The 50,084-nt window shown below is 35.3% G+C and carries 46 protein-coding genes and 2 tRNA genes; 25 read left to right on the top strand and 23 right to left on the bottom strand.

The window, feature by feature from the left end; translation table 11 throughout:
* Positions 1-299: 299 nt before the first annotated feature.
* From ftsH to HMPREF2619_RS00715, 15 genes are all read right to left on the bottom strand, one after another.
* Positions 300-2,258 carry an ATP-dependent zinc metalloprotease FtsH gene (gene ftsH / locus HMPREF2619_RS00785; RefSeq protein ID WP_070458229.1) on the bottom strand — a complete coding sequence of 653 codons (1,959 nt, stop codon included), beginning with the start codon at positions 2,256-2,258 and terminating at the stop codon, positions 300-302.
* A gap of 16 nt (positions 2,259-2,274) precedes the next feature.
* On the bottom strand, positions 2,275-2,817 hold the full coding sequence (hpt, locus tag HMPREF2619_RS00780) for a hypoxanthine phosphoribosyltransferase (RefSeq protein WP_000890189.1): 543 nt from the start codon (positions 2,815-2,817) through the stop codon (positions 2,275-2,277).
* Positions 2,818-2,821: 4 nt separating this feature from the next.
* On the bottom strand, positions 2,822-4,099 hold the full coding sequence (gene tilS / locus HMPREF2619_RS00775; RefSeq protein ID WP_070458227.1) for a tRNA lysidine(34) synthetase TilS: 1,278 nt from the start codon (positions 4,097-4,099) through the stop codon (positions 2,822-2,824).
* Positions 4,096-5,364 carry a serine hydrolase gene (locus HMPREF2619_RS00770; protein WP_070458226.1) on the bottom strand — a complete coding sequence of 423 codons (1,269 nt, stop codon included), beginning with the start codon at positions 5,362-5,364 and terminating at the stop codon, positions 4,096-4,098. Before HMPREF2619_RS00770 ends, tilS begins: the two co-directional genes overlap by 4 nt.
* Positions 5,357-5,479, bottom strand: coding sequence for an SP_0009 family protein (locus HMPREF2619_RS11535; protein WP_000429332.1), 123 nt, complete (start codon positions 5,477-5,479; stop codon positions 5,357-5,359). Before HMPREF2619_RS11535 ends, HMPREF2619_RS00770 begins: the two co-directional genes overlap by 8 nt.
* Positions 5,480-5,485: 6 nt before the next feature.
* A complete protein-coding gene (locus HMPREF2619_RS00760) occupies positions 5,486-5,854 on the bottom strand; it encodes a septum formation initiator family protein (RefSeq protein WP_070458225.1) in 369 nt (122 codons plus the stop codon).
* Positions 5,847-6,113, bottom strand: coding sequence for an RNA-binding S4 domain-containing protein (locus HMPREF2619_RS00755; RefSeq protein ID WP_001234970.1), 267 nt, complete (start codon positions 6,111-6,113; stop codon positions 5,847-5,849). Before HMPREF2619_RS00755 ends, HMPREF2619_RS00760 begins: the two co-directional genes overlap by 8 nt.
* Before the next feature lie 64 nt (positions 6,114-6,177).
* The gene (gene mfd / locus HMPREF2619_RS00750; RefSeq protein WP_186821474.1) at positions 6,178-9,681 is read right to left on the bottom strand and encodes a transcription-repair coupling factor; all 3,504 of its coding nucleotides are present in this window, start codon (positions 9,679-9,681) and stop codon (positions 6,178-6,180) included.
* Positions 9,674-10,243, bottom strand: coding sequence for an aminoacyl-tRNA hydrolase (gene pth, locus HMPREF2619_RS00745; RefSeq protein ID WP_070458224.1), 570 nt, complete (start codon positions 10,241-10,243; stop codon positions 9,674-9,676). The genes mfd and pth overlap by 8 nt, the downstream gene beginning before the upstream one ends.
* 72 nt (positions 10,244-10,315) lie before the next feature.
* Positions 10,316-11,431 carry a redox-regulated ATPase YchF gene (gene ychF, locus HMPREF2619_RS00740; protein WP_049530395.1) on the bottom strand — a complete coding sequence of 372 codons (1,116 nt, stop codon included), beginning with the start codon at positions 11,429-11,431 and terminating at the stop codon, positions 10,316-10,318.
* 83 nt (positions 11,432-11,514) lie between these two features.
* Positions 11,515-11,709 (bottom strand): DUF951 domain-containing protein, encoded by a 195-nt coding sequence (locus HMPREF2619_RS00735; RefSeq protein ID WP_070458223.1) that lies wholly within the window; start codon positions 11,707-11,709, stop codon positions 11,515-11,517.
* Between the two features lie 66 nt (positions 11,710-11,775).
* Positions 11,776-12,912: a DNA polymerase III subunit beta gene (dnaN, locus tag HMPREF2619_RS00730; protein ID WP_049508360.1), complete on the bottom strand. Its 1,137-nt coding sequence runs from the start codon at positions 12,910-12,912 to the stop codon at positions 11,776-11,778.
* Positions 12,913-13,069: 157 nt separating this feature from the next.
* The gene (dnaA, locus tag HMPREF2619_RS00725) at positions 13,070-14,425 is read right to left on the bottom strand and encodes a chromosomal replication initiator protein DnaA (protein ID WP_070458222.1); all 1,356 of its coding nucleotides are present in this window, start codon (positions 14,423-14,425) and stop codon (positions 13,070-13,072) included.
* A gap of 221 nt (positions 14,426-14,646) precedes the next feature.
* On the bottom strand, positions 14,647-15,405 hold the full coding sequence (locus tag HMPREF2619_RS00720; RefSeq protein WP_070458221.1) for a ParB/RepB/Spo0J family partition protein: 759 nt from the start codon (positions 15,403-15,405) through the stop codon (positions 14,647-14,649).
* Positions 15,406-15,461: 56 nt separating this feature from the next.
* Positions 15,462-16,646, bottom strand: a complete 1,185-nt coding sequence (locus HMPREF2619_RS00715) for a serine protease HtrA (RefSeq protein ID WP_070458220.1) — start codon at positions 16,644-16,646, stop codon at positions 15,462-15,464.
* 184 nt (positions 16,647-16,830) lie between these two features.
* Here HMPREF2619_RS00715 and rlmH point away from each other — a divergent pair, with 184 nt between their 5' ends.
* The 6 genes from rlmH to HMPREF2619_RS00690 all read left to right on the top strand — a co-directional run bounded on the left by rlmH (position 16,831) and on the right by HMPREF2619_RS00690 (position 20,012).
* Complete coding sequence (gene rlmH, locus HMPREF2619_RS00710; RefSeq protein ID WP_070458219.1) at positions 16,831-17,310, top strand: 23S rRNA (pseudouridine(1915)-N(3))-methyltransferase RlmH; 480 nt, start codon at positions 16,831-16,833, stop codon at positions 17,308-17,310.
* A 43-nt stretch (positions 17,311-17,353) separates the two neighbouring features.
* Positions 17,354-17,427, top strand: a tRNA-Arg gene (locus tag HMPREF2619_RS00705).
* Positions 17,428-17,592: 165 nt separating this feature from the next.
* The gene (locus tag HMPREF2619_RS10670) at positions 17,593-17,721 is read left to right on the top strand and encodes a ComC/BlpC family leader-containing pheromone/bacteriocin (RefSeq protein WP_080980046.1); all 129 of its coding nucleotides are present in this window, start codon (positions 17,593-17,595) and stop codon (positions 17,719-17,721) included.
* A 28-nt stretch (positions 17,722-17,749) separates the two neighbouring features.
* On the top strand, positions 17,750-19,069 hold the full coding sequence (gene comD / locus HMPREF2619_RS00700; protein ID WP_070458217.1) for a competence system sensor histidine kinase ComD: 1,320 nt from the start codon (positions 17,750-17,752) through the stop codon (positions 19,067-19,069).
* On the top strand, positions 19,066-19,818 hold the full coding sequence (comE, locus tag HMPREF2619_RS00695) for a competence system response regulator transcription factor ComE (protein ID WP_049530388.1): 753 nt from the start codon (positions 19,066-19,068) through the stop codon (positions 19,816-19,818). The genes comD and comE overlap by 4 nt, the downstream gene beginning before the upstream one ends.
* A gap of 120 nt (positions 19,819-19,938) precedes the next feature.
* Positions 19,939-20,012: transfer RNA gene (locus tag HMPREF2619_RS00690), tRNA-Asn, on the top strand.
* Positions 20,013-20,225: 213 nt separating this feature from the next.
* Here HMPREF2619_RS00690 and HMPREF2619_RS00685 read toward each other — a convergent pair.
* On the bottom strand, positions 20,226-20,768 hold the full coding sequence (locus tag HMPREF2619_RS00685) for a TetR/AcrR family transcriptional regulator (RefSeq protein WP_070458211.1): 543 nt from the start codon (positions 20,766-20,768) through the stop codon (positions 20,226-20,228).
* A gap of 128 nt (positions 20,769-20,896) precedes the next feature.
* Here HMPREF2619_RS00685 and HMPREF2619_RS00680 point away from each other — a divergent pair, with 128 nt between their 5' ends.
* Positions 20,897-23,560 (top strand): YhgE/Pip domain-containing protein, encoded by a 2,664-nt coding sequence (locus tag HMPREF2619_RS00680; RefSeq protein ID WP_070458207.1) that lies wholly within the window; start codon positions 20,897-20,899, stop codon positions 23,558-23,560.
* A gap of 31 nt (positions 23,561-23,591) precedes the next feature.
* On the opposite strand, the gene HMPREF2619_RS00675 is transcribed toward HMPREF2619_RS00680, so the two are convergent.
* Positions 23,592-26,141, bottom strand: coding sequence for a YfhO family protein (locus HMPREF2619_RS00675; protein WP_070458205.1), 2,550 nt, complete (start codon positions 26,139-26,141; stop codon positions 23,592-23,594).
* A gap of 61 nt (positions 26,142-26,202) precedes the next feature.
* Positions 26,203-27,825 carry an ATP-binding cassette domain-containing protein gene (locus HMPREF2619_RS00670; RefSeq protein WP_070458203.1) on the bottom strand — a complete coding sequence of 541 codons (1,623 nt, stop codon included), beginning with the start codon at positions 27,823-27,825 and terminating at the stop codon, positions 26,203-26,205.
* Between the two features lie 206 nt (positions 27,826-28,031).
* Between HMPREF2619_RS00670 and trpS the strand changes: the two genes are divergently transcribed.
* Entirely contained in the window at positions 28,032-29,057 is a 1,026-nt protein-coding gene (trpS, locus tag HMPREF2619_RS00665; RefSeq protein WP_070458200.1) for a tryptophan--tRNA ligase, read from the top strand.
* 162 nt (positions 29,058-29,219) lie between these two features.
* Positions 29,220-30,698: an IMP dehydrogenase gene (guaB, locus tag HMPREF2619_RS00660; protein ID WP_070458197.1), complete on the top strand. Its 1,479-nt coding sequence runs from the start codon at positions 29,220-29,222 to the stop codon at positions 30,696-30,698.
* Between the two features lie 54 nt (positions 30,699-30,752).
* Here guaB and recF read toward each other — a convergent pair whose 3' ends face one another.
* A complete protein-coding gene (gene recF, locus HMPREF2619_RS00655; RefSeq protein ID WP_070458196.1) occupies positions 30,753-31,844 on the bottom strand; it encodes a DNA replication/repair protein RecF in 1,092 nt (363 codons plus the stop codon).
* A gap of 2 nt (positions 31,845-31,846) precedes the next feature.
* Entirely contained in the window at positions 31,847-32,215 is a 369-nt protein-coding gene (gene yaaA, locus HMPREF2619_RS00650; protein WP_070458195.1) for a S4 domain-containing protein YaaA, read from the bottom strand.
* Between the two features lie 161 nt (positions 32,216-32,376).
* Between yaaA and yfmF the strand changes: the two genes are divergently transcribed.
* The 13 genes from yfmF to tsf all read left to right on the top strand — a co-directional run bounded on the left by yfmF (position 32,377) and on the right by tsf (position 45,167).
* Complete coding sequence (yfmF, locus tag HMPREF2619_RS00645; protein WP_070458194.1) at positions 32,377-33,627, top strand: EF-P 5-aminopentanol modification-associated protein YfmF; 1,251 nt, start codon at positions 32,377-32,379, stop codon at positions 33,625-33,627.
* Positions 33,624-34,907 carry an EF-P 5-aminopentanol modification-associated protein YfmH gene (gene yfmH, locus HMPREF2619_RS00640; protein WP_070458193.1) on the top strand — a complete coding sequence of 428 codons (1,284 nt, stop codon included), beginning with the start codon at positions 33,624-33,626 and terminating at the stop codon, positions 34,905-34,907. Before yfmF ends, yfmH begins: the two co-directional genes overlap by 4 nt.
* A gap of 37 nt (positions 34,908-34,944) precedes the next feature.
* Positions 34,945-35,769 (top strand): cytoskeleton protein RodZ, encoded by an 825-nt coding sequence (rodZ, locus tag HMPREF2619_RS00635; RefSeq protein WP_075226780.1) that lies wholly within the window; start codon positions 34,945-34,947, stop codon positions 35,767-35,769.
* A 12-nt stretch (positions 35,770-35,781) separates the two neighbouring features.
* A complete protein-coding gene (gene pgsA / locus HMPREF2619_RS00630; protein WP_049530373.1) occupies positions 35,782-36,321 on the top strand; it encodes a CDP-diacylglycerol--glycerol-3-phosphate 3-phosphatidyltransferase in 540 nt (179 codons plus the stop codon).
* Between the two features lie 2 nt (positions 36,322-36,323).
* On the top strand, positions 36,324-37,151 hold the full coding sequence (locus HMPREF2619_RS00625; RefSeq protein ID WP_070458192.1) for an energy-coupling factor ABC transporter ATP-binding protein: 828 nt from the start codon (positions 36,324-36,326) through the stop codon (positions 37,149-37,151).
* Positions 37,136-37,975, top strand: coding sequence for an energy-coupling factor transporter ATPase (locus HMPREF2619_RS00620; protein WP_070458186.1), 840 nt, complete (start codon positions 37,136-37,138; stop codon positions 37,973-37,975). Before HMPREF2619_RS00625 ends, HMPREF2619_RS00620 begins: the two co-directional genes overlap by 16 nt.
* On the top strand, positions 37,968-38,762 hold the full coding sequence (locus HMPREF2619_RS00615; protein WP_070458182.1) for an energy-coupling factor transporter transmembrane component T family protein: 795 nt from the start codon (positions 37,968-37,970) through the stop codon (positions 38,760-38,762). The genes HMPREF2619_RS00620 and HMPREF2619_RS00615 overlap by 8 nt, the downstream gene beginning before the upstream one ends.
* Before the next feature lie 31 nt (positions 38,763-38,793).
* A complete protein-coding gene (gene mreC, locus HMPREF2619_RS00610) occupies positions 38,794-39,615 on the top strand; it encodes a rod shape-determining protein MreC (RefSeq protein ID WP_070458179.1) in 822 nt (273 codons plus the stop codon).
* The gene (gene mreD, locus HMPREF2619_RS00605; RefSeq protein ID WP_070458176.1) at positions 39,612-40,106 is read left to right on the top strand and encodes a rod shape-determining protein MreD; all 495 of its coding nucleotides are present in this window, start codon (positions 39,612-39,614) and stop codon (positions 40,104-40,106) included. The genes mreC and mreD overlap by 4 nt, the downstream gene beginning before the upstream one ends.
* Positions 40,107-40,197: 91 nt before the next feature.
* Entirely contained in the window at positions 40,198-41,415 is a 1,218-nt protein-coding gene (pcsB, locus tag HMPREF2619_RS00600) for a peptidoglycan hydrolase PcsB (protein ID WP_049503298.1), read from the top strand.
* Positions 41,416-41,610: 195 nt separating this feature from the next.
* Positions 41,611-42,825: an aminoacyltransferase gene (locus HMPREF2619_RS00595; RefSeq protein WP_070458175.1), complete on the top strand. Its 1,215-nt coding sequence runs from the start codon at positions 41,611-41,613 to the stop codon at positions 42,823-42,825.
* Positions 42,826-43,261: 436 nt separating this feature from the next.
* Complete coding sequence (gene rpsB / locus HMPREF2619_RS00590; protein ID WP_070458171.1) at positions 43,262-44,047, top strand: 30S ribosomal protein S2; 786 nt, start codon at positions 43,262-43,264, stop codon at positions 44,045-44,047.
* A gap of 79 nt (positions 44,048-44,126) precedes the next feature.
* Complete coding sequence (gene tsf / locus HMPREF2619_RS00585; protein ID WP_000808093.1) at positions 44,127-45,167, top strand: translation elongation factor Ts; 1,041 nt, start codon at positions 44,127-44,129, stop codon at positions 45,165-45,167.
* Between the two features lie 115 nt (positions 45,168-45,282).
* On the opposite strand, the gene cysK is transcribed toward tsf, so the two are convergent.
* From cysK to HMPREF2619_RS00570, 3 genes are all read right to left on the bottom strand, one after another.
* Entirely contained in the window at positions 45,283-46,209 is a 927-nt protein-coding gene (gene cysK / locus HMPREF2619_RS00580; protein ID WP_070458168.1) for a cysteine synthase A, read from the bottom strand.
* Between the two features lie 96 nt (positions 46,210-46,305).
* Positions 46,306-46,749, bottom strand: a complete 444-nt coding sequence (locus HMPREF2619_RS00575; RefSeq protein ID WP_070458165.1) for a PH domain-containing protein — start codon at positions 46,747-46,749, stop codon at positions 46,306-46,308.
* 16 nt (positions 46,750-46,765) lie between these two features.
* Complete coding sequence (locus HMPREF2619_RS00570; RefSeq protein ID WP_070458162.1) at positions 46,766-47,401, bottom strand: YigZ family protein; 636 nt, start codon at positions 47,399-47,401, stop codon at positions 46,766-46,768.
* A 55-nt stretch (positions 47,402-47,456) separates the two neighbouring features.
* Between HMPREF2619_RS00570 and HMPREF2619_RS00565 the strand changes: the two genes are divergently transcribed.
* The 3 genes from HMPREF2619_RS00565 to hpf all read left to right on the top strand — a co-directional run bounded on the left by HMPREF2619_RS00565 (position 47,457) and on the right by hpf (position 50,036).
* Positions 47,457-48,755 carry an ATP-dependent helicase ComFA gene (locus HMPREF2619_RS00565; protein WP_070458159.1) on the top strand — a complete coding sequence of 433 codons (1,299 nt, stop codon included), beginning with the start codon at positions 47,457-47,459 and terminating at the stop codon, positions 48,753-48,755.
* The gene (locus HMPREF2619_RS00560; protein ID WP_070458156.1) at positions 48,752-49,414 is read left to right on the top strand and encodes a ComF family protein; all 663 of its coding nucleotides are present in this window, start codon (positions 48,752-48,754) and stop codon (positions 49,412-49,414) included. The genes HMPREF2619_RS00565 and HMPREF2619_RS00560 overlap by 4 nt, the downstream gene beginning before the upstream one ends.
* Before the next feature lie 79 nt (positions 49,415-49,493).
* Positions 49,494-50,036 (top strand): ribosome hibernation-promoting factor, HPF/YfiA family, encoded by a 543-nt coding sequence (hpf, locus tag HMPREF2619_RS00555; RefSeq protein WP_070458152.1) that lies wholly within the window; start codon positions 49,494-49,496, stop codon positions 50,034-50,036.
* Positions 50,037-50,084 lie beyond the last annotated feature (48 nt).

Raw genomic sequence — 50,084 nt, 5'->3', positions numbered from 1 at the left:
GCGTCCCTTGAAACGCTCATCTGCCCAGAGTTTTGGTTAATTTTTTTCTTACAATAATTGTTTTTTATGAAACACATATCATTTTTGGAAAACATTTCTTCATATTACTCAAGTAACTATTGCATTCTTATTTTCAGAAAATTTGAATCACTTCCTCTAAGAGAGCATTAACATAAGTGAACTTGTATTTTATTTTCTATATATAGAGAAATCTTTGATTTAAATTAGAGTTCCCTCAACTTTTTTTTAAAAAAAACAGAGAAAACTTGTGCCCCCTCTGTTTATAGTATTTAAGATAATTAATTTTCCTCACTCATTTTTGATTTTACTTCATCATAAGATAGTGCATGTGATTCCTCTTCTACTGTTTCAGGCATCTTTCCTGTTTCGTATAGAGATTTAATTTGTGTACTATCCAATGTTTCGTATTTCAATAATGCTTCTGCAATCAGCTTGTGAGTTTTGCGATTTGACTGGATAATTTCAGCAGCTTTGTTTCGTGCTTCATTCAATAATGAACGAACTTCTTCGTCAATTTCATAAGCTGTTTGCTCTGAAATTGATTTTTGAGGGCTTTGTGCACCAAACATAGCATGATTTCCTTCATATTGTACTGGACCAAGTTTTTCACTCATACCATACTCAGTAACCATAGCACGCGCCATCTGAGTCGCTTGTTCGAAGTCATTAGATGCTCCAGTTGTTTGGACGTTAAAGATAATCTCTTCAGCTACACGTCCACCCATTAAGCCAGCTAATTGCTCTTTCATATCTTCTTTGGATAAAAGCATTTGGTCTTCTTTAGGAAGTGCAATCATATATCCACCTGCACGTCCACGTGGTACTATGGTAACTTTATGAACAACACGGGCATTTGACAATACTAGACCGACAATGGTGTGTCCTGCCTCATGGTAGGCAACCAATTCACGTTCTTTTTGTGAAACTGTCTTGTCTTTCTTAGATGGTCCAGCGATAACACGATCTTCGGCTTCATCAATATCAGAAGCATCAATCACTGATTTATTACGACGAGCTGCAACTAAAGCTGCTTCATTCAATACATTTTCCAAATCGGCACCAACAAAACCTGGAGTTTGTTGTGCTACCAATTTCAAATCTACATCTTCAGCTAAAGGTTTATTTCTAGCATGGACTTTCAAAATTGCTTCGCGTCCCTTAACATCTGGACGACCAACCAATACTTTTCTATCAAAACGACCTGGACGAAGAAGGGCTGGATCTAAAACATCTGAACGGTTCGTTGCCGCAATGACAATAATTCCTTCATTTCCTTCAAAACCATCCATTTCAATCAAGAGTTGGTTTAAGGTTTGTTCTCGTTCATCATTACCTCCACCTAAACCAACACCACGTTGGCGACCAACGGCATCAATTTCATCAATGAAGATAATAGCTGGTGCTGCTTTTTTTGCGTCCTCAAAGAGAGAACGTACACGACTCGCACCGACACCGACGAACATTTCTACAAAGTCAGAACCTGAAATACTAAAGAATGGTACACCAGCTTCTCCTGCGACTGCTTTGGCAAGTAATGTTTTACCAGTTCCCGGAGGTCCTTCTAAGAGAACTCCAGCTGGAATCCGGGCACCCAATTTTGTAAATCGTTTTGGATCTTTTAAGAATTCAACAACTTCAACAAGTTCTTGTTTTTCTTCCTCTGCACCTGCGACATCTGAGAAGCGAACTTTGATATCTTCTTTATTAGCAGCTTTAGCTTTACTACGTCCAAAACTCATTGGATTACGTCCACTATTTCCGCCCATATTTCCCATCATAGAGAAGAGGAAGAAGAATAAGATAGCAAATGGTACTACTGAAACCAGGATGTTAATCCACATACCACTTGAGCTTTCGTGTTTCACTTCAATCTGTGTTTGGTGTTCACTTGCTAACTTTTGCAAATCCGCTACAGTTGTATCTGATGGGAGGACAATACTTGTAAATTTCTCTACTTTTGTAGCAGAGGGTGTAAAAAATTGAATTCCCGTTTCCTGTTTCTCTGTCTTAGCAGTTTTGTAGACACCATACACTTCAATAACACTACCACTTGGTTGGTAGGTCATTTCTTTTACATTGTCGTTAGTGATTTCCTGAACCAATTCTGAGTACTTAATTTGTTGACTATGACCAGCGGATCTGCCAGCAAAAAAGTACTGGAATCCTGTCACTAGCAAGAAAATCATCAACAAATAAAGGAATGGATTTTTTATGAAACCATTATTTTGTTTTTGCATTCAAACACTTACCCTTCTATTTTGAGTAAACTTCCTCTTTCAATACACCTACATAAGGAAGGTTACGATAGTTTTCATTATAGTCTAGTCCATATCCTACAACAAATTCATTTGGAATTGTAAAACATGTATAATCTGCTTCGATTTCTACAGTGCGACCTTCTGGTTTATCAAGCATGGTAACAATCTTCACAGACGCTGCTTCTCTTGCAGTAAACATATCTTTCAAACTTTTCAAGGTTTGACCAGTGTCAATGATATCTTCTACAAAGACAACATGTCGACCTTTAATATCTTGAGTTACGTCTTGTTTAATATTAATGACACCACTACTTACAGTCCCACCATGATAGCTAGAGACCATCATAAAGTCCATTTCAAGATGTGTATCAATATATTTCACCAATTCTGCCATAAAAGGAATAGAACCTTTTAAAATTCCAACTAAAATCGGATTTTTACCCTCATAATCTTTTGTCAACTGAGCACCCAATTTTTTAGCTGCTTCTGTAATTTCATCTTGTGAAATCAAAATTTTCTTGATATCTTTTTCTAACATGATTTTACCTATCTATTTTTTCTATATAAAGTACAGTGTTCATTATATCATTTTTCATTTTTTTACTCAAATCACTGATTTCAATTCCTAAAACTGAACAAATTTTTCCAAATTGCTCAATGATAATAGCTTTTTCTCGTCTTTCTTTAGGAATTTTTAAATCAATAAAAAGTCGCCTTACTTTTTTTCGATGACCATTTATTATCAAATAATCACCTGGCTGTCGATGCCGCAAAATCAATGATGTTTCACGGGAAACATTTATTTGTTGAACATTTTCACCTTTTAGAGGAATTCCAAATGAAAATAGAAAACCTTCATAATAAACTTGATTTTGATAGTTTAACACACATTCACTACTTTTTTCATCAGACTTCGGTCTGATTTTACTAATTTGAAAGTGCTGGTATTCTTTTATAAGTTCATAACCATTTTTTATATTATGGCGATATTGACTCTTAGTTTTTAAAATATGATGAATTTCTTGAAATTGTTTTCTTGTTACATTTAAATCAGCAAAACGACTAAGATATTGTTGTAGTAAAACTCTTTGTGTTGCTTCGGAAAAAGATAAAAACTGAGTTAAATCTTCCACATTGACTGTTTGAGATAATTCAGTCAGAGCAATTTGATAGTCAGAAACTTCTTTTCCAAACTCTAAAATTGCTTTTTTTACCTGAACATTTTCTTTTTCTAACTGTGGCAGATAGAGGTTGCGAATACGATTGCGAAGATAGTGATTTTCTTTATTCGTTGAATCTTCAAAATGCTCAATTTTAGGAAAATCTTTCTTATAAAAAGACAACAAAGGACGAATCAACTCTCCCTTATCAAACGTTTGTTTTTCTTTAATAGCTGATAAGTGTTGTAATCTAACACCCCTAATCATTCGCATAAATACCGTCTCAACCTGATCATCTGCATGATGAGCTGTTACAAGGGCTGTAGAGGAAGTTTTCCCCATTACTTTCCTAAAAAATTTATAGCGAAATTGACGAGCATTTGCTTCTGAAAAATCTCCAGTAAAATGAGCTACGTAAATTTGAACTCCAACTTGTTTAGCTAGTTTTATTAATTCATATTCTTCATAATCCGATTCTAATCGTTGTTTATGGTTTACATGAGCTAAAAATAATTCAATCCCAAGTTCTTCTTGGTAAGTTGAAAGGAGATGAAAAAGAAACATCGAATCCAATCCACCAGACAAGGCTAGTACAACTCGTGAATGATCTTTAAAATAACCTTTTTCTAGAAAATGATTTAAAAAATCTCGGTCTCTCATTTTAGGACCTCATAGACATCCTTAGCAATTTTAGAAATGGTATCATAATCAGAATTTTTGGTAAAGATTGAAATAATGAAAGGAGAATCTGTATAGACTATTCCTACATCGTGTTTAAATTCATCTGCATCTCCAATTTTATGGGCTACCTTAGCAGAAATATTCTTAGCAATCCTCTGATTATCAAAAGCTGTTTGTGATAGAGATTCTAAAACAAAACCATTCTGATTATAAATAGATTCCATAACTTGACCAGCCATTTTAGCTGAAGCTAACTTCTCTGTTACGTTCCACTCTTCACCTGCGATAGTAGCCATCTCTTTTCTAAAGGCTTCATCTGATTTATTCGTAATATAATAACCAAGAATATTATGAGCTACATTGTCAGATTCTTTTGCAGTTTTTGTGATTAAATCTTTGAGGGTGTAGTCTTTATTGTCTGCTGTTTTAGGGAGATTTCCGCTTCCTTCAGGTTTATAAGAACCAGGGAAATCATTAACTTCGGAAACATACTTTAATTTCGTGTCAAGTTGGTAATCACCTTGATTGATTTTTTCTTGAACATAATAAAGATAAGGCAATTTCATAACACTAGCAGCGTACATTTTTTGATCTTCATTAATCCCAGCTTCCTTACCCGTACTCAATTGTTTCACATAAATAGAAAACTGTTCATTTTGATAATTTGCAGATAGTAACTCTTGTACTTTCTGGATTCTATTATCATCATTGGAAATATAATCCGTCGAAATCCAACCAGTTTGTTTGATATGTAAAAACTCATGCCCACCAGCAAAAATAGTCATATCTACTTCAACATCTTGATAGGGTACCAAAGTAGATTTTAATTCTTGTTTATCATAAGGGCTATTATAGACAATAAATTCAGGTTCTAACCACACTCGTTTAGAAAAATTGTTGACAATTGAACTATCGTATAAAAGTCGTTTATCGGCCATCACAAACTGATTATTAGACAATTTAAAGACAGGCTGTCCTTGTTTATTTAATCTCCATTCTAAAACAGATAATTTTGTATCTGCATTGATTTTTCCTGATTCTTTAATCAAATCTTCTGTAGAATAAACAGATGTTTCACCATAAAATTTTGGAGATTCTATAACATCTTGATAGTAAAAATGATACGAAGCGTGGGTTAAGGAATAAACTTCTTGGTTTGGAATGATAACTGGATTCTCAGTGCTTACTACTTGGACACTTTTTAAAAAAATAGGAAGTAGCAATATCACTAAAAATTTACGCATTCTTTTTTTCCTCTTCTTCCTGTAACCGTAACAGATGATTTTTTTGAGCTAACTCTTCTAATTTTTCATCTGATTGACTTAAAAATTGTTCAATAATATCTAATAAATTTTCCATTTTACATTACCTAGGAAGTAAGTCCGGAATAGTATAAACTTCTTCCCATGATTTTGAATAGTAATATTTTGCACGCAAATACTTGGCTGCGTATGTTTCGTCCTTTAATTTGATTGCAAGATTTGATTCTTTATCTTTTTCATCGCTCAATTCTTGATACTGTTTTTTCAGATCGGCTAACTGTTGGCGACGTTCGAGTAGTTGCTGATAACTTTGAGTCAAATTATAGGTTGGTAGGATGAACAACAACATAATCAAAATCAAAACCCAGCCCATAAAACGATTTCGTCTTTGTCGTTCTTCCATCAAGTATTTACGACGTTGGTGTTCATTTTGAATAAAAGAATTATTCATTTGTACAATTTTTTTATACATCGTTTTCTACCCTTGTTTCACTGATAATTTCATACATACCTGCAGCATCTTCTTTTTTAGTGCTATCTTTCATTTCTAACACTTTTACGAGCAACAATTTATTTCCAAAACGAATTTCAACTTGGTCATTGATTTTTAAATCTGTAGAGCTCTTAGCAAGAATACCATTTACCTTGATACGTCCTTTATCTGCAACTTCCTTAGCCACTGTACGACGCTTAATAATTCTTGATACTTTTAAATATTTATCTAATCTCATTTTTATTACCTCAAATTATTATTGTACCATTTTTCTACCTTTTATAGAAGAAAAAAGATAAGTCCTAATGTGACTCTTTTGATTCTTTTATGTTTGCTAATGATTCTCCAAAAGTTAAAAGACCTTCTAAAATCTCATAATCCTTTTTATTACGAATATCAAAAATAACTTCGATTAAACCTTGATTTTCTGAAATATTGGCCTTCAAACTTGTCTGAGATAGAGCCTGGAAATAATCTTGAGTTAAGAATAGTTGTTGAGATATTTTTTCAAATTGAATAACAAGTTTATTATTTCTTCTTTCAACACGATTGACAAATACTTTATCAAGATATGCTTTAGCTAATCCAATTTCTAAAAGGTAAGCAACCACATCTGGATATTCTCCAAAACGATCGATCAACTCATCTTGTAATCCCTCATAGTTGACACGGTTATCAATCTGACGAATTCTCTTGTAAATTTCAATTTTATGCCGTTCATCTGAAATGTACTCATCTGGAAGATAAGCATCAATTTGTAGAATTAACTCTGCATTTCCTTTTTCACGTTTTTTGTCAGTTCCATTTTTCTTAGCTATCGCTTCTTCCAGCAACTGAGAATACAACTCAAAACCAACAGAATCAATAAAACCAGACTGCGAACTTCCTAAAAGATTACCCGCTCCACGAATGGATAAATCACGCATAGCGATTTTGAAACCAGAACCCAGTTCAGTAAAACCTTTGATAGCTTCTAATCTCTTCTCAGAAACTTCTGTCAAAGTTTTATCTGGACGATACATGAGATAAGCATAGGCAATTCGATTACTACGACCAACCCGACCTCTTAATTGATACAAGGTTGACAATCCCATATGATCTGCATTTTCAATAAATAAAGTATTTGCATTTGGAATGTCCACACCTGTTTCAATAATTGTAGTGGTGACAAGAATATCATACTGTCCTTCTATAAAGTCAAGTAGCATATTCTCCAAACGAATTTCACTCATTTGTCCATGAACAAAGCCAATCGAAGCTTCTGGAATCAGTTCTTGTAACTCTGAAACCTTTTTTTCAATCGTGTCAACTTTGTTGTAAAGATAGTAAACTTGACCACCACGATCCATTTCTCTCAATACAGCATCACGAATGACACGATCATTTTGTTCCAGAACATAGGTTTGAACAGGATATCGATTTGTTGGAGGAGTCTCTATGACTGATAAATCTCGGATACCCAGCATAGACATATGAAGAGTTCGAGGAATTGGTGTAGCTGTCAAGGTTAAGACATCAACCTTCTTTTTTAATTCCTTCAAAGCTTCCTTATGCTTAACACCAAAACGTTGCTCTTCATCAATAATCATCAACCCCAAATCTGCAAACTCAACATCTTTAGATAAAACTCGATGAGTTCCTATCAAAATATCTACTTGACCTTTTTTCAATTTTTCAAGTGTCTCAGTCTGCTCTTTTTTACTTCTAAAACGACTCAAAACATCCACATTGACAGCAAATTGTTCAAATCTTTCTTTAAAATTACTGTAATGTTGCTGAGCAAGAACGGTAGTTGGCACTAAAACAACAACCTGTTTATGATCATTGACAGCCTTAAATGCAGCTCGCATGGCCACCTCAGTCTTACCAAAACCAACATCTCCAACTAAAAGTCGGTCCATCGGTTGAGGAGCCTGCATATCCTTTTTAATTTCATCTATACTTCGAAGTTGATCTTCAGTTTCAACATAGGGGAAAGCCTCATCAAAAGCAACCTGATCTTCATCATCTTTTGAAAATGCAAAACCTTTAAGTTGACTTCTCTCTGCATATAACTTAATTAAATCATCTGCAATATCTTCAACTTGACTCTTTACTTTTTGCTTCGCTTTTTTAAAACGTCCATCGTTTAATTTGTTTAACTTTGGAGCCTTACCATCACTAGAAACATACTTAGAAAGAGTCTGTATCTGCTCCACAGGGATAGAGATACGATCTCCATTTTGATATAGAACACTTACGTAGTCTCGATGAATTCCTTTGATTTCAATCGTTTCAATCCCTAAATATTGCCCAATACCATGAATTTGATGAACAACATAGTCTCCTTTTTGGAGCTCGTTATAATCCTTTAATCGCTCAGCGTTGCTGATATTTTGTCTTCTATATTTCCGTTTAATCTTCTTTTTAAAAATCTCATATTCAGTGATAAATACAAGATTTTCATCTACAAAATGAAACCCATGTCGCAGATTTCCTTCAACAAGATTGACAGTTCCTTTACAGATTTCACTTTCGTCATTATTGTCAACTTTAATATCGTATTCATCAAGAATCGTTGACAGTTTCTTTAGTTCAGTATTGCTACTTGATTGAAGAACAATCGTATACTTTAATTTTTTGTAACGTTCAATTTCTTCTTTCAGAAAAGAAAATTGATTAAAGAACTCCTGCATAGGATATTGATTGAACTGATACAGATAATGAAATTTTAAATTTCCAAGCCCTTTTTGAAAATTTGAAAAGAAAGTCGCTGGTACATATTTTTTTAACTGACTTTCTACATCAGCAAAATATTGTAAACTTGATGCTGCTTTACTGTTTTGTAAATCTTCTGTAAAGTAGCTAGCTGTTTCCTTATCAAAAGCATCGTACTGGGTCATGATTTTTTGAAAATCATCAAAGATAATAGGCACTTGATTCAAATAGTCTATCAAGGTCCACTGTTTTTTATAAAATACAGACAACAACTTGCGAATATCTACATGAAGAACTTGCTCTTTCGTACAACTAAAAACTTCTTCTAAGTAAGACTTTAAAGTCGGAGAAAGTGCCTTATCAATCTCATGTTCTAAAAATTTCTGGCCACGATGATAATCTTCATGCGTTAACAAAATATCACTAGCTGGATAGATTAGTACTTGAGTTTGACTCTCTTTTGATAATTGAGTTTCAGTGTCAAATTTTCTAATACCATCAATCTCATCTCCAAAAAATTCGATTCGGTAAGGGGATATTTGAGAGGTTTCAAAGATATCCAGAATATCTCCACGAAGGCTAAATTCTCCCTGACTTTGAACTTGTGTAACTCTCTTATAACCAAGGGAAATCAAGTGATTTTTTAATTCTCTTTGTTCGCATTCCTGGCCCACTTGAAGTTCTAAGATACTATCATCAAAAACTTGAGGATTCGGCAAGAATACTCGACTAGCTGCGACGTTACAAACTAAAATCCCTCTTTGAGACTCATCTCGTAGAAACCGCAAAGCTTCAACCCGAGAAAAAACCTTTTCCTGAGATGATACCAAAAATTCGACCATCGGTGAATCATCTACTAGAAATGGATAAACTAGATCCGAACCTAATATGGAGATTAAATCATTGACCAGACGCTCCGCCTCTCCATATGTGGAAGTCATCACTAAAACCTTATCCTGACTCTTCAGACTACTAGCAATCGCTAACGATTTTGCTGATCCAGAAAGTCCTAGCAATAATTGTCTTTGTTGCTGTGGTAAGTTCTTATGCCAAGATAGAATTTGTTTATTCTCTAAAAAGAAATCGATTAATGCCATTTCCTTACCCATTATATTTCTGCATCGTATTTTCAAAGTTTTTTTCTTGTAAATAATAATTTACAGCATCGTCAACCTTGTCAATTGACTGTAAAATACCAATATAATCTTCTTGATCAAACTTACTCAAAACATGATGAACTACTGACATTCCTTTTTTAGGTCTTCCAATGCCAATCTTTACACGATTGAAAACCTGTGTACCTATATGTTGAATAATCGACTTAATTCCATTATGACCACCAGCTGATCCTTTAGCACGAAGACGAATTTTTCCGACTTCCATGTCAAGATCATCGTAAATAATCAGTAAATCTTCAATATCTAAACCATAGTAGGTTAACAATGCATGAACAGCTTTTCCACTTTCGTTCATAAAGGTGGTTGGTTTTACCAGATAAATTTTTTCACCATTAAGGAAAAAGGATGCTAAGTCAGCTTGAAAAATCTTATCGTGTGTAAAGGTAACATTCTGTTTTTTTGCTAGTTGGTCAATCAGCATAAAGCCAACATTATGTTTAGTTTCAAAATATTTATCTCCTGGATTTCCCAATCCTACAAGTAATTTTGTCATTTATATTTCCTTTCAAAAGTCAAAAGGGTTGGAATTTTTTTCCAACCTAATTGACATTATTTTAAATACTGATTAAACGTTAAAGCGGAATTCCATAATATCGCCATCTTGCACGACATATTCTTTTCCTTCTTCACGCAAACGTCCAGCTTCTTTTACAGCCTTTTCAGAGCCGTATTTTACCAAATCGTCATAAGACATGGTCACTGCACGAATAAATCCTTTTTCAAAGTCAGAGTGGATGATACCAGCTGCTTGAGGAGCTTTCATGCCACGTTTAAAGGTCCATGCACGAACCTCTTTTTCACCAGCTGTGAAGTAAGTTCCAAGTCCTAGTAGATGATAAGCAGCTCGAGTCAATTTGTCAACTCCTGATTCTGTCAAACCAATGGCTTCAAGAAACTCTTTTTTATCTTCATCGTCTAACTCAGAAATTTCTTCTTCAGCACGCGCAGAAATAACCACTACCTCTGCATTTTCTGTTGCCGCGAATTCACGAATTTGCTTCACATAATCGATAGAATCAGGTTCTCCAACGACATCCTCATCAACATTAGCTACATAAAGAACAGGTTTTGTGGTCAAAAGGAAAAGACCTTTGACTACTTTTTGCTCTTCATCTGTAAATTCAATGGTACGCGCTGATTTACCGTCTTCAAGAACTGGTTTAATCTTTTGGAGAACGTTAAATTCTGCAACTGATTCCTTATCTTTTTGCGTACGCGCCATTTTTTCTACACGCGCATAGCGTTTGTTGACTGATTCTAAGTCAGCAAGAATCAACTCTAGGTTAATAGTATCAATATCTGCTAGTGGATCAACAAAAGCATCCTCACGACCTTGCTCACGCATGACATTTTCATCATCAAAGGCACGGACTACATGAACAATCGCATCAACTTCACGGATATTGGCCAAGAATTTATTTCCCAAACCTTCTCCTCTTGATGCTCCTTTTACAATCCCTGCAATATCTGTAAATTCAAATGTTGTTGGAACTGTCTTTTTAGGAGTGATCATTTCCGTCAATTTTTGGAGGCGTTCATCTGGAACTTCTACCATTCCAACGTTTGGATCAATAGTCGCAAAAGGATAGTTTGCAGCCTCTGCTCCTGCTTTTGTAATTGCATTAAATAGGGTTGATTTACCAACGTTTGGTAAACCAACGATACCTGCTGTTAAAGCCATAGTTTCTCATTCTCCGTTCACATTTCAATCTTCAATATTATAACACAAAAAGGGAAAACTTGCTAACCCTCTAACTAGGGTTCTTAGTCGATGATTTTACTCATTTTTCTTTCAAAATCATAGCGACTCATCATAACTACATGCTCACAATTACTGCATTTTATCTTGATGTCTGCTCCAATACGGGTAATTTCCCAGCGATTTGCCTTTTTGCCTGTTGACTTAATCGTACAAGCATGTGGTTTTTTCATTTCAACAAAATTTCCAACCTGATACATCGTTAGTCTCCTTTTTCTTTTTCGATTATATCATAAAAGAGGCGAGCTAGGCTCAACCTCTTTCCATTAATTTGTACGAACTGGCGTGATGAGCTGCATGAAATCTTCATCTGTATCAGCTGGAACCAGAGTAAATGGACGAACTGCTGAAATAAAGCTGATTGTAACTTTTTCGCTATTTAGAGCTTTTAGTGCTTCAATCAAATAAGTTGGGTTGAAACTAATTGTCAAATCAGCACCACTTACATTTTCAGTATCAATTTCTTCGTTTACTTTCCCTACTTCTGGAGAATGAACATGGGCACTTACAACTCCTTCTTTGATTTCTAATTTAACAGTACCATTTTGTGTTGCACTTGATAAAAGACGTGCACGTTCCATAGACTGGCGTAGTTTAGCAACGTCAAAAGTCACTGTTGTATTGAAATCTGTTGGAATCAATCGATCGGTATCTGGATAATTTCCTTCTAAGAGACGTGTGTAGAAGCTAATATTTTCACTTCTAAAGAGAATTTGATTATTGGCAAAGAAAATCTCCACTGTTTCGATATCATCAGTAAAAACAGCTGAAAATTCGCGTAGCGAACGACTTGGGATGACAACATCAAAATCATCGCTATTTTTTTCAAGAGTCAACTTTTTCTGACTAAGACGGTGAGAGTCTGTCGCAACTGTTTTTAATTCTTTATGATTGCTCAAGACAAAATGTACCCCCGTCAAAATAGGACGGCTTTCTTGGGTACTAGCTGCAAAAGCTGTTTCATTGATAATCTTTTTAAGAAGTTTTGTTTCAAGAACTAAAGGATTACTTGCAGAAATTTCCTGAATACGTGGATATTGCTCGCTATCTTTTCCTTTAAGAGTAATCTCTGATTTTCCACTAGTTAAGACAATTTGCTTTTGTTCAATCTCTTTAAAATCAAGTGTTACATCTGGAAGACTTGAAACAACATTGATAAAGAAAGAAGCTTCCAGTAGAACTGAACCTAAAGAGTTAATCAAGAGACCTGCATTTTCATTTTTTTGCGATATAAAATTTTCGATTGAAATTTGACCATTTGATCCAATCAAGGTAATTCCTTCATTGGTAACATCAATTTTTACAGTCGACAAAATAGGAATTGCATTCTTTGAGCTAATAGCTCTCTTTGTTGTATTTAAGGCTTGTAAAAATAAGTTTTTATTAATTGAAAAATGAATCATGGATTCTCCTTTATTCTTTTTATTATTAGAAGGATAATAGTAATAATAGAGTGTGTGAAATCTGTGGAAAAACACTTGTAATCAAGAAAACTCAAGGACAGAGCCTTGTTTAAAAGATGTGGATAAATAAGAGATTTTTTTAAAAGTTATCCACAAGTTATTTAATTTTCTTTTTGATGTTTTCAATTTCTATACGTAAATTATCATCTGTTTCAAGCATGGATTTGATTTTTCCATGAGCGTGAATAACCGTTGTGTGGTCTTTACCACCAAACTCTTTTCCAATCTTAGGAAGGCTATTATCAGTCATTTCTCTGGCTAGATACATGGCAACTTGACGAGCTAAAACGATATTTTGAACACGTCTAGTTCCTTTTATTTCCTTGACACTAACACCATAGAAGTTTCCAACTTCTGTTTGGATTTTATCAATTGGAATCACAATCATTTTGCTGACGTCTTGTTTACGAGCACGAATAGCTTCAGCGGCAATATCAACTGTGATATCGTTAATCTTTTTGACTTTGGCCATTAGGCTGATATCATTGAGTGCACCCTCGAGTTCTCGCACGTTAGAGTCAAATTGTCCGGCCAAATATTCGAGTGTATCATTCTGAAAATGATAATTGAGATGTTCAGTCTTACTCTGTAAAATAGCAATACGTGTTTCAAAATCAGGTGGTGTGATATCTGTCGTTAATCCCCACGAGAAGCGCGTGACCAGACGTTCAGGTAGACTCTCTAAATGTTCAGGCCTACGGTCGCTTGTTAAAACAATTTGTTTATTATTATTGTGAAGGGCATTAAAAGTATTGAAAAACTCTTCTTGAGTTTGTACTTTCTTTCCACTAAGAGATTGAATATCATCAATGAGTAGGAGGTCTAAACTACGATAAGTTTTTTTAAATTTTTCCATATCATTGAGTCTCAAATGCTCTAGAAATTCATTAATGAAGCTTTCAGCAGGTATGTATTTAACACGCGCATTTGGACTCTTTTTTAGAATTTCATTACCAAGGGCATTTAGCAGGTGAGTTTTTCCCAGTCCAGGACCTCCATAGATAAATAGAGGATTATAAGTTAGTCCAGGATCTTCAGAAACAGCTAAAGCTGCGGACTTAGCCCAAACATTACCATTTCCTTGGACAAAATTATCGAAAGTGTACTTTTCCTTGAGTCCAGTTTCAGAATATGGAATAGTGGACAGATTTTGCTGATAGTTATTTGTAGACTCAGAATGTAGGTCTACTTGAGAGGCAGCTTCTTCAACTTTCGTGAAGACATAATGGGCTTTTATTTCAGTATCATAGATTTCAAAACCTGCCGCTAAAAGCATCCCATTGATATTTCTTTCCCAGAATATCTGCATTTCATCTCGGGGTAAGAAAATCGTTGCAGTAGTCTCTTCAACTTTAACAAGTTTCGCGTCTAAAATATAGAAATCATAAACTGACTGAGTTAATTTATCATGTGCAAGTTCTAAAAGACGATTCCAAAATTGTTTTTCCTTCAATGATTTCCTCCTCCTTTACTATAGAATTTAAAAGGTTTATTGATAGAATCATTTTACCATAGATCAGATTATTTTTCCACAAGTTGTGGAAAACAATTAACAATGTTTTTAACTGTTATCCACAAAATGTGGATAACTAAGAAAAATTCTGAAATACTGAGCTTTTAAAAACTAAAATGCAGTGGATAACTATGTTAGTTAAGAATACTAAAATAACAGCCTTATTTCAGGCTGTTAATAAATTGTTGGTATTCATCTTGGTTATGGAAAGAAATAGTAATTTTACCACTATCTTTTTTTTGTAGCTTAATATGAACTTCTAATCCGAGTATTTTTTTTAATGTTTGCTCTTCCTCTTTGACAAAGTAATCTTTTTCTTTTTTGCTGATCTTCTTCGTTTTTTGTAGTATTTGTTCAACTTGTCGAACAGAAAGATTTTCAGTTTGAATACGATTCAAGAGTTTATCTTGTTTATCACTTGATAATTGAATGAGGAGTCTAGCATGAGCCTGGGAAAGCTTCCCACTTTCAACTTCTGTTAGGATATGTTTAGGTAGCCCTAACAATCGAACTAGGTTTGTAATATAAGGTCGAGATTTCCCCATTTTTTCAGCAATTTCTGTGTGGGTAAAACCTTTATCAATTAAGGACTGATATGCTTTAGCTTCCTCGATTGAATTTAAATTTTCTCGTTGGAGATTCTCAATGATAGAATGAAGCATCATATCTTGATCAGAAAGTTGCTTAACAATGACAGGAACTTCGGAAAGACCAGCAACTATAGATGCACGATATCGTCTTTCTCCAGCTAAAATCTCGTATCCAAGTACAGGAGATTTTCTAACGATAATAGGCTGAATCAAGCCGTTTTCCTTAATAGATTGTGCCAGTTCTTGTATTTTTTCTTCTGAAAATTCCTTACGAGGTTGATAGGGATTTTTTTGAATATCTTTTATTTGAACAATTTTAAATTCTTCCATAATTCTACATTATCACAACTTAGATATTCTGTAAAGCAACTTTACATATCTGTAAATTACTTATCTAAATCACTAGTACTCTTATCTAATTTAATAGTTGTTGTTTCTTCCTTACCATCACGGTAGTAAGTAACAGTCATACTGTCTCCAATAGAGTGACTATATAGAGCACTTTGTAATTCAGTAGTGGAAGAAATAGCTTTATCATCTATTTTTGTAATGACATCATATTGTTGCAGATGTCCATTGGCAGGCATATTTTTTTGAACAGAACGAACAGCGACACCAGAAGTAACATTTCCAGGAAGTTTTAGTTTTTGAAGATCAGTTGTACTAAGATTTGATAAGTTAACCATGTGGATTCCAAGAGCAGGTCTAGTTACTTTTCCATCTTTTTCTAATTGTTTAATAATATTGATTACGTCATTTGCAGGAATGGCAAAACCAAGACCTTCGACAGATGTTCCACCATTAGAGGCAATCTTACTTGATGTAATACCGATAACTTGGCCTTGGATATTAATCAAAGGACCGCCGGAGTTACCAGGGTTAATAGCTGTATCTGTTTGAATAGCATTGGTTGAGATAGCTTGTCCGTCTTCAGATTTTAGAGAGACATTTCTATTTAAACTTGATACAATCCCTTGAGTCACAGTGTTAGCATATTCAGAACCTAGAGGACTTCCGATTGCAATAGCTGTTTCTCCAACTGTTAATTGACTAGAATCACCAAATTCAGCTACTGTAGTGACTTTATCTGCAGCAATTTTTACAACGGCAATATCTGAATAAGTATCAGAACCCACAATTTCACCAGGGACTTTTGTGCCATCTGCTAAACGAATATCAACTTTTTTAGCGCCATTAATAACGTGAGTATTGGTTACAAGGTAGGCAGTATCCCCTTCCTTTTTATAAATGACCCCAGAACCTTCGCTGTATACTTGTTCAGCATTGGTATCTGTATCAGTTTCATCAGATCCGAGTAAACTATTTTGAGAATTTGATGAGTAAGTAATGACAGATACAACAGCATCTTTAACTTTATCGACTGCCTGTGTAGTTGAGTTTTCATTTTTTACAGCTGTTTTGTTGACAGTCGTTGTAGTTGTCGTACCACTATTTTGTTTTTGACTGAGCTGCAATGTTGTAAAAGTACCTAAAACCCCACTAAAAAAGCTAATGAGAATGACTAATAAAAGTTGTCCCAATTTTTTGGAACTAGTTTTTAAGTTTTTCATAGAAGCCTCCATGTTTTTTAATCAATGAAAGTATAAAATAGCTAGCTTAATCCAAGCTTAAAAACAAAAAAGTTTTTCACAATCTGTGGATAACTTTCGAAAAACTGTGAATTTATTGAAGTTTTTCAAAATCTTATCTGTGAATAAGATGTGAAATTGAGTGTGAATATGTTAGAATAGAAGAATGAAAATTAAAGTGGTAACAGTTGGAAAACTGAAAGAAAAATATCTCAAAGATGGCATAGCAGAATACTCCAAGAGAATTTCACGCTTTGCTAATCTAGAAATGATTGAGTTGGCTGATGAAAAAACACCAGATCGGGCCAGCGAATCTGAAAATCAAAAGATTTTGGAGTTGGAAGGGAACCGCATTTTTGCTAAAGTAGGGGAACGTGATTTTGTAGTTGTTTTAGCTATTGAAGGAACAACTTTTTCTTCTGAAGAGTTCAGTAAGCAGCTTGAAAGAGCTTCTATCAATGGATTTTCGACAATCACTTTTATCATTGGTGGGAGTTTAGGACTATCTCCAGAGGTGAAAAAGAGAGCCAATCTCTCTGTTAGTTTTGGTAGATTGACGCTTCCTCATCAACTGATGAGATTAGTCTTAGTAGAACAAATTTATAGAGCGTTTTCGATTCAACAGGGCTCTCCCTATCATAAATAGATGATTGACTAAGCTAGCTTTTTTTGATAAGATAGATTAGTAAGGTCTCATAGCTCAGCTGGATAGAGCATTCGCCTTCTAAGCGAACGGTCGCAGGTTCGAATCCTGCTGGGATCAGTGTTAAATCGTAAGCTGGGAAAAAATCCCAGCTTTTTTTGTAAAAATTTGACATTTCAGAATAAAATTTGAGCATTTGAGAAATAATTCTCTATAGGTATCGTAGATTTTATATAATATTTTTGTAAGTTAATTTACAAGAAAAACATTATAGGAGTTTATATTATGAAAAAGAATACAGATTTTGCTCAAATGAAAGATTTCCAAGAATTGAACGAAAAAGAACTGCAGGAAATCAGAGGTGGGGATATTAGGAGTTTTAAGTTTTTAAATAAAATATTTCCGAAGAAGTAGTTTATTGAAGCAAGATAGGGAGAACATAATGGATTTATTTGGTTTGGTAATAGCTATTTTTTATGTTTTTATTATTAGTAAAATTTATAAATGGATTTGTAAAGCAACTAGAAAAGAACAATGTATTTTTAGTATTTATATCTTTCTACTACAATTGACAGTGGAAGAAGGTACTTATTTGGTATTTGCTAGTAGTTTTGGATTGTCTAAATTTTTATTTCCTTTCCTCCTATTTGGTTACTTTGTTGGATTTAAGAAGTATGAGAAATCTAAGGGAATTTTTATCAGTCTATTATTTTCTCTTTTATATAATAGTACCAATAACTTTTTATCAGTAACCTTATCATCTATTACAGGAGATGAGTTTGCATTGAAGTATAACAATTATTTTTATCTATTTATCCTGATCTTAACTTATTTGGTTATTAAAGTTGTTGTTTCTTATTTCCATCTCGAATTTAAATATTTTGATAAAGACTATCTATATCCTTTTCTGAAGAAAGTGCTCTTTACATTTATTTTTCTACACGTTGTCTCTTTCACTTCAGATATTGTGAGTACTTTTCCCAATTTAAACAGTTTTGGAAGTATTTTATCATCTATTGTTTTTGTTGGCCTACTTTTGACCTTCTTTTCCATGAATTCTCACAAAGTTCAGATAGAAAAAGAAATTGAATTGGAACAAAAGAAGTTTGAGCAAAAACACTTACAAACTTACACGGATGAGATTGTTGCCTTATATAATGAAATTCGTGGTTTTCGCCATGATTATACAGGCATGCTTGTCAGCTTAAGAATGGCGATCGAAAGTAAAGATTTACAAGAAATTGACAGAGTTTACAGTGAAGTTCTTGTAAAGGCGAATCAAAAATTACGTTCAGACAAGTATACCTATTTCGATTTGAACAATATTGAGGATTCAGCACTTCGTAGTTTGATTGCTCAATCTATTGTCAATGCGAAAACTAATGATGTAGAGTACACATTAGAGGTAAAAGATATCATCACGCCTTTGTCCATGGAACTGTTAGATTTGGTGCGCGTAATGAGCGTTCTTCTCAATAATGCCGTTGAGGGAGCAGTTGAAAGCTATCAAAAACAACTAGAGGTAGCTATCATCAAATTGGATCTTGAAACCCTAGTTGTTATCCAAAACTCTTGTAAAAAAAGAAAGGTAAAATCCGAAGATTTATTTGAGTTAGGATTTTCAACTAAAGGAAGACATAGAGGACTTGGACTTAATAATGTTAAAGAAATTTTAGGAAAATATGACAATGTTATTTTAGAAACAGAAATTGATAATGATGTATTTAAACAAGTGATTAGATTTAAGAGGGAACTGATATGAAAGTATTAATTTTAGAAGATATTATAGAACACCAAGTAAGGTTGGAAACAACTCTGAATAAAATTTCTAAGGAAACAAATATTCCTATCTCCTATAAAACAACAGGAAAAGTGAGAGAGTTTATGGAATATGTAGAGCATGATGAAGTTAATCAGCTGTATTTTCTAGATATTGATATCAATGGAATTGAGAGAAAAGGATTTGAGGTTGCTCAATTTATTCGTCACCGCAATCCTTATGCCATTATTGTTTTTATTACAAGTCGATCTGAATTTGCTACCTTGACTTATAAATACAAAGTTTCAGCATTGGATTTCATTGATAAAGAAACCAGTGATCAAGTTTTTAAAAATAGAGTTGCCGACTGTGTGCTTTACACTAAAACTACTTTACTTGAAAACCAATCAGTCGTTGATTATTTTGATTATAGTTATAAAGGAAATGATCTTTGTATTCCTTATCATGATATTCTCTACATTGAGACAACTGGAACTTCTCATAAATTACGAATTGTAGGTAAGAATTTTGCAAAAGAATTTTATGGAACAATGACAGATATTCAAGAAAAGGATAAGGAAACCCAACGTTTTTATCTAGCTCACAAGTCATTTTTAGTCAATATCGGTAATGTGAGAGAAATTGATCGTAAAAAAATGGAAGTTGTATTTTATGAAGATCATCGTTGTCCTATCTCTCGCCTAAAAACTAAAAAATTGAGAGAACTAATGGCTAAAAACCAAAAAAAGTAATTGACAATTTTTGATAAATTGATATAATGGTTATATCTGCTACAGGTAGAGGGTCCGTTGGTTAAGAAATCGTCTTTTCATAGCGGTAACACGGGTTCGAATTCCGTACGGACTATTTAATCCGCCATAGCTCAGTTGGTAGTAGCGCATGACTGTTAATCATGATGTCGTAGGTTCGAGTCCTACTGGCGGAGTCAGATGAAAGGAACACTAAGTTGGTGTTCCTTTTTTTGATTCTTTGTCCGATGTAATGAAGGGAGGCATAACTAACATACGGATAGATAATGATTTGTTTCCGAAAATAAAACTAAGGAAATTGTATTGCCTTAGCCTAATAAGAATAACAAAATAGGCTCCATAATATTCATAGGGGGGTGATTTCCTATAAATATTATAGAGCTTTTTTATTAATTTGTATCCCTTAACATTTTCATTAAAAAGTCCGTGATTTCTTGTGGACTTTCTTTTTTTCCGTGGGCAATCCAGGTTTGACAGACTCCAAAGAGAGCATTTGTCAGGTAGACGCTACTGTATTCTAATTCTATTTCATTTAGTTTGAGTTGCATAAAACGTTTTTGAAGGTCTGTGCTCAGTAGGATGTGAAGTTTATTTCTCAAGAAATTTTGAATTTCCTTGGTTCCATTTTCAGATAAAAGAGCTGCTAGAAGTGGTTCTGATTCTAAGTATTCAAATACTTCTAGAATAGCATTTCGTTTGTGATTAGCATGTTTTTGAAAGATATATTCGAAGGTATGAAATAGTTTACTTTGGTAATGTTCAATCATATCGTATTTATCTTTGTAATGAGTATAGAAACTGGAGCGGCTAATTCCAGCTTTTTGTGCTAATTTAACAGTTGTAATCTGATCGAATGGTTGTTCCATCAATAATTCTACCATGGCATTTTCGATAATACGTTTGGTTTTTAATCGTTTATTACTTTCTTGCATGTTCCCTCCAGATGAACATTTTTAGACAATGTGTTCAAAAATAGTTTTTTTATCTTGTCTTTTTAATTTTTTTATGTATAATCTATTATATCAAAAATTTAGACAAGTAGTTTAAAAAAGGAGACAATATGTTTAAAGAATGGAAAGCAATCTTTAAAAAACCGACATTTATTATTGTCATGATAGGAATTTCCTTAATTCCAGCTCTTTACAATGTCATTTTCTTATCATCAATGTGGGATCCATATGGTAAACTTTCGGAGTTACCTGTAGCAATTGTTAATAAGGATCAAGCTGCTACTTATAATGATGAAAAACTCACTATTGGTGAAGACATAGTGTCTAATTTTAAAGATAGTAATAGCCTGGATTTTCATTTTGTAGATGAAGGTGAGGGAGAAAGAGGCCTACGAGATGGAGATTATTACATGGTGGTAACATTGCCAAGTAATCTCTCTGAGAAAGCATCTTCTATCCTTACAAATCATCCTGAACAGATGACGATTGACTATCAGACATCAAGTGGTCATAGTTTTATTGCAAGCAAGATGAGTGATTCTGCCATGACACAAATCAAACAGACAGTGGCTACTAATGTTACTCAATCTTATACCAAAGCTTTATTTGAGAAGATGGGTGATTTAAAACTTGGTTTATCTCAAGCTGCAAATGCAAGTTTACAGTTGGCTGATGGTTCGAATCAGCTTTCGGATGGGAGTCAAACCTTAGCAACCAATCTTCAAACCTTAGCTCAATCGAGTCTCACATTTTCTAATGGTGCTGATCAATTATCTACAGGTTTAGGAACCTATACAGCTGGTGTAAATCAGTTAAATCTTGGTCTTGGTAATTTTAATACTGGTTTAAATCAATATACCAGCGCTATTTCACAAATCGACAATGGAATAAACCAACTGAATTCACAGACACCGGCACTGGTATCAGGTTTGACTCAACTTGATTCAGGCACACAAGCCTATACAGGTGGTGTTTCTCAATTAAATTCAGGATTAAATCAATTTTCACTTGGTATTGATACTTATATAAATGGAGTTCAAAGTCTATCATCAGGTGCAAATCAGATTTCTACTAAATCAGAGACTCTACGTACAGGATTAACAAAACTTAATCAAGGTATTCAAGAACTTTCTACTCAATTAGATGGGGCAAACCAACAAAAAGATCAGATTAAACAATTAGCAACTAGTTTAGAGCAATTTAATCAAGCTATTCAAAATATTCAAACAGCAGATAGTGGAGAGATAACACAAGTAACAAAACAGCTTTCTAGTAGTCTATCAACGATTGCAAATTCAGCACAAAGCATCATTACTTCAAATCAAGCTGAAAAAGAAACTACTTTGTCAGCTATTCAATCTACTAGTGCTTATCAAAGCTTAACTCCTGACAAACAGGCAGAGATAACTTCTGTGGTTTCTAATCCATCATCTTCTACTAGTGAGTCAGCACGAACAATTTTAACTACAGTTCAAACGTTACAATCTTCTTTAGAAAATGTAACCACTCAAACAGATAGTCTAACTCAATTAAAGAATCACTCAAGTCAATTATTACCAACTGCTTCTTCAACATTGACAAGTTTGTCAAGTGGATTAACACAGGTTCAAACAGCAATTGATGGTCAGTTATTGCCAGCTAGTCAAACTCTTGAATCTGGTATTGACAGCTATACAAAATCTGTAGACCAAGTAGCTTTAGGAGCAAGTCAGTTGAGTTCGAAAAATTCGAACTTGACAGGAAGTTTCAATAAGTTGCTACAAGGTTCTAATCAGTTGACAGAAAAATCTTCAACATTGACAGGTGCTACTGCTAAATTAGCAGAGAATGCACCAGAATTAGCAACAGGAATTGATAAACTTGCATCAGGTGTCAACCAAGTAAATAATAAAACATCAGATTTAACCGCTGGATTTAATCAATTACAAGCGGGCTCTCAACAATTAGCTGATAAATCAGACCAGCTAGTTTCTGGTGCAAATCAACTATCTAATGGTTCTGAAAAAATAGCTAGTGGAGCAGATCAACTTGCTGAAGGATCAGAAATTCTACAATCAGGACTTGGAAAATTAAGTGATGGTTCAAGTCAATTAAATCAAGGTTTGACAGAGGCTGAGGGGCAATTGAAACAGGCTTCAACTGAACCAACAAATGCAGATTTACTAGCTGATCCTCTAAGTCTTTCAAAAACTGATACGGATCAAGTAGCAGTTAATGGAATTGCCATGGCTCCATATATGATATCAGTTGCTCTTTTTGTTGCTGCTATTTCAACTAATATGATTTTTGCTAAATTGCCTTCTGGGCGCCATCCAGAAAGTCGCTGGGCTTGGTTTAAGTCTCGCTTTGAAATTAACGGTATCATTGCTGGTTTGGCAGGAGTATTAGTTTATGGTGGAGTACATTTAATCGGATTGACTGCAGTTCACGAATTCAAGACCTTTGCTTTGATTATTTTAACCAGTCTTGCTTTCATGGCGATGGTAACAGCATTGACAACCTGGAATTCTCGCCTAGGCGCCTTCTTCTCCTTAATTTTATTACTCCTTCAATTAGCATCAAGTGCAGGAACTTATCCTTTAGCTTTAACGAATCAATTCTTTAAAACTATTAACCCATGGTTACCAATGAGTTATTCAGTGTCAGGTTTACGACAAACCATTTCTATGACAGGCAATATTCATAGTCAGATTATTTTTCTTATCTTTACAATAATGATTTTTGTTGCTTTAGGAATGCTTGCCTACCAACCTAAAAAAGTTGAAGAAGATTAAAAACTATCGACCAATTCGGTCGATAGTTTTTTTATCTAGAATATTTTTTTCTTTGAATATCATAAAAAATAAAGACAATAATGGCTATAAGAGAACAACTTGCACCAGCAATAAATCCTTTTGGTATAAAGGAAAGGGTAATAGTTCCTTCACCTTCAGGAACATCAATTTTCATAAATCCAGTTTGTGCCTGTTGAATTTGTAATTTTTTTCCATTTTGATAAGCAGACCATCCTTGGTCGTAAGGAATTGTGAAAAATATCGATGTTTCATTCTTTACCTTATAATTTACAGTGACTTTATTTTTATAAGAGCTCACTTCTACTGGATTTTCTTTTATTTTACTAATTGCTTCCGTATACTTTTTAGTATCTAAACGATAGAAAGTTGGAGATTCAAATGATACTTGAGCATTTCCTGGAAACTTAACCTGGATATCAAAAATTTGTTTGTTTTCTGTATATCCAAGATTAAAAAATGTAAAAGCATTATCTGTGGTAAAGGATTTTTTTTCACCATTGATAATGATGTCAACTTGCTTTTTCTTATCATTTGAAAAATTTAGCTTGGTCATGGAAAGGTAAACCTGACTATTATCAGGTACTTCAATACTGTAGCTGATAGTTGCATCTTCAGTATCAGTTCCGTTTAGATTGACTACGCTGTCACCAGAGTCTGTATGATGATTTATCGGATAAAAGTACTCTTCATTTAAGCCAGCAATTTGATTTAAAAATTGAGTTTGGTTATCAAGAGTATGGTCATTAAAAGTGACATCTTTATAAAGAGACTGTGTAGCAAAAGCAATTGGGAGAGCGAATTGATTTTTATAAAGGGTTAGATTATCTTTTTGATAGCTTGGATGAAAACCATATTTATCTGGATAGGCTTCAGAAATATTATAGCTGATTCCAAATAAACTATCTGCAATGATAGTATTATTTGCATAACGAAGATTAAGGTTGGTACCTGAAGATTTAAAACCCAACTTATCTAACGTTGTACTTGCAGAACGATTACGAACAGATGAAAATTGTGAGATGCCATTGTAGTTAAATTTCATGCTATCGTTTCCAGTTTGAGTTTGTAACTTTTCAGTTCGTGTAAATGTATCTGGTTGCTGTTTGGTATACTCCAAAATAGCTTCCATACTTGGAATATTTTTATCATAGGTACTACGAGAAGCAAATCCCCATTCTTTCGTAATTCCATTTAGTTGAGATGAAGTATTAAAACTAATTTCACTTATTGTAAATATCAAAATAAGAATTGAAAAGATTTTTGGAGAAATCAGTTTTTTAATAAGTGCCAATAATAACAGTAAGTATACCACTAAGAATTCAAGCGTTAAGAGTATATTTAATTTAGTTAAAAACGAATAATGATTTTTAAAATAAATGGTTGCCAGATAGCCAGATAAAAGTAAAGTTATTGAGAATAAAACGTTCCACAATTTTATATCTTTAACTCTATTAAAAACTTCTGCTGATATATAAATTAAAAGAGTAGAGAAAATCCACGCATAGCGATGAAGAAACATATTTGGCGCGTGCATTCCTTGCCAAAATAAATCTAAGGCTTCTAGATAAAAACTAGCAATGATGATAATGAGTAGAGTTGCATAGCATAGTTTCACGTGAAACTTAATTGATTTTAATGTAAAGAATACAATTGTTAAGATAAAAGGAAGGAGGCCAACAAAAATCATTGGGATAGAACCATATTTAGTTGTATCGAAAGCACCAATAAATTGTTTAGCGAATAGATCTAGATACCAACTGGCATCTGTTTTTATTTTTGTAATAGCGGTTAGTTTTTCACCATGAGTTCTTAAATCAAACAAGGTTGGGAGTGTCATGATGAAACTTGTTAAACCAGCGAGTAAGGATGTTAGGAAAAAATCAAGGAAAGAATATTTGCGACTTTTAAAATCCCAGGAAAGTTGGCAAAAATACCAAACTACTAAAAACAGGGCAGTCATATAACCAAAATAGTAGTTTTGGATAAATAATATTGACAAACTTGTAAAGTATAGAATACGTTTTTTTTCCGTTATGAGTAGATGTAAACCAGTTAAAATTAAGGGAATTAAAATAAAAACATCTAACCAGGTTTTAATCTCAAGTTGACTAACTGTAAAGCTCATTAAAGCATATGAGGTAGATAGAGCTAATCGAAGTGGGGCTGGTATATTTTTAAATAGTTTACTCAAGCTAAAAAAGGTTGACAGACCTATCAAGCCAAATTTCAACAAGGTTGCAAGATAAACTGCATCTGGCATGCTTGATACATCAAAAAAATAAACAAGAGGAGATAGAAAACTACCAAGGTAATAACTGGACAAGGCATAAAAATTGAGACCTAGACCGCTGGTAAAAGTATAAAATAGACTATCACTCCCATGTAAAATATTACGAAGATTAAGATCAAAAATAACATATTGATGAAATCCATCCCCTAATAAAGGTGAAGTATCACTATTCCAGTAGATACCTTGAGAAAGATAGACTCCGAACATAATCACTAGGGGAATGATGAAAGAAATAAGATAGGTCCAATAGTTTCTGAAAAATGTTTTCATGTTACCTCATAGAATGTTAGAAAACTCAGTTGGTTAATCCAACTGAGTTTTAAAGTATTATTTAGTCTTTCCAAAGTTCTTTGACTTTTGCTTGTACTTCAGCATTTTCTAAGAATTCATCATAGGTTTCATCGATACGGTCGATTACACCGTTTTTAGATAGGACAATAATGTGGTTAGCCAATGTTTGAATGAATTCATGGTCATGGCTGGCGAAGATGATAGATTCTTTGAAGTTTTTCAATCCATCGTTCAAACTTGAAATAGATTCCAAATCTAAGTGATTAGTAGGATCGTCCAGTACTAGAACATTTGATTTCAAAAGCATGAGTTTCGATAGCATCACGCGCACTTTTTCTCCCCCTGACAAGACATTTACAGGTTTGTTAACCTCATCTCCAGAGAAGAGCATACGACCAAGGAAACCACGTAGGAAGGTATTGTCATCTTCTTCTTTACTTGCAAATTGACGCAACCAGTCAAGAATAGATTCACCCCCAGCAAAATCAGCTGAATTGTCTTTTGGTAAGTAAGAACGACTAGTTGTAACTCCCCACTTGACAGTTCCTTCATAGTCGATATCACCCATAATAGCACGGATGAGAGCAGTTGTTTGGATATCGTTTTGTCCGATAAGAGCTGTCTTGTCACCTGGACGCAAGATAAAGTTGATGTTGTCAAGAATAGTTTCGCCATCAATCTTGACAGATAGATTTTCTACTGTCAAGAGATCGTTACCGATTTCTCGTTCAGCTTTAAAGTTGATAAATGGATATTTACGACTAGATGGTACAATTTCTTCAAGTTCAATCTTATCAAGCATTTTCTTACGTGATGTTGCTTGTCTTGATTTAGAAGCATTAGCAGAGAATCGAGCAACGAATTCTTGGAGTTGCTTAATTTTTTCTTCTGCTTTTGCATTACGGTCTGCTAGCAATTTAGCAGCAAGCTCAGAAGATTCTTTCCAGAAATCGTAGTTTCCGACATAGAGTTTGATTTTTCCAAAGTCAAGGTCGGCCATGTGAGTACATACTTTGTTTAAGAAGTGACGGTCATGGGATACGACAATAACGGTGTTATCAAAGTCAATCAAGAAATCTTCTAACCAAGTAATAGATTGGATATCAAGACCGTTGGTTGGCTCGTCTAGAAGAAGAACATCTGGTTTACCAAACAAGGCTTTAGCAAGGAGAACTTTCACTTTATCTCCATTTGCTAGTTCACTCATATTTTGGTAATGAAGATCTTCAGGGATATTCAAGTTTTGCAAGAGTTGTGAAGCTTCACTCTCAGCTTCCCAACCACCTAGTTCAGCAAATTCTCCTTCAAGCTCAGCTGCACGAACTCCATCTTCATCAGTAAAGTCTGCTTTCATATAGATAGCATCTTTTTCTTTCATGATGTTGTATAGTTTTTCATTACCCATGATAACAACATCAATAACACGTTCATCCTCATAGTCAAAGTGATTTTGACGAAGCACAGAAAGACGTTCATCAGGTCCAAGAGAAACATGACCAGTTGTAGGTTCGATATCACCAGCTAAGATTTTTAAAAATGTTGATTTACCTGCACCGTTAGCACCAATTAAACCATATGTGTTTCCTTCTGTAAATTTGATGTTGACCTCATCAAAAAGTTTGCGATCACTAAAACGTAGTGAAACATCAGATACTGTTAGCAATTTTTTTCTCCTATTATATGTAATACTCTAATTCTACTAGAAAATCAGCAAATATTCAAATTTTTATCTGTCAATTATTTGTAAAGAATGTTTACAGATAATTGACAGTTGAGGAGTTGAAATCGTAATTATTTGATAAAAAAAATTACCTGTCTTTTTATCAAAAAAATGCTATAATTGAAAGGACTATATCAGAGGAGAATAAGATGAATAAACCCATTATTTTAACAGGAGATCGTCCAACGGGGAAATTACATATTGGGCACTACGTTGGTAGCTTAAAAAATCGTGTCTTATTACAGCAAGAAGATAAATATGACATGTTTGTTTTTTTGGCTGACCAGCAAGCTTTAACTGACCATGCAAAAGATCCGCAAACTATTGTAGAGTCTATTGGGAATGTTGCTTTGGACTATCTTGCAGTTGGATTGGATCCTAACAAATCAACGATTTTCATTCAAAGTCAAATTCCAGAATTGGCAGAGTTGTCTATGTATTACATGAATCTAGTGTCTTTGGCTCGTCTGGAGCGTAATCCTACTGTAAAGACAGAAATTGCTCAGAAAGGATTTGGAGAAAGTATTCCAACTGGATTTTTAGTTTATCCAATTGCTCAAGCAGCAGATATCACAGCTTTTAAGGCTAACTATGTTCCTGTAGGTACAGACCAAAAACCGATGATTGAACAAACGCGTGAGATTGTGCGTTCATTCAACCATGCCTATAATTGTGATGTTTTAGTAGAACCAGAAGGAATTTATCCAGAAAATGAAGGAGCAGGTCGCTTACCTGGTCTTGATGGCAATGCCAAAATGTCTAAATCGCTTAATAATGGTATCTACTTGTCAGATGATGCAGATACCTTGCGTAAGAAAGTAATGAGTATGTATACAGATCCAGATCACATTCGTGTTGAGGATCCAGGTAAGATTGAAGGAAATATGGTCTTCCATTACTTAGATGTTTTCGGACGTCCAGAAGATTCTCTGGAAATTGCTGACATGAAAGAGCATTATCAACGTGGAGGTCTTGGTGACGTTAAGACCAAGCGTTACCTGCTTGAAATTTTGGAAAGAGAACTTGGTCCTATTCGTGAACGTCGCCTTGAATATGCCAAAGATATGGGTGAAGTGTATAATATGCTTCAAAAAGGTAGTGAAAAAGCTCGAGAAGTTGCTGGCCAAACGCTATCAGAAGTAAAATCAGCAATGGGTCTAAATTACTTTCATTAATAGATAAAATACGAACTCTAAAACTATCTCTTCTTTAAAGTTAAAGGGGTAGTTTTTTTTACATTATCTATTATCAATATAATTGACAAATTTTCATAGAATGGTATGATAGATACAATACAAAAGCGTCAAGCTCAAAAAGAAAGAAAAGAGGAAACTTCAATGTCTAATTGGGACACTAAATTTTTGAAAAAAGGTTTTACCTTTGATGATGTATTGCTTATTCCAGCAGAGAGCCATGTGTTGCCTAATGATGCGGATTTAACAACGAAATTGGCTGATAATCTGACTTTAAATATCCCAATTATTACAGCAGCCATGGATACTGTAACAGAAAGCCAAATGGCTATTGCTATTGCTCGTGCAGGTGGTCTTGGAGTTATCCATAAAAATATGTCAATTGCTCAACAAGCAGATGAAGTTCGTAAGGTAAAACGTTCTGAAAATGGTGTTATCATTGATCCATTCTTCTTGACTCCAGAGCATACAATTGCAGAAGCAGACGAACTCATGGGACGTTACCGTATCAGTGGTGTTCCAGTGGTAGAAACTCTCGAAAACCGTAAGTTAATTGGTATATTGACCAATCGAGATCTTCGCTTTATTACTGACTACAACCAACCAATTTCAAAACACATGACCAGTGAAAACTTGGTTACTGCTCCAGTTGGTACAGACTTAAAAACTGCTGAGAGCATTCTTCAAGAACACCGTATTGAAAAACTTCCACTGGTTGATGAAAAAGGTCGTCTTTCTGGCTTGATTACGATTAAAGACATTGAAAAAGTAATCGAATTTCCAAATGCTGCAAAAGATGAATTTGGTCGCCTTCTTGTTGCTGGTGCAGTAGGTGTCACTTCTGATACTTTTGAACGTGCTGAAGCTCTTTTTGAAGCGGGAGCAGATGCAATTGTCATCGATACAGCACATGGACACTCAGCGGGTGTACTTCGTAAAATCGCTGAAATCCGTGCTCATTTCCCAGACCGTACACTGATTGCTGGGAACATCGCTACTGCTGAAGGTGCGCGTGCCCTTTATGATGCAGGTGTTGACGTTGTTAAAGTCGGTATTGGCCCAGGTTCAATCTGTACAACTCGTGTTATTGCTGGTGTAGGAGTTCCCCAGGTAACAGCAATTTACGATGCAGCAGCAGTTGCTCGTGAATATGGCAAAACAATTATCGCTGATGGCGGAATCAAGTATTCTGGAGATATTGTAAAAGCCCTTGCTGCTGGAGGAAACGCAGTGATGCTCGGATCAATGTTTGCAGGAACGGATGAAGCTCCAGGTGAAACTGAAATTTTCCAAGGACGTAAGTTCAAAACATACCGCGGTATGGGTTCAATCGCTGCTATGAAGAAGGGTTCAAGCGACCGTTACTTCCAAGGTTCTGTCAATGAAGCAAACAAACTGGTTCCAGAAGGAATCGAAGGTCGTGTTGCTTATAAAGGTGCAGCAGCTGATATTGTCTTCCAAATGATTGGTGGTATCCGTTCTGGTATGGGTTACTGTGGTGCTGCTAACCTTAAAGAATTGCATGACAATGCTCAATTTATCGAAATGTCTGGTGCTGGTCTAAAAGAAAGCCATCCACACGATGTGCAAATCACAAATGAAGCACCAAACTACTCAATGTAATAAAAAGATCTCCTGTTTGACAGGAGATTTTTTGTTTTGACAAAACTGTAAACTTTAATTTACAACTATTTGACCGTTGTTTACTGTAAATAAACTGAGGGTATCAGGCAAGTTTTGAAGATGTTCTAAACTAGTTGTCGTAATAAAGGTTTGAATATTCTGAGATATAGTTTCTAATAATTTAAGTTGACGAGTATTGTCAAGTTCACTCATAACATCGTCAAGCAAAAGAATGGGAGACTCCTTAGTGATACTCTCCATCAATTCTATTTCTGCAAGTTTTATAGATAAAACGAGACTACGATGTTGCCCTTGACTTCCAAAGCTTGCGTCCATTCCATTGATTAAGAAAATCATATCATCCCGATGAGGACCAACTCCAGTATTCTTTTTAAATAAATCTCTTGATCTACTTTTTTGAAGTGCTGTATAAAAAGATTCTGATAGGTGTTCCTTGTCAGTAAAGTTTACAGATGGTTGATAACAAATTGACAAATCTTCTAATTGGTTCGAAATATCAAAGTGTTTTTTACGACCAAAAGACTCCATTTTTTTGATAAATTCTTCTCTGTGGACCATCACTCGACAACCATAGTCTACTAGCTGGTCATCCAGAACAGATAAAAAGGTTTCGTCAATCTGATTCGCTGACTTTAAGTAGCTATTTCTTTGCTTGAGAACATGGTTGTAGCTTGACAAGTCTGACAAGTATATGGGTTTGATTTGCCCTAGCTCCATATCTATAAACTTACGTCGGATAGCTGGTGCTCCTTTGACAAGTTGTAAATCTTCGGGTGCAAATAGAACAACATTCATGTGTCCAATATAGTCAGATAGCCGAGCTTGCTTTAAGTGATTGACTTTAGTAATCCGACCTTTTGGGGTTAAGTCAATCTCAAGTGGAACAGTAGCCGTTCGTTTTTGAAGAATTCCGGAAACTTGAAGCTGTTCTTCTTCAAATTGAATTAAATTTTTGTCCGTCTTTGTCCGATGACTTCTAGTTAAAGCTAAAAAGTAAATACTTTCCAGAAGATTGGTTTTGCCTTGTGCATTTCTACCAACAAATACATTCAATTTAGGATTAAACTCAATCTCAGTATCCTGATAGTTTCTAAATTGCTTGATGGATAAGTTTTTTAGCCACATACTTATATACCTGGGAAACGTGGTGCAGCTTTTGTTTCAGCTTTCTTAGTCTTTTTTGTTGGCTTTTTTTTGACCGTCTTATTCATTTCTTTGACAAGTTTAGCCACACGTTCTTTCTCAAGTTTTTCTTGGAGATATTCTTCCTGTTCTTCTAAGCTCGGTTGCGTCAGAATGATTTGGATTTTCATGTCAGGAATGTTGATAGAGTCTCCGATTCTTACTTTTTTCCCACGACGATTTTCTAATTCCCCATTAAAATAGACAAGATGCTCAGCTAAAAAGGATTTAATAGCTCCGCCACTGTGTATAATACCAAGTTCTTTCAAGAGAGCTTGGAGAGTGATAAATTCTTCAAATAATTTGTATTCCATAGTTCACCTCAATCTTTGGTATTATACCATATTTTACCTTAAAATGGCAGAGGTAAATTCGTTAGAAATGAAAGCGATTTTAATTCTAAAAGGGGTAAAGAGAACAAGAAAAATTTCTCTTTTCATGGTATAATAGAACTCTATGTAGAAGGAGGTAAGCGATGGAGTTAGTACCTGGAATTGCAGTGCATTTTATCCAATCAAAAAAATTTAAAACTAATAAAATTACTGTGCGTTTCACAGCTCCATTGTCTTTGGATTCAATTTCAAGTCGTATGTTAAGTGCCAGTATGCTTGAAACTGCCAACCAAAGTTATCCAACTGCTCAACTGTTTAGAAAACGTTTAGCAACCTTGTATGGAACTGATTTGTCAGCGCACGCCTATCGAAGAGGACAAAGTCATCTTGTGGATTTGAGTATTTCCTATGTGCGTGATGAATTTTTAAGTAAGAAAAACGTATTAACTTCTCAAATTTTAGAATTACTGCACCAGGTTCTGTTTATACCATTGTCGGATGAGGATGGATTTGAGAAAAATGCTTTTGACATCGAGAAAAAACAGATCTTATCAAGACTAGAGTCAGAGTTAGAAGATCCCTTCTTTTTTGCTCATAAAGAATTAGATCAATTGTTTTTCCAAGAAGAATCAATGCAGTTAGTTCCTAAAGATTTGATTTCTAGAATTTCAGAAGAGACTCCAGAAACATGTTTTTCAAGCTATCATAAAATGCTAAAAGAAGACCAAATAGATATTTTCTTCTTGGGTGATTTTAATGAAATTGAAGTTTTAGAGTTTTTACATAAATTTCCTTTAACAGGTCGTAAATCATCTGTAAACATTCAATATCAGCAACCCTATTCTAATATTCTTAGAGAAGGTATTGTTAGAAAGAGATTAGGACAGTCTGTTTTAGAGATGGGCTACCATAGTTCAGTGGCATACGGTGATGAAGCACAGATGGCAGTGCTTCTTGTCAATGGTCTTTTAGGAGCCTTTCCTCATTCGAAACTGTTTACCCAAGTGCGAGAAAAGGAAGGTCTGGCCTATACTGTATCGAGTCATTTGGATCTTTTTAGTGGATTTTTACGATTGTTTGCTGGAATCGATCGGCAAAATAGAAATAAAGTAAGAAAATTGATGAATCATCAGTTGCTTGACATAAAAAGTGGCAAGTTTACAGATAAGGAAATTGATCAGACCAAACAAATGATTCGTCGATCCTTACTACTAGCTCAGGATAATCAAGATTCTATTGTCGATAAATATTATCTGTCAACTTTTTTTGGGAAAGCGAATCTTGATACAAAAACTTTAATCGATAAGCTTGAACAAGTTGATAGAGAAGCGATTTGTGAAGCAGCAAATAGTTTTAAGTTGCAGGCTATTTATTTTATGGAAGGAGCAGAATGATCAGACCTACTTTTCAAAAGAAATATTATCCTGCTGTAAAAGAAACTTTGTATCAAACTAGATTAGAAAATGGTTTGACAGTTACTTTACTACCTAAAAAGGATTTTAACGAGGTTTATGGAGTTGTGAGTGTCCAAGTCGGTTCTGTTGACACAAGGTTTACAGTAGATGATAAGGGCTTGCAACAATATCCTCAAGGGATCGCTCATTTCTTAGAACATAAACTTTTTGAAAGAGAAGATTCTGGAGATGTTATGGCAGCTTTTACAGAGCTAGGTGCTGAAAGTAATGCCTTTACGAGCTTTACAAATACTAGCTATCTTTTCTCGACTTCTGAAAATGTTCTAGAGTGCTTAGATTTGCTTGAAGAACTTGTCACTACTTTCAATATGACTGAAGAATCAGTGGAGCGCGAAAAGGACATCATTCAGCAGGAAAGAGAAATGTATCAGGATGATCCAGATTCTTGTCTATTTTTCAATACTCTCGCAAATCTCTATCCAGAAAGTCCATTAGCTTCAGATATTGTTGGCAGTGAAAACTCCATTGATGCAATTTGCCTGGAGGATTTGAAAGAGAACTTTAAAGAGTTTTACAGACCTGTCAATAGTAATATCTTTTTAGTGGGGAATTTTGATTTTGAACTGCTTGAAGATTATTTTACTAAGAAATCTTATCTTCAAGAGAAAAAACATGAGTTTAAAAGAGAACAAATACCTTTACATCCTGTAAAGACTACTGAAAGTATACGGATGGACGTGGCTTCTCCAAAATTAGCGATTGGTATTAGAGGAAATAAAGAAATCGGAAATCGAGATCAATATCGTTATCATCTTTTATTGAAATTGTTGTTTACAATGATGTTTGGTTGGACTTCACAAAGATTTCAAAAATTATATGAGACAGGTAAACTGGATGTTTCCCTGTCTTTAGAAATTGAAGTTGATCCTCGTTTCCATTTTGTGATATTAACAATGGATACAAAGGAACCTGTGGCACTTTCTCATCAATTTCGTAAAGCTATTCGCAATTTTATGAAAGATGAAGATGTAACTGAGGATCACTTGGATATTGTAAAAACTGAGATGTATGGAGAATTTCTTCATAGTATGGATTCCCTAGAATACATTGCCACTCAGTATCACCCAACTGAGACAGGCTCGACCCTGTTTGACCTTCCTAAACTTTTGCAGGAAATTACTTTAGAAGATGTTCTAGAAGCAGGACATGATTTGATAGATAATAGCGATATGGTTGATTGTACAATTTTCCCGATATAATCGCTAGAAAATACACTAGAAAGAAGGAATGTTAAGTATGAGAAAAAAAACAATTGGTGAGGTCTTACGTCTTGCAAGAATTAACCAAGGACTGAGCTTAGAAGAATTGCACAGAAAGACAGATATTCAGCTGGATTTGTTGGAGGCAATGGAGTCAGATGATTTTGATAAACTACCGAGTACTTTTTATGCTCGTTCATTTTTGAGAAAGTATGCTTGGGCTGTTGAATTAGATGAAAATATCGTTCTAGATGCCTATGATTCGGGAAGTATGATTACTTATGAAGAAGTTGATGTAGATGAGATTGAACTTTCAGGACGTAGACGGTCTAATCGAAAGAAAAATTCATTTCTCCCGCTATTTTACTTTGTTCTTTTTTCTTTATCAATTTTAATTTTTGTAACCTACTATGTGTGGAATTATATTCAAACCCAACCAACTGCGTCTTCTGCAGCAACTTATAGTGTTGTGAGTTCAACAAGTAGCTCTAGTAGTGTAGCATCAAGTAGTAGTCAAGCTACTAGTTCATCAAGTTCGAGCGAGGCAACTACTTTGACTGTTTCAGGTCAGGGAGATGCTTTATCAGTGGAATATAAGACATCTAAAGATTCTGCGGAGCTTCAATTATCTGTTACAGATGCAACAAGCTGGATTAGTGTTTCGGATACTGATTTAGCAGGAGGAGTAACTCTTGAACCTAATAATAAAACAGCTAAAACAACCATTTCTAAAGGATCTCCAGTAACCATAACATTGGGTGTTGTTAAAGGAGTGTCAGTGAAAATTGATAATAAGGAAATTGACACTTCAAAATTAACTGGTCAAACTGGTTGGATTACTCTAACATTAAGTTCAAACTAAAGAAAGGATAACATGAAAAAAGAAAATATTCCTAATATGCTTACGCTTGGTAGAATTTTATTTATTCCGATTTTTATTCTCCTTCTATCAGTTGGACCATCTCCAGTGTTACATAAAATAGCAGCAGTTATTTTTGCTATTGCCAGTATCACTGATTATCTAGATGGTTATTTAGCTAGAAAATGGCAAGTGGTTAGTAATTTCGGAAAGTTTGCAGATCCAATGGCTGATAAATTATTGGTCATGTCAGCCTTTATCATGTTGGTCGGTCTAAAGATGGCACCAGCTTGGGTGGTAGCAGTTATTATTTGCCGTGAACTTGCAGTCACTGGTTTGCGCTTGCTCTTAGTTGAAACAGGGGGTACCGTTCTAGCTGCTGCTATGCCTGGAAAAATCAAGACATTTAGTCAGATGTTTGCGATAATATTCTTGCTACTTCACTGGAATGTGCTTGGTCAGATAACTCTTTATATTGCCTTGTTCTTCACAGTTTATTCTGGTTATGATTATTTCAAGGGAAGCGCATATTTGTTTAAAGGAACCTTTCGTTAGATATGGAATCGATTATTGAGATAAAAGACCTGTCTTTTCGATATCAGACAGATCAAGAACATTATGATGTTCATAACATTACGTTTCACGTGAAACGTGGAGAATGGTTGTCAATCGTTGGTCATAATGGTAGTGGAAAATCAACGACAGTTCGATTGATTGATGGTTTGCTCGAGGCCGAATCTGGAGAAATTTGGATAGACGGTGATTGCCTAACTCCAGAAAATGTCTGGGAAAAAAGACGTAAGATTGGTATGGTCTTTCAAAATCCTGATAACCAATTCGTAGGAGCAACTGTTGAAGACGACGTTGCTTTTGGACTGGAAAATCAAGGAATCCCACTTGAAGAAATGAAGAAACGCGTTTCTGAAGCTTTATCATTAGTTGGGATGGCTGAATTTGCTAAAAAGGAACCAGCTCGCTTGTCAGGAGGTCAGAAACAGAGGGTAGCTATTGCAGGTGTTGTTGCTCTGCGTCCAGATATTTTAATCTTGGATGAGGCTACAAGTATGTTGGACCCTGAGGGACGATTAGAGTTGATTAAGATAGTCCAGAAGATTCGCAAAGACCATCAGATGACAGTCATCTCCATTACACATGATTTGGACGAGGTGGCCATGAGTGATCGAGTTTTGGTGATGAAAAAAGGAGAAATCGAGTCAACTAGCACTCCTAGAGAGTTATTTTCTAGATCAGATTTAGATCAAATTGGCTTAGATCAACCCTTTGTCAACCAATTAAAACAATCACTGCGTGATAATGGCTTAAAATTACCAGAGCACTACCTGACCGAGGAGGAGCTCGAGGAGGCTTTATGGGAATTATTCTAGACAATGTTAGTTATACTTATCAGGAAGGAACGCCCTTTGCCTCAGCTGCCTTGTCAGATGTCAGTTTGACCATAGAAGATGGTTCCTATACTGCTATTATTGGGCATACAGGAAGTGGGAAATCCACAATTTTGCAGCTTTTAAATGGTTTGCTAGTTCCCACAGAGGGAAGTGTTCGTGTCTTTGATACATTGATTACATCAACATCTGTTAATAAGCAAATTCGTCAAATTCGTAAACAAGTTGGGTTGGTGTTTCAGTTTGCAGAGAATCAAATTTTTGAGGAAACTGTCCTAAAAGATGTGGCTTTTGGCCCTCAAAATTTTGGAGTTTCTGTAGAAGAGGCAGAAGCTATTGCGCGTGAAAAACTAGCTTTAGTAGGAATCGATGAATCACTCTTTGAACGAAGTCCATTTGAACTCTCAGGTGGACAAATGAGACGGGTTGCTATTGCTGGAATTTTGGCAATGGAGCCAAGAATTTTGGTCTTAGATGAGCCAACAGCTGGTTTGGACCCAATTGGTCGAAAAGAGTTGATGACCTTGTTTAAAAAGCTTCATCAAGATGGCATAACAATTGTTTTAGTAACTCACCTTATGGATGATGTGGCCGAATTTGCTGACCAAGTTTATGTGATGGAAAAAGGGAAACTAGTTAAGGGTGGGAAACCAAGTCTGGTCTTTCAAAATGTCGAATTTATGGAAAAAATCCAATTGGGTGTTCCTAAAATCACACGATTTGCTCAAAGGCTAGTTGACAGAGGAATTTCTTTCGAACAATTGCCGATAACGATAGAGGAGTTTAAGGAGTTTATCAATGGATAATATGATTTTAGGTCGATACATACCAGGAAATTCGATTATTCATCGTCTAGATCCTCGTAGTAAGTTAGTAGCAATGATTTTATTGATCATCATCGCTTTTTGGGCCAATAATCCAATTACAAATCTCATACTCTTCATTGCAACAGGCATATTTGTCGTTTTATCAGAAGTTCCCTTATCCTTTTTCATAAAAGGTTTGCGGTCCATGTTTTTTCTGATTGCTTTTACAACCCTTTTTCAACTGTTCTTTATCTCTGGTGGTCACGTCTTGTTCGAGATGGGATTTATAAAAATCACAAGCTATGGTATTGAGCAGGCTGGAATCATTTTTTGCCGCTTTGTGTTGATTATCTTTTTCTCAACCTTGCTTACCTTGACGACTATGCCACTAAGTTTGGCAACAGCAGTTGAATCCTTGCTTGGACCTTTAAAAAGATTTAAAGTTCCAGTTCATGAGATTGGGCTCATGTTGTCTATGAGTTTGCGATTTGTACCAACCTTGATGGATGATACGATTCGAATTATGAACGCTCAAAAGGCGCGTGGTGTTGATTTTGGAGAAGGAAATGTAATCCAAAAAGTTAAGGCTATGATTCCTATTTTGATTCCTTTATTCGCTACGAGTTTGAAACGAGCGGATTCTCTTGCTACAGCCATGGAGGCTAGAGGATATCAAGGCGGGAACGGACGCAGTCAGTACCGGCAGTTGAATTGGATGAATAAAGATAGTGTGGCCTTACTTCTTGTATGTGTGTTGGGTTTGATTCTATTTTTGTTGAAATCCTAAAGTGAAGTATAGAATGAGATAGGGTAGAGGTATGAATAGTTTTAAAAAATCAAAATATATCATTGTTCTATTTGTCGTTATACTAGTAGTTTCTGTTTTTTTAGTGACAACACAATCAAGTGCAGTTGTAACAAAAGCTGGAGATGGAATTTCATTAGTCGATAGAATAGTGCAAAAGCCTTTTCAATGGCTTTCTTCCGTAAAATCTGATTTAGGTCGTTTGACCAGAACCTATAACGAGAATGAAACTCTCAAAAAAGAACTCTATCAGATGAAGAAGGAAATGAATGAAGCAGACAGTCTGAAGGAAGAAAATGAGCAACTACGTCAGTTATTGGATATGAAATCAAAATTGAATGCAACCAAGTTAATTGCTTCTGACGTCATCATGAGAACTCCTGCAACCTGGAAACAAGAGTTGACAATTGATGCAGGTTCTCAACAAGGCGTGACAAGCAATATGCTTGTTATAGCTGGTGGGGGACTGATTGGAAGCGTGGGAAAGGTTGAAGATAACTCTACTGTGGTCAACTTATTGACCAACGCGGAAAATACGGAGAAAATATCCGTTAAAATCCAACACGGTTCTACTAGTATATATGGCATTATCATTGGGTACGACAAAGAAAAAGACTTGCTTAAAATAAGCCAGTTAAATAGTAGTAGTGATATCAGTCAAGGAGACAAGGTAGTAACAGGAGGTCTGGGTAACTTTAAAACAACAGATATTCCCGTAGGAGAGGTTGTATCAGTTACCCATAGTAGTGATTATCTAACAAGAGAAGTTATGGTCAAACTCAATGCTGATCCAATGAACCTAAAAGTCGTAGAATTAGTGGGGAATCCATCATGAGACTGTTGAAGCAGATAGGGATGTTTTTACTCTTGCCTATAGTTGTCTTAATAGACAGTCATTTAGGGCAATTTGTAAATAGTTTTTTTCCACATTTTCAAATTGTGAGCCACTTTATCTTCATCTTCTTGTTGTTTGAAACTATTGAAGTATCGGAGTATCTATTTTTAGTTTATTGTTTATTTATTGGTCTTATATACGATATTTATTTTTTCCATTTAGTAGGGATTGCCAGTCTTCTTTTCGTTATTATTGGTGCAATCGTTTATAAAAATAATGCGCTCATTTTATCAAATAGATGGACTAGACTATTAGCTATTTTAATGATGACTTTCTCTTTTGAATTTGGCAGTTTTCTTCTAGCGCAAATGATTGGCTTAACTGCTGAAAGTATAACAGTTTTTATCGTTTATGGTCTAGTTCCATCAATGATATTAAACTGTCTATGGATGTTAATTTTTCAGTTTATTTTTGAAAAAATATATCTATAAGAAAGAAACAAAACTGTAATAAAGGCGTAATATTTATTAGGCCTTTTTTTGATATACTAGTATTGTCGTAAAAGAAGGAGTATTCACACTTATGAAGAAAAAAATCCTAGCATCACTTTTGTTAAGTACAGTATTGGTCTCACAAGGAGCTGTTCTTTCAAGTGTTAAAGCAAATACAACAGATGAAAAGATTGCTGCTCAAGATAGTAAAATTAGTAACTTGACAGCTCAACAGAAAGAAGCTCAAAAACAAGTAGACGAAATTCAAACTAAAGTTTCAGCTATTCAATCAGAGCAAGAAAAATTACAATCTGAAAACGAAAAACTTCAAGAAGAATCTAAAAAACTTGAAGGTGAAATCGCAGAGCTTTCAAAAAATATCGTAGCACGTAATGAATCACTTGAAAACCAAGCTCGTAGTGCACAAACGAACGGAACTGCTACAAGTTATATCAATACGATTATTAACTCTGACTCAATTACAGAAGCTATTTCTCGTGTAGCAGCTATGAGTGAAATCGTATCAGCAAACAATAAAATGTTGCAGCAACAAAAAGAAGATAAGAAAGCTATTTCTGAAAAACAAGTTGCAAACAACGAAGCAATCAATACAGTCATTGCTAACCAACAAACGCTTGCTGACGATGCTCAAGCTTTGACAACAAAACAAGCAGAATTGAAAGTAGCTGAGTTAAATCTTGCAGCTGAAAAAGCTACAGCAGAAAATGAAAAAGCTAGCTTGTTGGAGAAAAAAGCAGCAGCGGAGGCAGAAGCCAAAGCAGCAGCGGAGGCAGAAGCAGCTTATAAAGCTAAACAAGCAAGTCAACAACAAACAGTTGCTGCTTCAGCAAATACAACCTTTGCTGCACAAGTACAAGCAACTTCAAGTTCTTCATCATCTTCATCATCAGATGATGACTCAAGTTACACACCTGCACCAACTCCTGTAAGCCAACGTCCTACATATAGTACAAACGCTTCAAGTTATCCAGTAGGTCAATGTACATGGGGAGCAAAAACTTTAGCACCATGGGCTGGCGATTACTGGGGAAATGGTGGTCAATGGGCTGCAAGTGCAGCGGCTGCAGGTTTCCGTACAGGTTCTACACCACAAGTTGGAGCAATTGCTTCATGGGATGATGGAGGATACGGACATGTAGCAGTTGTTACAGCAGTTGAATCATCAACTCGTATTCAAGTTTCTGAATGTAACTATGATGGTAGTGGAACTCAACCAATCGGAAATTATCGTGGATGGTTTAATCCTACAGCATCACGTGGTACAGTAAGATACATTTATCCAAACTAACATATTAATTATTACTAAATTTAGGGTGAGGTTTTATGAATCTCACCCTTTGTATAGTATTAATAAAAAATTTTCATCAGAATGTTTTTGTCATTATGGAATTAAAGATGGGATGAAAATTATCGGATATGTAGCTAGGATAAGTATGTTTATCTAACGAAATAATATGTTTTTAAGAGAGTTGGTACTAGAATTATGTTTACTTATAAAATGAATGTTGATGTTCAAGAATGGGATTTATTTTTAGAAAATCATCCTCAGGGGAATTTATTGCAGAGTAGTGATTGGGCCAAGATAAAGGATACTTGGGGGAATGAGAGAGTTGGATTTTATAAAGAGAATCAACTAGTTGGAGTAGCGAACATCTTAATTCAGCCTCTTCCATTAGGATTTTCCATGTTCTATATTCCAAGAGGCCCAGTTATTAATTATGAAGATAAAGAACTTCTGAAATTTGTGATTTTAACATTGAAAAAAATTGCTAAAAAAAGCAATGCAATAATGGTTAAATTTGATCCAAGCCTTTTTATCAGTCGAAGTCTGATCGACCAAAAAACTATTCAAAATTCTAAAACTTTTGAAATTGTTGAGGAATTGCAAAAAAATAAAGTTCATTGGACAGGATTGACAAAGGATATGGCAGAAAACATACAACCTCGTTTTCAAGCTAATATTCATAAAGAAAACTTCTCGCTGGATCAACTGTCCAAGTCTACTCGACAAGCAATCCGAACTGCAAGAAATAAAGGATTGGAAGTGAAATTCGGTGGAATTGATTTATTAGATGAATTTTCATTTTTAATGAAGAAAACAGAGTCTCGTAAGAATATCAGTTTACGAGGAAAAGATTATTATCAGAAGTTATTGACTACTTATCCTGATCATTCCTTTATCACACTGAGCTATTTAGATTTACCTAATAGACTGAAAGAAGTTGAGCAGCAACTAGAAAAAAATCTAAAAATAGCGCAGAAATTCACTGATAAAACGAAAGAAGGCAAAGTAAAAGAGAATCAGCAAGAGAGAAAACGATTAGAAGAAGAAATTGCTTTTCTTAAGAGCTGTATTGATAGAGGGGATAGTGTTGTTCCATTGTCTGGAACTTTGACCATCGAATTTGGGAAAACATCTGAAAACTTATATGCTGGAATGAATGAAGAATTTAGACACTATCAACCTGCTATTCCAACATGGTTTGAGACTGCTCAACATTCATTTGAACGCGGGGCAGAGACTCATAATATGGGTGGAATTGAAAACAACTTAGAGGGTGGGTTATTTAATTTTAAATCTAAGTTTAATCCTACTATCGAGGAATTTGCAGGTGAGTTTAATTACCCAACTAGCTCATTGTATTTCTTGTTTAATATAGCCTATAAAATCCGTAAGAAACTTCGAAGTAGCAAGTAGAAAGTCAAAGACTTATTGGCAAGTTTAATCTTTAGTAATTGTTTTTTTGATAACATAGAGTATGAAGATATGATACTTGCTATAAAAAAATATAAAGTAGATTCTTTCATATCAAAACATTTAAGTTATCAACTCGAAATATTTTGTATTTATCTGAGTCTCAACATAAGCGGTTATTGCACATTTAGCAGTAACCAATTTATGTTGGGATGTTTTTTATTTAAAGTTGATAAATTTTTTTAAAATTTCAGTTGGGAAGTTACGTTATGAAGGAAAAACTAGCACAATTACTTGAAAAAAAGGTTCAACTATGATATAATGTAACTTGTCGTGTAAACGATAATACTCATTCTTGATGAATTGTGAAGCTGTTGCCTTCGGGTCGTTTTGCAAGCTGAAATCAAGAAGAGGAAAAAAACAAAAAGGAGAAATACTCATGGCAGTAATTTCAATGAAACAACTTCTTGAGGCTGGTGTGCACTTTGGCCACCAAACTCGTCGCTGGAACCCTAAGATGGCTAAGTACATCTTCACTGAGCGTAACGGAATCCACGTTATCGACTTGCAACAAACTGTAAAATACGCTGACCAAGCATACGACTTCATGCGTGATGCTGCAGCTAACGATGCAGTTGTATTGTTTGTTGGTACTAAGAAACAAGCAGCTGACGCAGTTGCTGAAGAAGCAGTACGTTCAGGTCAATACTTCATCAACCACCGTTGGTTGGGTGGAACTCTTACAAACTGGGGAACAATCCAAAAACGTATCGCTCGTTTGAAAGAAATCAAACGTATGGAAGAAGATGGAACTTTTGAAGTTCTTCCTAAGAAAGAAGTTGCACTTCTTAACAAACAACGTGCACGTCTTGAAAAATTCTTGGGTGGTATCGAAGATATGCCTCGTATCCCAGATGTAATGTACGTAGTTGACCCACATAAAGAGCAAATCGCTGTTAAAGAAGCTAAAAAATTGGGAATCCCAGTTGTAGCGATGGTTGACACAAACACTGATCCAGACGATATCGATGTAATCATCCCAGCTAACGATGACGCTATCCGCGCAGTTAAGTTGATTACAGCTAAATTGGCAGACGCTATCATTGAAGGTCGCCAAGGTGAAGATGCTGTTGCAGCAGTTGAAGCAGAATTTGCAGCTTCAGAAGCTCAAGTAGACTCAATCGAAGAAATCGTTGAAGTTGTTGTAGAAGGCGACAACGCTTAATTCATAATAAATAGTAATTACCTAGGAGGGCGGGGCTTAGCCCGGCTCTCCTATTTTTAAAAAATATAGGAGAATCAAAATGGCAGAAATTACAGCTAAACTTGTTAAAGAGTTGCGTGAAAAATCTGGTGCTGGTGTTATGGACGCTAAAAAAGCATTGGTTGAAGTGGAAGGCGATATCGAAAAAGCGATTGAATTGCTTCGCGAAAAAGGTATGGCAAAAGCAGCTAAGAAAGCTGACCGTGTTGCTGCAGAAGGTTTGACTGGTGTTTATGTTGACGGTAACGTTGCAGCAGTAGTTGAAGTAAATGCTGAAACTGACTTTGTTGCGAAAAACGCTCAATTTGTTGAGTTGGTAAACGCAACAGCTAAAGCAATCGCTGAAGGAAAACCAGCTAACAACGAAGAAGCTCTTGCTTTGACAATGCCTTCAGGTGAAACTCTGGAAGCAGCTTATGTGTCTGCAACAGCAACTATCGGAGAAAAAATCTCATTCCGTCGCTTTGCTTTGATTGAAAAAACAGATGCACAACACTTCGGAGCATACCAACACAACGGTGGACGTATCGGTGTTATCTCTGTAATCGAAGGTGGAGACGAAGCACTTGCTAAACAAATCTCAATGCATATTGCTGCTATGAAACCAACAGTTCTTTCATACAAAGAATTGGATGAGCAATTTGTTAAAGATGAGTTGGCACAATTGAACCACGTTATCGACCAAGATAATGAAAGCCGTGCTATGGTTGGTAAACCAGCTCTTCCACACTTGGCATACGGATCTAAAGCTCAATTGACTGATGAAGTAATCGCTCAAGCTGAAGAAGCTATCAAAGCTGAATTGGCTGCAGAAGGTAAACCAGAAAAAATCTGGGATAAAATCATCCCAGGTAAAATGGATCGCTTCATGCTTGACAACACTAAAGTTGACCAAGCTTACACACTTCTTGCACAAGTTTACATTATGGATGACAGCAAGACAGTTGAAGCTTACCTTGAATCAGTTAACGCTTCAGTAGTTGAGTTCGCTCGCTTTGAAGTTGGTGAAGGTATCGAAAAAGCTGCAAACGACTTTGAAGCAGAAGTTGCAGCTACAATGGCAGCAGCATTGAATAACTAATAAAAAAGTAAGGAAGCAAATCAGCTTCCTTTTCTTTTGTTGGAGGGGAACTCAGAGGAATCCCTTTGAAGGTAAACAAAAAGCCCCATACTCAGGGCTTAGTGTATTTAGGAGACTATACTTCAAACTCATAGAGCGCTGTAGATAGGTAACGCTCACCGTTATCTGGTGCGAGAGCAAGGACTTTTTTGCCTGCTCCAAGTTTTTTAGCAACTTCAATTGCTGCATAGATAGCTGCAGCAGAAGAAATACCTACCAAGAAGCCTTCTTTTCCGCCAATCTCACGACCAAGTGCGAGAGCATTGTCTGAGGTTACGCGAACGATACCATCATAAGCTTCTGTATCAAGTGTTTCTGGGATGAATCCAGCAGAGATACCTTGAATTTTGTGAGGACCTGGTTTTTCACCTGACAAGATAGCTGACTCGTCTGCCTCAACAGCAAAAACTTGAATGTTTGAGTTAGCAGTTTTAAGAGCATGAGAAACACCAGAAATAGTTCCTCCAGTACCAACACCAGCAACAAAGGCGTCTAAACCATCAGCTCCGAAATCAGCTAGAATTTCAGCTCCTGTTGTTCTTTCGTGAACCTCTGGGTTAGCTTGGTTATTAAACTGTAATGGTAGGAAACCATCACGCTCAGCAGCAATTTCCTGCGCTTTTGCAATTGCACCTTTCATTCCTTCGCTACCAGGAGTGAGGACTAGTTCAGCTCCATAAGCTTGGATAATTTTACGACGTTCCACGCTCATTGTTTCAGGCATAACGATGACAACTTTGTAACCTTTAGCGGCACCAACCCATGAGAGACCAATACCAGTGTTCCCACTAGTTGCTTCTACAATGGTAGAACCAGGTTTGAGTTTACCCTCTTGTTCTGCTTTTTCAATCATGCTTAGGGCGATACGGTCCTTAACTGACGATCCTGGGTTAAAAGCTTCAAGTTTTACATAAACATCTGCTGCACCTTCTGGTACAATGTTATTTAATTTAACAATCGGTGTTCTACCGATGAGTTCTGTGATATTGTTATAAATTGCCATATTAGCACCTCTTTATATAAGATGCTACTAGTATAACGCTAAATTTAACCTTTGTAAAATATAGAAATCCTATCGGAGTGATAGGATTTTTTTATATCAGTGATTCAAACCGTTAATATTTAAACGATTGTGATAAGCTAATTCAAATAGATAAGTATAAAGAGGTACGATATCTGTTTTCTTTGGAAATTCAAATTTGTGAGAATTAAAAAGTTCATTGTAAGATTTTAAAAAGGCATTTTCTAAATAAGTAATCGTAATCTCGCTATCATCAATCCCAAGTCCAGCAGTTTCCATCTCAACATTAACGATGTTCATGAGGAAAATTGATTTGATAGACATCTTCCGTCCGGTTGCCCCTTGTTTATCTGTAAAGATGATTCGGATATTTGTAAAGATAATTGAGTCACGAATGAGTTTATATCCGCTTTGAATTTCTTCATTTTCTAATAAATATTGTCCAAACTCCTTGGTAAGAGCTTCTTTACTTTGCTCACTGAAGTTTCCAGCGAGTCCCTGAATTAATCTTCCAAAAGCCATATGATATTTCCTTTCTTTACGATAGGTTTACAGGTACTTCAACTTCACGTAAACCTTTGTCAGTTAGAGTAACTTTTCCATTGAAAAATTCAATGAGATCAGCCTTGATACCGTCTTTCTTTTCTTTATCAATGAAAATCATAGTGTCAACTTGATCTGTAAAGTTTGTCTCTAATTCTATGAGATTATGCTCTTTAAGAAAATTCCCATATTCTTGATACTGGGCATAGGTCATGTGAATCTGTATCCCTGCCTGCTCTTTGATTTCAATAATGCCAATTTCTTTAACTGCTAGGGCAACACTACCAGCATAAGCGCGTATCAAACCACCAGCCCCTAGTTTAATACCACCAAAATAACGAGTAACTACTACACAGACATTAGTAAGGTTGTGATTCTCCAAAACTCCTAGCATAGGAATACCAGCAGTTCCACTAGGTTCTCCGTCATCACTGGTTCGCTTGATTTCACTACGTTCACCGACAATAAAGGCAGAGCAGTTGTGGGTTGCTTTATAGTGTTCTTTTTTGATAGCTGTGATAAAATCACGAGCCTCTTCTTCACTATAGACACGCTTGGCATGACAGATAAAGCGTGATTTTTTAATTTCTTCTTGGACTTGACCGTCCTCTTTTATAGTTCTATATTCCATATTTTTATTGTACTAAAAAATAGCGTAAAGTTCTACATTTTACGAATAAAGAAATATGAAAGTCAATCCAAATTACCTCGGTCGCCTTTTTACGGAACAAGAATTAAGTCTTGAGGAGAGACAAAGAGCAAAACAAATTCCATCCATAAAAAAAGAGAAGGGCCAACAATATTGTCAGCGTTGTGGTAGTCAGATAAAAGAAGAATGGCATTTGCCTGTTGGTGCTTTTTATTGTCGAGAATGCTTGATTATGAAGCGAATAAGAAGTGATCAAAAACTCTATTACTTTCCGCAAGAATGTTTTCCCAAGCAAGATGTACTCAAATGGTCAGGTCAACTGACTCCATTTCAAGAGCGGGTATCACAAGGACTCCTTCAGGCGGTAGATAAGAAGGAGGCCACCTTGGTACATGCAGTGACAGGAGCTGGTAAGACAGAGATGATCTACCAAGTTGTCGCTAAGGTGATAAATCAGGGTGGAGCTGTTTGTCTGGCCAGTCCACGAATTGATGTTTGCCTAGAGCTCCATAAACGATTACAAAATGATTTTGCATGTGAGATTGCACTACTACATGGGGAGTCGGATCCCTATTTTCGTACACCTCTAGTTGTAGCAACCACTCACCAACTATTAAAATTTTATCAAGCTTTTGATTTATTGATTGTGGACGAAGTGGATGCCTTTCCTTATGTTGATAATCCAGTGCTTTACCATGCTGTCAACAATTGTGTAAAGGAAAATGGATTGAGAATATTTTTAACAGCAACGTCAACAGATGAGTTAGACAGAAAAGTTAAACAAGGGGAGTTAAAGCGTCTCAGTTTGCCACGTCGCTTTCATGGAAATCCTCTCATTGTTCCCAAGCCAATCTGGTTATCGCATTTTAATAGATATTTAGAAAAAAATGGCTTACCTCCAAAATTAAAACTTTACATTGAGAAACAGAGAAAGACGGCATATCCCTTACTAATCTTCACATCTGAAATAAAAAAGGGAGAAAGGCTAAAAGAAATTTTGCAGGAGAAATTTCCAAATGAGAAAATAGGCTTTGTATCCTCAATCACGGAAGACCGATTAGAGCAGGTACAAGCCTTTCGAGATGGAGAGTTGACGATATTAGTAAGCACAACTATATTAGAGCGTGGAGTTACCTTCCCTCGTGTAGATGTTTTTGTGGTGGAAGCCAATCATCAACTCTTTACCAAGTCAAGTTTAGTACAAATTGGTGGGCGAGTTGGAAGAAGCATGGATCGTCCTACTGGAGAACTTATATTTTTCCATGACGGACTCAATCAGTCTATTAAGAGAGCCATAAAGGAGATTAAACAAATGAATCAGGAGGCAGGAGTATGAAGTGTTTATTGTGTGCTAAAAGCTTGCAAACAGAGATAAGCTTTACTAACCTGCTCTGTTTTAAAAATGAGGAGGAACTAGTATGTGAATCCTGTCTTTCGTCTTTTGAGAGTATAGGTGATGATCATTGCCCAAGTTGTTTTAAAAAAGGAATGTCAATTATTTGTCAAGATTGTCAATTTTGGTGTAAACAAGGTGTAAAGGTTGATCATGTAGCTCTTTATTCCTATAATCAGGCCATGAAAGAGTATTTTAGTCGCTATAAATTTGATGGTGATTATCTTCTTAGAAAGGTATTTTCTGATATATTACAAAAAGAGTTAAAGAAGTATAAGGACTATCAGATTGTGATTGTTCCTCTGAGTGGCCAGCGTTTTAAAAGCAGAGGCTTTAATCAAGTTGAGGGTTTGATAAAGGATACTGGGTTATCATATCTGGATATTTTGATTAAAAACGAAGTTGAAGCTAGCTCTTCAAAAAATCGAGCAGATCGTTTACTTACAGTATTTCCCTTTTTGTTGAAAGATGGAGTGAAGCTTCCAGAAAATATCTTACTATTTGATGATATCTATACAACTGGAACTACCTTGAATCGTCTTAAAAGTATGCTATTAGAGGCTGGTTGTCAGAATATTAAAACTTTTTCCCTCGCAAGATGAGGAAAAAGTTTGCAAAAAAAATATGAAAGCGTTATAATATAATTAGAAAAACAAATATGTTTAGAAAGAAGGTACTTATATGATTAAATATAGTATCCGTGGTGAAAACCTAGAAGTAACAGAAGCAATTCGTGATTATGTAGTTTCTAAACTCGAAAAGATCGAAAAATACTTCCAAGCAGACCAAGAATTGGATGCGCGAGTTAACTTGAAAGTCTACCGTGAAAAGACTGCTAAAGTAGAAGTAACCATTCCGCTTGGATCTATTACTCTTCGTGCAGAAGATATTTCTCAAGATATGTACGGTTCTATTGATTTGGTGACAGATAAGATTGAGCGTCAGATTCGTAAAAACAAAACTAAAATTGAACGTAAGAACAGAACTAAAGTATCTACAAGTCAACTCTTTACAGATGCTTTAGTTGAGGACTTAGATGTAGCACAACCAAAAGTTGTTCGTTCAAAACAAATTGATTTGAAACCAATGGATTTGGAAGAAGCTATCTTACAGATGGATTTATTGGGACATGACTTCTTTATCTATGTAGATGTTGAAGATGAAACAACAAATGTTATTTATCGTCGTGAAGACGGAGATATTGGTCTTCTAGAAGTTAAATAATCTTAAAAATTAGTCTGTAAAAGTGGTTTACACTAGTGTAAACCACTT

The sequence above is a fragment of the Streptococcus sp. HMSC074B11 genome (assembly GCF_001808705.1).
Classification (GTDB): Bacteria; Bacillota; Bacilli; order Lactobacillales; family Streptococcaceae; genus Streptococcus.
This window is presented reverse-complemented; position numbering and strand designations above follow the sequence as displayed.

What these genes read in the sequence shown, in the direction of transcription:
- ftsH (WP_070458229.1), bottom strand. Translation starts at nt 2,258, where the DNA reads ATGCAAAAACAAAATAATGGTTTCATAAAAAATCCATTCCTTTATTTG.
- hpt (WP_000890189.1), bottom strand. Translation starts at nt 2,817, where the DNA reads ATGTTAGAAAAAGATATCAAGAAAATTTTGATTTCACAAGATGAAATT.
- tilS (WP_070458227.1), bottom strand. Translation starts at nt 4,099, where the DNA reads ATGAGAGACCGAGATTTTTTAAATCATTTTCTAGAAAAAGGTTATTTT.
- HMPREF2619_RS00770 (WP_070458226.1), bottom strand. Translation starts at nt 5,364, where the DNA reads ATGCGTAAATTTTTAGTGATATTGCTACTTCCTATTTTTTTAAAAAGT.
- HMPREF2619_RS11535 (WP_000429332.1), bottom strand. Translation starts at nt 5,479, where the DNA reads ATGGAAAATTTATTAGATATTATTGAACAATTTTTAAGTCAATCAGAT.
- HMPREF2619_RS00760 (WP_070458225.1), bottom strand. Translation starts at nt 5,854, where the DNA reads ATGTATAAAAAAATTGTACAAATGAATAATTCTTTTATTCAAAATGAA.
- HMPREF2619_RS00755 (WP_001234970.1), bottom strand. Translation starts at nt 6,113, where the DNA reads ATGAGATTAGATAAATATTTAAAAGTATCAAGAATTATTAAGCGTCGT.
- mfd (WP_186821474.1), bottom strand. Translation starts at nt 9,681, where the DNA reads ATGGGTAAGGAAATGGCATTAATCGATTTCTTTTTAGAGAATAAACAA.
- pth (WP_070458224.1), bottom strand. Translation starts at nt 10,243, where the DNA reads ATGACAAAATTACTTGTAGGATTGGGAAATCCAGGAGATAAATATTTT.
- ychF (WP_049530395.1), bottom strand. Translation starts at nt 11,431, where the DNA reads ATGGCTTTAACAGCAGGTATCGTTGGTTTACCAAACGTTGGTAAATCA.
- HMPREF2619_RS00735 (WP_070458223.1), bottom strand. Translation starts at nt 11,709, where the DNA reads ATGTATCAGGTTGGAAATTTTGTTGAAATGAAAAAACCACATGCTTGT.
- dnaN (WP_049508360.1), bottom strand. Translation starts at nt 12,912, where the DNA reads ATGATTCATTTTTCAATTAATAAAAACTTATTTTTACAAGCCTTAAAT.
- HMPREF2619_RS00720 (WP_070458221.1), bottom strand. Translation starts at nt 15,405, where the DNA reads ATGGAAGAATTTAAAATTGTTCAAATAAAAGATATTCAAAAAAATCCC.
- HMPREF2619_RS00715 (WP_070458220.1), bottom strand. Translation starts at nt 16,646, where the DNA reads ATGAAAAACTTAAAAACTAGTTCCAAAAAATTGGGACAACTTTTATTA.
- rlmH (WP_070458219.1), top strand. Translation starts at nt 16,831, where the DNA reads ATGAAAATTAAAGTGGTAACAGTTGGAAAACTGAAAGAAAAATATCTC.
- HMPREF2619_RS10670 (WP_080980046.1), top strand. Translation starts at nt 17,593, where the DNA reads ATGAAAAAGAATACAGATTTTGCTCAAATGAAAGATTTCCAAGAATTG.
- comD (WP_070458217.1), top strand. Translation starts at nt 17,750, where the DNA reads ATGGATTTATTTGGTTTGGTAATAGCTATTTTTTATGTTTTTATTATT.
- comE (WP_049530388.1), top strand. Translation starts at nt 19,066, where the DNA reads ATGAAAGTATTAATTTTAGAAGATATTATAGAACACCAAGTAAGGTTG.
- HMPREF2619_RS00685 (WP_070458211.1), bottom strand. Translation starts at nt 20,768, where the DNA reads ATGCAAGAAAGTAATAAACGATTAAAAACCAAACGTATTATCGAAAAT.
- HMPREF2619_RS00680 (WP_070458207.1), top strand. Translation starts at nt 20,897, where the DNA reads ATGTTTAAAGAATGGAAAGCAATCTTTAAAAAACCGACATTTATTATT.
- HMPREF2619_RS00675 (WP_070458205.1), bottom strand. Translation starts at nt 26,141, where the DNA reads ATGAAAACATTTTTCAGAAACTATTGGACCTATCTTATTTCTTTCATC.
- trpS (WP_070458200.1), top strand. Translation starts at nt 28,032, where the DNA reads ATGAATAAACCCATTATTTTAACAGGAGATCGTCCAACGGGGAAATTA.
- guaB (WP_070458197.1), top strand. Translation starts at nt 29,220, where the DNA reads ATGTCTAATTGGGACACTAAATTTTTGAAAAAAGGTTTTACCTTTGAT.
- recF (WP_070458196.1), bottom strand. Translation starts at nt 31,844, where the DNA reads ATGTGGCTAAAAAACTTATCCATCAAGCAATTTAGAAACTATCAGGAT.
- yaaA (WP_070458195.1), bottom strand. Translation starts at nt 32,215, where the DNA reads ATGGAATACAAATTATTTGAAGAATTTATCACTCTCCAAGCTCTCTTG.
- yfmF (WP_070458194.1), top strand. Translation starts at nt 32,377, where the DNA reads ATGGAGTTAGTACCTGGAATTGCAGTGCATTTTATCCAATCAAAAAAA.
- yfmH (WP_070458193.1), top strand. Translation starts at nt 33,624, where the DNA reads ATGATCAGACCTACTTTTCAAAAGAAATATTATCCTGCTGTAAAAGAA.
- rodZ (WP_075226780.1), top strand. Translation starts at nt 34,945, where the DNA reads ATGAGAAAAAAAACAATTGGTGAGGTCTTACGTCTTGCAAGAATTAAC.
- pgsA (WP_049530373.1), top strand. Translation starts at nt 35,782, where the DNA reads ATGAAAAAAGAAAATATTCCTAATATGCTTACGCTTGGTAGAATTTTA.
- HMPREF2619_RS00625 (WP_070458192.1), top strand. Translation starts at nt 36,324, where the DNA reads ATGGAATCGATTATTGAGATAAAAGACCTGTCTTTTCGATATCAGACA.
- HMPREF2619_RS00620 (WP_070458186.1), top strand. Translation starts at nt 37,136, where the DNA reads ATGGGAATTATTCTAGACAATGTTAGTTATACTTATCAGGAAGGAACG.
- HMPREF2619_RS00615 (WP_070458182.1), top strand. Translation starts at nt 37,968, where the DNA reads ATGGATAATATGATTTTAGGTCGATACATACCAGGAAATTCGATTATT.
- mreC (WP_070458179.1), top strand. Translation starts at nt 38,794, where the DNA reads ATGAATAGTTTTAAAAAATCAAAATATATCATTGTTCTATTTGTCGTT.
- mreD (WP_070458176.1), top strand. Translation starts at nt 39,612, where the DNA reads ATGAGACTGTTGAAGCAGATAGGGATGTTTTTACTCTTGCCTATAGTT.
- pcsB (WP_049503298.1), top strand. Translation starts at nt 40,198, where the DNA reads ATGAAGAAAAAAATCCTAGCATCACTTTTGTTAAGTACAGTATTGGTC.
- HMPREF2619_RS00595 (WP_070458175.1), top strand. Translation starts at nt 41,611, where the DNA reads ATGTTTACTTATAAAATGAATGTTGATGTTCAAGAATGGGATTTATTT.
- rpsB (WP_070458171.1), top strand. Translation starts at nt 43,262, where the DNA reads ATGGCAGTAATTTCAATGAAACAACTTCTTGAGGCTGGTGTGCACTTT.
- tsf (WP_000808093.1), top strand. Translation starts at nt 44,127, where the DNA reads ATGGCAGAAATTACAGCTAAACTTGTTAAAGAGTTGCGTGAAAAATCT.
- cysK (WP_070458168.1), bottom strand. Translation starts at nt 46,209, where the DNA reads ATGGCAATTTATAACAATATCACAGAACTCATCGGTAGAACACCGATT.
- HMPREF2619_RS00575 (WP_070458165.1), bottom strand. Translation starts at nt 46,749, where the DNA reads ATGGCTTTTGGAAGATTAATTCAGGGACTCGCTGGAAACTTCAGTGAG.
- HMPREF2619_RS00570 (WP_070458162.1), bottom strand. Translation starts at nt 47,401, where the DNA reads ATGGAATATAGAACTATAAAAGAGGACGGTCAAGTCCAAGAAGAAATT.
- HMPREF2619_RS00565 (WP_070458159.1), top strand. Translation starts at nt 47,457, where the DNA reads ATGAAAGTCAATCCAAATTACCTCGGTCGCCTTTTTACGGAACAAGAA.
- HMPREF2619_RS00560 (WP_070458156.1), top strand. Translation starts at nt 48,752, where the DNA reads ATGAAGTGTTTATTGTGTGCTAAAAGCTTGCAAACAGAGATAAGCTTT.
- hpf (WP_070458152.1), top strand. Translation starts at nt 49,494, where the DNA reads ATGATTAAATATAGTATCCGTGGTGAAAACCTAGAAGTAACAGAAGCA.